Source organism: Acinetobacter sp. YH12142, assembly GCF_013418435.1.
In the GTDB taxonomy this organism is placed as follows: Bacteria; Pseudomonadota; Gammaproteobacteria; order Pseudomonadales; family Moraxellaceae; genus Acinetobacter; species Acinetobacter amyesii.
On sequence record NZ_VPCB01000004.1, the window covers coordinates 172,589 to 230,259 of the forward strand.

Genomic DNA, 57,671 nt, shown 5'->3' on the forward strand with positions numbered 1-57,671 from the left:
TCGCCATATCTTTGGCAGTCGAGAAATGACCTTCAGCTGGCATACCTGTCGCATTGATGAATTGAGTATTCACCATGCCAATACGTTTCGCTTCTTGGTTCATCATGTGGGCAAAGGTGCCTTCATTGCCAGCAATATGTTCTGCCATAGCTTTAGAAGCGTCGTTACCCGACTGAATGATAATGCCACGTAACATTTCTAATGCAGTTGCAGTACCGTTGAGCGGAACGTACATACATGACTCAGTGCTGCTGCCGCGACACCAAGCCGACTCATTCATACGTACTTTTTCATTTTCAGTTAGTTCACCGCTTAATAACTTTTGCTCAATGATGTAACTGGTCATCATTTTTGTCATTGAAGCAGGAGCTAATTTTTCGTTTTCATTTTTAGAAGCAAGGATTTGCCCTGTCTCATAGTCCATCAGCACATAAGATTTATTATTTAATTCAGGTGGTGCAGAAAGGACAGTTGCCGCGAATGAAAAACTAGGTGTAAGTAGTAATGCGGCAAGGGCGGTTTTTCGGGTCATTCTGGGTGGTTCCAATAACTTAGGTATAAGCACAAAGAGCCTAGCATTTTAGGACAAAGCTAGGCGGACTGCTATGGGGTGCAAGCGCTTATTTTAAAAGTATTGTAACCAATTGGTATTATTTGCTGTAAGCAGTTAATTCTTTGCAAATCATACCATTTTTTTTGTCACCAGCTTTCTTCGCATCAGACTGCGCTTCTTTTAAAGCTTCTTTAAAACTTTTTTGTTTGCTGAGCTGTTGTAAGGCATTTACAGGGTTCTTTTCATTCGGCATATATTCTTTGGCTAATTTTGCATAACCCGCTTCAAACTTCGGCTGATCTTTGTCATTCACCAGTTTTGGACAAACTTCAGAAAGTACATAAATAGCTGCAAGTTCTTGACTGGTCACTTGAGGTGTAGGAGTCACTTCAATTTTTTCATCTGCGGCATGTGCAGACATGGTGGTGAACGCAAAAGCAGAAAGGCTAAGGGCACAAAGAGATTTTACAAAAAAGTTTTTCATTTAAATAACCTGTTAAATAACCTAAAAGATATCAAATAGCTAAAATTTATTAGCCAAGCTTAATCATATTTTGGGTAGAGATCAGTAGAAAATTGTATTGAAGCTGTTTAGAAATCAATACATTGTGAAAGAAAAAAGGATGAGGCTATAAGCGTCATCCTTTTTTGGCAGGTTTGATGCAATTAGGACTAACCTATTGAGAGGGCGTCCAAATCTGAATGATCAATTAACCTTCATAATTTAAAACGTCATCACAAACTGATTTTTGTTCAGCTTTATCAGTTTCTTTAGCAGCTTGACGTGCTTCTTCAAGAACTGATTTATATTCGCTGTCAGACTGTAGTTTTTCTAAAGTCATTGATTTATCAGAATAATCAGCAAGATATGTTTTAGTGAGTGCTTGAATGTTGGCATCAAATTTTGCATTTTGACCAATAATCGCAGGGCATACTTCTAACATGACTTGTGCAGATGCAATATCTTCTTTTACGATGGTATTGGCTTCTTCTTGAGTGAAGTCATTGTCTGCGACCACAGTTTGAGTCATGCAAGCTGCTAGAGCAAAGCCCAATAAACCACGAAGTGCTACGGTTTTATTCATTTTGTACACACACATTTATGCTGGATGTTGAAATGTAAATATATATAATTATTCATATATTTCAATAAAATGTTCTTGCGAGTCATTTTTAATTTTTTAGTAATGGAAATTTAGTTGTGAATATATTAATTGCCAATGATGATGGCGTTTTTGCTCCCGGTATCCAAGCTTTAGCACATGCATTGCGTCCTCTCGGTCGTGTGGTGATCGTGGCGCCTGAAAGCGAACGCAGCGGTTTTTCAAGTGCTTTAACTTTAGATCGACCATTACGACCTGTCGAAATTGCACCGAATATGTGGGCGGTAAATGGTACACCTGCGGACTGTGTGTATTTATCAATGAATGGCTTGTTCGACTTCGAATTTGATCTGGTGGTGAGTGGAATCAATAGTGGCGCAAATCTGGGTGATGATGTGCTGTATTCAGGGACAGTGGGTGCGGCATTTGAAGGCCGTTTAATGAAACAACCTGCGCTAGCCGTCTCTTTGGCTGGGCCAAATGTGCGTAGTTATAATAACCCAGAAGATTATGCAGTCGCCGCGCAATGGGTGCATGATTTTATTGCCAATGGACTACCCGCGCTACCTGCACGACATATTTTTAATATTAATATTCCAGATGTTGTTGAACTTAAAGGCACCAAAGTGACCTATCAAGGAAGACGTTTACAGTCCAAACCGATTACCAGTCATGTAGACCCGCGTGGTCGTCAAGTCTATTGGATTGGATTGGCAGGCGAGGCAGTGGCAGAGCCTAAGAAAGGCTTAACCGATATCGAGTCAGATTTTTTTGCCGTGGCAAATGGTTATGTCAGTGTAACGCCTATACAAATGGATGCTACAAACTATGAGATTTTGAATAACTTACACGCAGAGTTATCTAAAATTTAAGTATTAGTGTTATAACTTTGTGAAAATGGTTATGCCGCAACTTTTTTAGAGTGGATTTTTGCTAATCTTAGCCCATTCATAATGACTATATTTGAATTATTAGTGAGGAAGATGATGTCCCTGGTGTCACAATATCGCGTTATTACCGCTCCTGCAGCATTATTTAAGACCCTTGTTTTATCTGCTGCTGTGGTTACAACTTTGGTCATGACTGGCTGTGCGTCAAAACCACAAATTAATAATGCGACCCGTTATGCGACTGCTCCGGATTATTATACAGTGCGTTCGGGAGATACTTTAAGTGGCATCGCAGCTCGCTATGGCTTGAGCTATGTCAGCATCGCAGAAATGAACGATATTGCCCAGCCTTATCGCATCTATGTTGGACAATCCATTCGCCTTAAAAATAGTGGCTCTCGTCGTACGACGTCTACACAAGCCATGACTCAAGCGGCACCAATTCAACGCCAAACGATTGCAATGCCAACGCAAACAGCGCCCGTGACTCAAGCTTCAACCACTCCATCGACAGTGACGCGAACTACAGTTCCAACGCCAGTGGTCAGTTCTTCAAGTTTACGTTGGGTGAGTCCAGTATCGCGTCCTACGGTATTACAAGGCTATAACTTAGCATCGAATGTGAAAGGAACACGTTACGCAGGTAATACAGGTGATCCTATTTTTGCAGCAGCTGATGGTCAAGTGGTCTATGCCGCCGATGGTCTTAAAGAGTACGGCAATTTAATTTTGGTGAAGCATATTAATGGCTATATCACTGCATATGCACATAACAGTAAAATGAATGTCAAAAGTGGCGATACTGTGAAAGCAGGGCAGCAAATTGGTGAGATGGGTTCATCGGGTACCAACCGCACGATGCTTGAGTTCCAAGTGCGTTTAGATGGTAAACCAATCAATCCAACTTCAGTTTTACCAAATAATTAAATATATAATGCAAAAGCAAAATATCCCCGTATAATACAATGAGTTGCTTTTATCGAAAGATGAAGCTTCTCATAAGTTTATGAGGGAAATTTATGTTAGATCAACTTCGAGCAATGGGTGTCTTTGCTTGCGTTGTGGAAAAAAATTCGTTTAGCGGTGCTGCTCGTGAGTTAGGTATTACCACGAGTGCCGTGAGTCAGCAAATCCGCTCACTAGAGCAGGATATGGAAGTCATTCTTTTACATCGTTCAACACGTAAGTTAAGTTTGACAGAAGCTGGACAAGCTTTTTTTCATAGTTGCCAAGAGATGCTATCTGCCGCAGAGCGCGGCAAAATTCGTATCAATGAACTTCGTGACGACTTAGTCGGTGAATTACGTATTGCATCAACACCAGAAATTTGTGCGAATCATGTGATTCCTGCATTGTCACATTGGATGTCGGCACATCGTGGTTTATCCGTTCATCTAGAAGCAGATAATCAATATATCGACTTAATTGATGGACGCATTGATATTGCGCTACGAATGAGTTCAAAAATTGATGATCAACAGTTTCATGTGGTGCCATTGGCACATGTTGAACAAGTTCTCGTTGCTGCACCAAGCTATATCAACCAAACCAGTTTAATTACACGACCAGAAGATTTACAAAATCATGATATGGTTCAAATAAATTTGGTTAAAAACTTTCAGCATTTTGCATTTGAAAATGCAGTGACTAAAGAGCAGGTTGCATTGGATGTGCACTCCCGATTTACAACAAATAATGTATTTGCTGCAAAAGCAATGTGTCAACAAGGACATGGCATTGCAAGAATATTATATCTAGATACGCAAAAAGACTTATTAAACGGTTCTCTTGTTGAAGTTTTACCAGAATGGCGTTTACCATCATTTACTCTATATGCGGTGATGTCTAAACGTGATCAACAGCCTACTAAAATTCATCGTTGCCTAGATGCATTAAAATTGTATTTCAGTCAATTACCAGGCGGACGTGTATACCAAGAAGCCTCATAAAAACAAAAAAGGTTTAAAAAGATATAAAAAAAGCCGCAATCAGCGGCTTTTTTTACTTTCGGCACAAATTACGCTAGAAAGTTTTTCACCATTTTAACAATGCGTTCAATCAAGATATCCGCTTGTTCTTTATTGATGTTCAGCGTAGGCAATAAACGAATCACAGAGCCTGCTGTTACGTTAATAATCAAGTGATGCTCATCACGTGCAATATTCACAAGTTCGCCACATGCTTTTGGTAATTCAATGCCGACCATTAAACCAAAACCACGAACAGTTACGTTTTGCTCTGCAAGTTGCTCTGTGAATTGCTCAACAAGATACGCACCCATATTTGCAGCATTTTCAACAAGGTTTTCCTTTTGAATGGTATCAATCACGGTATAAACCACACGTGAACCTAATGCAGTACCGCTATAAGTTGAACCGTGGTTACCCGCTGTTAAAACTCCAACACCACGACCTTGAGTCATGACTGCGCCGATAGGGAAGCCATTACCTAGACCTTTTGCTGTAGTTAGCACGTCAGGAATAATATTGGTGTGTTGATATGCAAAGTATTTACCAGTACGGCCGTTACCTGTTTGCACTTCATCAAGCATCATTAACCAGTTGTGTTGATTACAGATTTGACGAATTTCTTCGAGGTAGCTAAAACCTTGAGGTGCAGTATTTACACCACCTTCACCTTGGATCGGCTCAACCAAAATCGCTACGATGTCAGGGTGGTGAATTGCAGCTTCTTCAATTGCTTCGATATCACCAAAAGGTACACGAATAAAACCTTCAACCAATGGGCCAAAGCCTTCTTGAACTTTTTTGTTACCTGTCGCAGATAACGTTGCCATGGTACGACCATGGAATGAATGATCAGCAACAATAATTTTAGGGCTTGCAACACCTTGCATATGACCAAATTTACGTGCAATTTTGATTGCACCTTCATTTGATTCTGCACCACTATTTGAGAAGAAAACTTCTTCCATACCCGCAACTTCAGCTAATTTTTGCGCAGCAGCCGTTTGCCAAGGCACTTCAAATAAGTTACTGGTATGAATGAGGGTCGCTGCCTGTTCAGCAATTGCAGCTGTAATTGCAGGATGTGAGTGACCTAAACCACAAACAGCTATCCCTGTCAGTGCGTCTAAGTATTCTGTGCCATCTGCGGTATACAGGTGAGCACCTTGACCTCGGACAAAGCTGATCGGTTGGCGGCCAAATACTGGCATCAAGTGCGATGGTTGATCAGTTTGTACTGGGGCAAGGGTAATGTTATTCATGACTAACTCTAATTTGTCAGGTGATTGAAATAATATAGAGGAGACGCCATATATATATGAGCATCAAGAGGTCTATATAAGCAAAATATGACTCACTTGAAAAGCTGAAATGTAAATAAAACGTGAAATATTGCTTTAGTCATATTGTTTTACTCAGTTTTGGGTATAATGCGAAGCAGATTTATTGAGGATATATCAATGACTGAACAAGCACGCGATACAGAAGCGTTAATTCGTGACCAAATTGCTAAACACGCAGTTCTACTTTACATGAAAGGCACTCCACAGTTTCCACAGTGTGGTTTCTCTGCGCGTGCAGTAGAAGCGCTCAGTCAAATTGGTCGTCCATTTGCTTATGTAAATATTCTTGAAAATCAAGATATTCGCGCAACTCTTCCACAAATTGCAAACTGGCCGACTTTCCCACAATTATGGATCAATGGTGAATTGATCGGTGGTAGCGACATTATGCTTGATATGTTCCAAAAAGGTGAATTACAACCTTTAGTTGAACAATATAGCCCAGCTCCTGAAGCTTAATTGGATGTGTATTTGATGATTTTAATCATTGGATACAGATAAAAATAGCGCCTTTAAGGCGCTTTTTTTATGACTTAATTATCTAAAAAGTCTGGGGTTATGCGTTTTTCCACCATCCTCATAGGCATTTAAAGCACAATGAGTGGTGGAAAAATCAACAAATGAATAAACTCATCGAAGATTTATGACGGATTGTCTTCAGTCGGACTTTCCTCAATGACTTGCTCATTTTCAGCAGTACTGTCTTGAGCTTCAGACTTCTTTGCCTTTTTATCTTTGTCCTTTTTAGACTTCTTCTTTTTTTTCTTTTTCTTTGGCTCTTCTTCCTCAAACTCAGCACCATCTTCAATCGCTTGCCAGTACTCAAGTTGCTCCATGACAGCAGCGTAGATTGAGCCTTTGCTATAACGACCTTTTTTATCAAGAGTGCCTACTGGACGCGCCATCAAAATTTCTAATGCTTGGTCAATGGTATCTATGGCGTGAATATGGAATTGACCTTGTTGCACAGCTTCAATCACATCTTTGCGTAACATTAAGTGCTGCATATTTTGGCGTGGAATAATCACACCTTGCTTGCCTGTTAACCCTTGTAATTTACATGCATCATAGAAGCCTTCAATCTTGGCATTTACACCCCCAATCGGTTGAACTTGACCTAATTGGTTCATTGAACCGGTAATCGCCCATGATTGATCGATCGGTAATTGGCTAATAGCGGAAATCAGAGCTGAAAGCTCTGCAACAGTTGCGCTGTCGCCATCCACTTGACCATAGCTTTGCTCAAAGGCGAGGGCAGCAGAGAAATGTAAAATTTGTTCACGACCAAAGTGTGCCTTTAAGAAACTCGACATCAGCAGGACGCCTTTGGCATGTAAAGAACCACCGAGTTCTACACTACGCTCGATATCTAAAATATCGCCGCCACCTTGATAAACCGAAGCCGTTAAACGTGACGGTAAACCAAATTCAACATCTGCATATTGAATCACAGAGAGGGCGTTAATCTGCCCGAATCGATGACCTTTGGTTTCGATTAACTGTGTACCGCGAGTGAGATCTTGCCAATACAATTCACGTAAGTAGCCTAGACGGTATTTACGATGATCAAGAGCGGTGTTGATATGTGTTTCTGTCACCATTTTATCGCCAGCAAGTGCTGCATGATGATGTGCTTCACGAATCAAATCACCTAAGGTGAGGGCATGTAATGACAAAGAGCTTTGATCTTCAGCTTGACGACTTGAATCAGTTAACAGTGCAGCAAGTGCTGTACGGTCAAACGGCAGAAGTTTGTCAGTTTGCACATAGTCAGCAATCAGCTGCATATATGCCTGCTCATTAATGTCATTACGTTGTAATGTATCGGTGAAATCGGCACGAATTTTAAAGACACTGCCCAGCTCAGGTTCGAGTTCTAAAATATCGTAATAAATATCAGGTTCAGCAAGCAGGATCACTTTGATATTTAAATCAATAGCTTCTGGTTCAATCGAAATACTACCAGTTAGTGTAAGCATATGCTCAAGTGAAGACAGCTTTAAATGTCCTGATTTTAATGCACGTTTTAGACCTTGCCATGCATAAGGCTGCTCTAAAAGTTGTTCAGCTTCCAAGATGAGGAAACCACCATTGGCCTTATGTAATGCACCAGGACGGATTAACGTAAAGTCTGTAGTAATGGTGCCATTTTGGGTCAGTTGTTCGACATGACCTAGCAAATTGTAATGGGTTGGGAAATCGTCAAAAATAACGGGCGCACCAGCATTAGGTTTATGTGTGGCGATGATGTTTGCTTGGTAGCGAGATGGCACGCGGTTAAATTGGCCGGGTGTAAAGTCATCTTCTTCTTGCTCAAGTACAAACTCAACATTTTGAATAATGTCATCTGCATATTGCTTCAGATAATCTTCTAAGCCTTCAACCATGCTGAATTTATTTTGAATCACATCAATACGCGGCATCACAACTTGTTTAGCAATTTCACGGTTCAAAACTTGAACTTTATCGCGAGCATCATCTTCAAGATCACCAAGATGCAGACCAAGACGTTCGAGTTTTTTATCCATATAACGGACGTTTGACGCAATTTCAGCTCGTTGTTTACTGCTTAATGCATTGATATCTTCTTTCGACATTTCTTGGTATTTGTTATCAACCAAATGAACAGGAACGAAGCAATGATCATCATCCTGAGAAATCAGTTTAAGATCAAGTTCTTCACCTTCACGGGTTAATTCAACTAAGGCAAGATGTTGTTCATCACCAGCATGTTGGCGAATCATTTCAATGCGATTGTGATAGGTTTCTGCGGTAAAGCGACGTTCAAGCTGTTTTAATGTGGTTTGCCAACTTTGATGTAATAACGTTTGGAACTTTGTCGCTTGACCAGAAGGAAGTTTTAGCGCAATCGGTTCACGCGGAAACTTAAAATTATTGACATACACCCAGTCTGAAGGCGTTGGCATATTTTTAGCGTGTTGTTGTAATAAGCGCTTAATCATGGTGCGCTTACCTAAGCCTGCGGTACCTACAGCAAAAATGTTATAGCCTGAATAGGGTAATGCAATGCCAGCTTCGACCGAAGCACGGGCACGATCTTGTCCTAAAAAGTCATTGAGTGGTTTGATCCGCTTGGTAGATGTCGGTATTTTTTTAAGCTCAGGCGTATGCGTCAGCTGAATTGGCTGCAACTGGGTTTTAGTTAAAGTATTTTGTATTTCGGGTTGATCAAAAGCGCTCTTTAGTGTCGTTACTGTTTCTGCTAAGTTTTTTGTGTTGGTTTCATTAATGGTGGTTGATAAAGAAGAGTGAATTTGTTCAAGTCGCTGGGTCACTGTTGAATCCAAAAAACTAAAGAATAGAGATATGTAATTAAGGTATACAGGTTTAATGCCAAAGATCAAGCAACAGCATGCGAAATATCGATAAAATAAAACAATGATTTCATAAATGTTGTTGAAACCGTTGTCATTAAGCGCTTGAATAGCAACATTCGATTTTGACAAAAATAACTGAGTCATGACAACACAAGCTTCAGGATGGAAATCTGCTTTTACTGCATTTTTAGACCGACGTGCGCTGATTATGCTTTTTCTTGGCTTTTCGGCCGGTATTCCAATTTTACTGATCTTTTCCAGTTTATCGCTTTGGTTAGGTGAAGCAGGAATTGATAAAAGTGCAGTAACTTTTTTTAGTTGGGCTGCACTTGGCTATTCGTTTAAGTTTGTTTGGGCACCCTTAATTGATGAGTTGCCTGTACCATTTTTAACCAAACAACTCGGACGTCGCCGTGCATGGTTGTTGATCGCTCAGGTTCTCATTATCTGTGCAATTTGTATCATGGCATTTTCAGACCCAGCTTTAGGGCAAAGCTATATTTACCAAATGGCTGCTGGAGCCGTATTACTTGGTTTTTCTGCCGCAACGCAAGACATTGTGATTGATGCGTATCGTATTGAGTTGGCAGAAACTGAAATGCAGACCGTTTTAGCTTCGACCTATAATGCAGGTTATCGTATCGGCATGATCGTGGCAGGTGCAGGGGCGTTATTTTTGGCTGCATATTTAGGCACGGCCAAAGGTAACTATATTTATGAAGCTTGGAAATATACTTACCTTGCAATGGCTGCTGTGATGGTTATCGGTATTATCACAACTTTATCGATACGTGAGCCGCAAGTTGACCGTGTACAAAAGCATTATAAACGGACCGACTATTATCGTTTAGTCGCTGTATTCTTTGCTGCGGTGGTTGCCTTTGTCTTGAGTTATATCTATTCAGGTGTAGCGGTTGAAAGCTTGAAAGAGCAGTGGCAAATTTCAGACTCATTCGCCTTGTTCTGTTTAGAGGCTGTACGCTTTATTGGTTCAGCTGTGGTTGCTTTTGGTGTCGGTTCTGTTTTAGTGAAATCGGGTGCTGTAAATAAGCAGATGGCATTTGAAACTTGGGTTAATCCAGTTGCAGATTTCTTTAAGCGTTATGGTCTAAAACTGGCTTTAGTGTTGTTGTTACTTATTGGTTTTTACCGTATTTCCGATATTATCGCCGGCGTCATTTCTAATGTGTTTTATCAAGATTTAAACTTCACCAAAGAGCAGATTGCCGAAGCTGTAAAAGTCTATGGTGTGATATTTAGCTTGGTTGGTGGCTTCCTTGGCGGTTTGCTAGCGCAGCGCATGAACATTATGAAATTGATGTTTGTTGGTGCGATTTTAGCAAGTTCAACAAACTTGATTTTTATCGGTCTGGTCAAATCAGGTCAGCCATTGAGTGATGTCACTGTCAATGTAGCAGGGCAGCAATATACAGCGACGCCGGATGATACGGGTGCTTGGGCAGTTCAAATTCCAAAAGCAATCTTGGCTGCAGATCAAAATATTAAAGTCAGTGCGGATTATCAGTCTAAGAATCAACATCCAATACAGGTGAGTTTGCCGTATCTGAATAATGCTTTTGCAAACTCAGCAATGATGTTGTTGCCAGTGACTTCAGATAACACGATTTCAGCTCAAGAGACTGCAAATAGTATCGTGGTCCGTGGACAATACTTGGCAGGCGAGTTAAAAGAAAATCAAAAAATTCAAATTATTTTGGATGCTAAACCATTCGACGCGAAGCTTGATAAAACCGGTGTTTTTAGTGCTGCAATTCCAGGGCAAGCGCTCGAAACAGCAAAGCAAAAAACATTAACGGCTCAACTGCTAGAAAATGATGTAGTGAAAAAGAGTGTCGATTTAGCATATCAAGTGAATACATCGGCTAATATGGCGGGTGTACTTGGTGTTGATATTCAACCGATTAATTTGGCTAGTGCTGAACAAAATGTGGAAATCAAAGGTAAGGTCATTAAGCCTTATAGTTCGCTGTGGCTATATTTCGCGATCATTGTCGATAACTTGGCGTCAGGTCTTGCAGGCGCGGCATTTATTGCATTTTTATCGAGCTTGACCAGTGTTTCTTTCACAGCGGTTCAATATGCCATCTTTAGTTCATTAATGACTTTAACCCCTAAAATTTTAGGCGGTTACTCAGGTACGATTGTGACCAATATCGGTTATCCAAACTTTTTCTTGATGACGACTTTAATTGGTATTCCGATTTTAATTTTAGTGGTTTGGGTCGCCAAACTATTGAGAGAACATGAACAAAAATCCAATTCATAATTCAATTTAACTTAAAAAAAGCCTATTCAGTTTGAGTGGGCTTTTTTATTCTAAGCTGTTAAATAGCCTAAGCAGGTCTACGGTTTTGGACAAGGATATTTGAAATAAGGCGGTATATGTGCTCTAGACTTAAATTGAACTTTGCATGTTAAATCCCTATAGTATTCAAACATAATGATAGATTTAGGAAACTCGATTATGCGCATGCTGCATACCATGTTACGTGTAGGCAATTTAGAGCGTTCATTGGCGTTCTATACTGAAGTACTCGGTATGACTTTGCTTCGTAAGCGTGATTATGAAGAAGGTCGTTTTACTTTGGCATTTGTGGGCTATGGTGATGAAGAAAATCATACTGTACTCGAGTTAACGCATAACTGGGATACAGATAGTTATGAGTTGGGAAATGCGTATGGCCATATTGCTATTGCAGTAGATGATGCCTACAAGGCTTGTGAAGAAATTAAAGCATGTGGCGGAAACGTGGTACGTGAAGCAGGACCAATGAAAGGTGGTGTGACCGTCATTGCCTTTGTTGAAGATCCAGATGGCTATAAAATTGAGTTGATCCAACAAGACTCAAATGCACGAAATAATTAATCTGCAATTATTCATTTAAAGTCATATGTAATGCTGAATATTCTTATTTATAATTTTTTTTGCGTTGAGCTCACTATCAACGTTTAAAATAATGAATATATCGGAGAAAAGCTGGCTTTATTTACATGGCCCAGTAAGATGAAATTTACTCAATGGTAAATTTAGCTTATTGGGCATTTTTTTGTCGATGCGTTTAAAGGGAAATTTGTACAGGATGTTGTTATGCTGAAAATGTTGGCTTTGGATCGTTTTACCATTCTACTTTTTGTAATGGTCATACTTGCGACTTTTTTGCCTGTTAGTGGTCAAGCTGCAGAAATCTTTGGCTATATTACCACGGCTGCAATTGCCATTTTATTTTTCCTTCATGGTGCAAAGTTGTCTCGTGAGGCTGTGGTTGAAGGCATTTTGCATTGGAAGTTACATGCTTTAGTTTTTGCTTTTACCTTTGCATTATTTCCATTATTGGGTTTAATGGCGAAACCAATTCTCGTGCCGATGTTAGGGCAAGAGTTGTATTGGGGCTTTTTGTTTATGTGCTTTTTACCCTCGACAGTACAGTCTTCTATTGCATTTACTTCGGTAGCACAGGGTAATGTTGCTGGCGCAGTCTGTAGTGCATCATTTTCAAATATTATTGGGATGTTTATTACCCCAGTGATGGTGGCCTATTTTATTCTCGGTCAGTCACAACATAACTACGATCCGACGGCATCTATTATCCAAATTACCCTGTTATTACTGATTCCCTTCATTTTAGGGCAGCTCCTCCGTCCTTGGGTGTTTCCTTATATGAAGAAAATGCCAAAAATTGTGAAGGTATTTGATCAGGGCTCAATTTTGATGGTGGTCTATGGCGCATTCAGCAGTGCGGTGGTGGCAGGGCTATGGCATCATGTGAGTGGTATGACTTTATTCCTGTTGATTGTGGCGTGCTCTGTCTTGTTAACAATCATTATGTTATTGGCGCTATATGTACCACGTTGGTTGGGCTTTAGCCGAGCTGATCAAAAGACGATTTTCTTTTGTGGTTCTAAAAAAACCTTGGCGAGCGGCGTGCCCATGGCACAAATTTTATTTATTGGGCAGCCGATGGGGATGATAGTTTTACCGATTATGATCTTTCACCAGATTCAGTTGATGGTCTGTGGTGTGATTGCCAACCTTTGGGCAAAACAAAGCCGTGGGCAAGAATAGGGCGAGATGAATAGGTTCTTTTAAAATACCTTATATAGATGAAAAAAAATCATGAAAATTAAAAAAGGCATCTTCATTTTATTCTTGGGTATGAACACAGTCGTTCATGCTCAAGAGGATTTATCCGTAAATAGTAACCGTGATGTCATTGAAAAAATGCCGCTCATCAGCCTGCAGCCCATGTTGGATTTTTGTCGTGATCGACAACCACAGATGAATACGGAATTAGATCAGGCTTATCAAACTGCAAAGCTTAAATTAATTGCTGCGGTTCAGGCTGTCCGTTTTAATGGTGTAGAGCCATTAAAGGCAAAAGATGTTGATCTGTCAGTCGATGCACAATTTAAACAGCAGCTTCAAAGTATTTTAGAGGGTATGAGCAGATCATTACAGTCAGTAAATGCTACGACGTTTTGTCCTGCATTTATTGAAAGATTAAACCATTTTGATCAAGCCCAATTTCAGCGTACAGTCGAATTACAATATCAGAAATATTTAGAGCAAGCTCAACCTAAAGAGTAGAGCGATTCAGCCTTGAATATCTATTTATTAACATTAAAAAATCAGCTATAATTTGCCCCAACTTGTTGTGCTTAGCTCTGACGGTATCCGTCTCGGTGGGCCAAAAGAATGGTCTGTTATGGTGTTGGTCTGCTTTTTTAAGCCTTCCTTGTAGCGATACAAGAGTGATCAATTGCGATGACAGCTAAACCTTCTTAAATCTTAGGAGTAATCGACGATGCGCGCCGATATTCACCCAAAATATGAAACTTTAGTTGCTACATGTTCATGCGGTAACGTAATTGAAACTCGTTCAGCTCTTGGTAAAGAAACTATTTACCTAGACGTATGTTCTGCTTGCCACCCATTCTACACTGGTAAACAGAAAAGCGTTGACACTGGCGGTCGTATCGACAAATTCAAGCAACGTTTTGCTGGTATGTCACGTTCTATCAAACGTTAATATCCAAAACGAAAAACGGGCTTTATGCCCGTTTTTTTGTGCCGATAAAAAAGATAAACCTTAAATCGGCAATGTTCAGAACCTTATTGGTCCTGAACATCGATGAGATGGTCGAGTTTCTTCTGGAAATAATCGCCTTGAATAAAGCGAGCTTCGACATTCCAAGCATTGGCAAACAGTGTCATGTCATTTAATTCACGTAACATGATTTCAACAGTTTTGATTTCATGATAAGTGGTAATTTTTTCTTGGAGCTCTTGGCACGACTTATCGTTTGCAAGCATTTTGGTCAAACTTGAATCTAATGTTAAGCAGTGAACATCCATTTGGCGTAATAATGATTCACTAAACATCGAATGACCAAAATTGCGTAAAGCCAGTTCGGCACCATTTTTACGAAGTTCTACAAATGCTTTTTGAGCGGCATCGATATTGAGCTGAATGTCTTCTTCGGCAAATTGTAAAATCAGTGGATTTTTCAATTTACTACGAATAATCGTAATTAGTTTCGAAATAAACTCAGGGAAGGTGCGGTCGTTATATAGCACTTCTTTGTTCAGGTTAACGATTAATTTAGCTTCAGGGAACTGAGTGATGAAGTTGTGTAGCTGTTTACACGATTCAACCAAGATCCAACGATCCAATTTAATGGAAAGCTCCGAGTCTTCAGCTAACTCACGCAGTTGGGCGATATCTTTCCATTTATTTTCAAAAATAAAGCCGCTGGTTACTTCATAAGTATAAAGATGAGAATCTTCTTTATCATACAGTTGTTGATATTTAAGATGAATTTCACCGCGTTCTAAGCAGTTGCGAAGGGCCTTAATAACAGGAGCTTCATCACTAACGACAATCGGCGCAATTTGTGCTTCTGGTGTACCAAAATCCAAACTTGGTATATCAATTTCTAATGGAATAGTTAAATCGATTTCAGGTGCTTGTTGGTTGGTTGGTAGCGCAGTATTAAAGGCTTTCGCAATAAAGGTATCAAAATGTGCTTCATCACGAATATCGCTGTCTAAAACACTGTATCCTATGCGTAAATTTAATGGATAAGTTTCATTGTTTACACTGAGTAATTGAGGTTTGCTCAGGGTGTTAAGACCAATCAACTTAGACTCAAGTTTGAGCTGATTATCCGCTTGGAATAAGGCAACGATTGCACCATTATCTAAACTAAATAATGGAGCATGAGTCTGATCTTTCAAGAAGTCTTTAATATTGGTGAAATAGCTCTTATAAGTATTCCAATCTTTTTGAAAAATCGCATCAGAACAAGAAGCCAATGTAAATAGAACCAATGCATTTACATTAGCAGGTTGCTGGCCAATGGTGCGGTTGAGTTGTTGAAATGCTTTTGGTTTTTGTGGGCTAGCTTCAACTGGAGCGTTGCTTACAGCATTGCTGCTTTGACTGCCAATTTCAATTGCGAGCTGTAAAGCATCTTCTTCAGCCGCGGCAATAAATTCGAGTTTTAGTGGGTTTTGCCCAGCCACTGCGATATTTTGCGAAACAAGATCAAAACGTCCTAAATCGAGCTGTCCTTGGCTGATTTTTTTAAAGCGTTGCTTAAAGTCGTTGAGGTCAGTAGGTTGTAATAGATCGAGTAAAGGCAGACCAATTACATCATCTTCATTTTTTAGACCAAATAAAGTGAGATATTCAGCATTGGCTTGAATGTGAATGCCTTCTTGAATCACGGCAACCGCTTTACGACTATCTTCAACTAAAGACTGGGTTTGGATTTGAGCTGTTTCGAGCTCTTCCATTAAATGTTGCTGCGATTGTTGTAGGCGACTAAAGGATAAAGCACGGATTAAACCAAAATAGAAACTCTCAGGTTCAGCAATATCGACAATGTCATAAATCCCTTTTTTGACTAAACTTGCATATTGTTCTGCTTGATAGTCCTCGGGTTTAAGTAAAATAATCGGTAAATTCGGTTGGCTCGATAGTTGAACTAAACTTAAAGCTTGTTCATATTTTAAATCATAAGCACGTCCAAAAATGATCAAGTCCCAATTGAGATTCAGCTGTTTTTCGAAATTTTGTAAATCATCAAGTAATATGGCATGAACTTGATGTTCGCTGTCTGTCAATAAATCACGTATCTGGTTAAAACGTATTTGATTATCATCAATAATGAGTAATCGAGTTTCCGTACGTTTTAGTTTTTTGGATAGTAATGGATTTCTCACTTTAATGCTTCCCATAAGTCGTTATTTTTGATCTCATTGCTCTGTTTCGCAATATAGTCTTTAACGACATTTTCTTGCTCTTCATTCAATAATTCATATTCAAAGCGAATAAAGCTTTGTGTCACCAACTGCGCTTTGGTGAGATAGACTTTGATGTCTTCTTTGCCTAAGCGAAGGTGGATCGTTTGTTTCTCTCGGAAGAGATTTGCCCCAGGTAAAATTAAGGTCGTAGACACTTGATCAAGTTGTGTGGTCTGTACCAATAAAGCAGGTTGATGATTTGTTGTATTGCGGTCGGTACGAATATGGGCTGAACATGGATACAAATCTTGAGCCAGTACTTCGAGACCCAATTCCAAACTTTTTTCAGTCGATTGTTTGATCCAACGAACAACACCGCCACGCCATTGGCTTTGAGCATTTTCTTGGATCAAAATAAATTCGCCGGTTTTTAAATTAGCAGGGGTAGGGCCAGTCCATTTAATGCGATAACCATTCACACTAATATCTAATACGTCAGCGGTATGAATCTGTTTTGCTTCACGATCTAGCGCTTTCGCATTAGTCATGCCTGTTGGCATATTTGAATCATGCGAATTGACAAAAGAGGCTTCATTGTGGAATTGATAATTGCCTTCCAAATCTAAAGTTTCGTGGAAGTTTTTACCTTTAGAGAGATAGAAATGCGCCACCATTAAGCTAAAGCAAATATTAATTTGCGCAGAATATTCATAACGTTCATGACGGCGTTCAGTGTTGTTGGTCAAAATATTATGAATATGGAAATATAGCGCTGGAGTTAAAAATAACTTTTCATTTTTAGATAAATAATTGGCATTTCTAGTTTGCGTTTCGGTCAAATGATCGAGCAAGTTTTGCGTTGAAATGTATACATTGGCTTGATAAGACCGATCTTGTTTTGAGTTATAAATCGGTGGGTGATCTTTTTTCGTGTCTACAACATAGCGTGAAAGCGTGGTTTCTTTCGGTAGGATTTGAACCAATTTTGCCCAGTCAAAACTACATAAATACAAGCCTTGGATTTCAGCAGGGCGAATCTGATGATTATTGAAAATATCTAATAAGATTAATTGTGCATAAGCTTGAGCAATATTTGCAATTTGATGTTGAGTACCCAGTAACTGATTGACATTACTTTGATAGAAATTGTGTTCAATGGCACATTCAATCAGTTGATGTGCCGCAATCCATTGACCCGCCGTCGGTGTGGCATACAACATGTGTTGTTGATACAACAACAGTGTCAGTTGTTGCAACGCATAGTAGATTGATGCAATTCGAGCGGTTTGTAAGCTTTTTTTATGGCCGAATGAAAAGATCGAAAACTTTTGTTGATTAAGCTGCTGATTACATCGCTTGGCAATATCAATATAGATTTTGGCAAAGTGACTGCGTAAAAGCATAGCTAATTCAATGATTTGGTCATTACGATCCGTGGTAATGAGGCTTTGATTGGTAAAGTGTTTTTCTAAGCTCGTGAGCACACTTTCCATAGTCGGATGTAATATTTGAACCAAATCAAAACGTAACATCTCTTGGCATTTCAGCTCGGAGATTTCAAGTAAGGCATTGAATAAAGCTTTAGATGAGGTACCCAATTGTAAAATTGAAATACCGTTTAACCACTCTTGCAGACCTTTAGCATTGGTCGGACAAAAGCTTAATTTATCCAGCTTTAATTCAGTCGGATTGTAAAACGTATCTGAAGTATGCGTGGTCATCTTTATTATTTAACTCAAAAAGTTGAAGCCCCAAAAAGCGGTGTCTTGTTTTTTTCGCCCGCTATTTCCCGTACAAGTTTAGGAACCAAATAACCTGGTAGATTCTCTAAAACTTTTTTATAAATTAAATCAATATCCTGAGCTGGTGTATCAAAATGATGAGCACCTTTTACTTTATCCAGAACATGTAAATAATATGGCATTACACCTGCGTCGAATAAGCGGTAACTTAAATCGACCAATACATCTGCAGAATCATTAACCCCTTTTAATAAGACTGCTTGGTTCAGCACGGTGATTCCTTGTTTGACAAGCTGTTGAAGCTGGCTACACGTGAAGTCATCTAGCTCTGATGCATGATTTGAGTGTACCACTAGAATAATGCGTAGCCTACTGTTTTTTAAAATAGAAACCAGCTCTTCATCGACACGGTTGGGGATTACGATAGGAACTCGTGAATGAATTCTCAAAAATTTAATTTGTGGTAAAGTCGATAAACGTTCAATCCACACTTGAAGTTTACGATTTGATAGTGTGAGCGGGTCTCCACCACTTAAAATCACTTCATTAATATCGGGTTGTTGTTCGATATATTGCTTAATGTTTACCCAATCGTCATTTTTAGGCAGGTTTTCTTGGTAGGGAAAATGCCGGCGGAAACAATAACGACAATGGACCGCGCAGGCACCGGTTAAAGTCAGTAAAAAACGAGACTTGTACTTATGTAATACACCAGGCTGTTGGTTGGCTTGTTCTTCACCTAATGGGTCGGTAACAAAACCGGCGTGTTCTTCGAGTTCTAAATGATGCGGTAGGACTTGGAGTAAAAGCGGATCGAGCGGATTACCTTTTTGCATTTTTTCAACAAAAGCTCGCGGCACGCGTAGGCGAAACTCATCTGCTGCGAACTGAGCACCCGATAATAACTGATCATGCGAAAGTTCTAATACATCGAGTAATTCTTGAGGATTTGTTATCAAATCACTCAATTGGGTTTGCCAGTTTTGCTCTTGAAATAAATAGTTTATCATGCTGAATGTTTAAAAAATGCAGAAAGGTGAGTGGGGAATATTGCTGAAATTAATGCGTCGAACTTTGAAGTGTAAGCTGAAATAATTCCGATAAAGCTCACAACGGATGAAGCCTACGAAACATTTATTAAGTTTCAGTCAACAGCAATTTTACCTGTTTGTGGGCATTGTATAAACAAAGTTCTTTAATGTCTGAGTGTAAGTTAAGCAGCTTGACCCCTTTAATGGGGATTTTTTCGTTGCGACATGGTGCATTGGTCATTTAGAATACGCAATATCACATTAATGTGCATGTGGCAGCCAATGTTACAGTCAGTACTTGCTAAATGACATGTTACAGCCCATAGCATCTATAGATTAAAGTTAGTAAGTTTGGAGTGAGCCAGTCATGGCCTATTATTCTACGAATGATTTCAAGTCAGGCCTTAAGGTCATGCTTGACGGTAACCCATGTTCAATCATGGAAAACGAATACGTAAAACCAGGTAAAGGCCAAGCTTTTAACCGCGTAAAATTACGTAACCTTAAAACTGGTAAAGTTTTAGAAAAAACTTTCAAATCTGGTGATTCACTAGAAGCTGCTGACATCCAAGAAGTTGAAATGAACTACTTGTATAACGACGGTGAAATGTGGAACTTCATGGATCCAGAATCTTTCGAACAAATCGCTGCTGATAAAGTTGCTATGGGCGACGCGGCTAAATGGTTGAAAGATGACTCAAATGAACTCTGTACAATCATGTTATGGAATGGTGTTCCTTTAACTGTGAGCGCGCCCAACTTCGTTGTATTAAAAATCGTTGAAACTGATCCAGGTGTACGTGGTGATACTTCAGGCGGTGGCGGTAAACCTGCTAAGCTTGAAACTGGTGCAGTTGTACGTGTTCCATTATTCGTACAGCAAGAAGAAAGCGTTCGTGTAGACACCCGTACTGGTGACTATTTAGAACGTGCATAATGGTTTAAAAATAGACTATTATCGAAAGGGATGAAGTGATTCATCCCTTTTTTTATACCTATTGGTTTAAATTTTTATGCCAAAGTATTAGATGAAAAAGCCCATAACAGGAGTAGAGTTTCAAGGGAAGAAACAGCAGTACCTCGAACAAGAAAAATCAAGCTGATTTATTTCAACATTTATGAGGGATTGAGATGGAAACCATTCAACCGAAGTCAGGAATGGCTTCAAAGATTATCTGGCTGTTTGTAGCCATTCTAGGTGCCGTTTCATTCGGTATACTAGCACTCAGTCGAGGCGAGCATGTCAATGCAGTTTGGCTGATCCTTGCAGCAATCTGTGTGTATAGCATTGCGTATCGTTTTTATAGTTTATTTATTGCCAATAAAGTCTTTGAACTGAATGAGCGACGTTTAACGCCTGCCCATCGCTTAGCTGACGGATTGGATTATGTACCGACCAATAAAAGCGTTCTATTTGGTCACCACTTTGCTGCGATTGCAGGTGCTGGCCCTTTAGTTGGACCGATCCTTGCTGCGCAAATGGGTTATTTGCCGGGAACAATTTGGCTCTTGGTGGGTGTTGTACTGGCTGGTGCGGTTCAAGACTTTTTAGTCTTATTCATCTCGACGCGTCGTGATGGTCGTTCACTCGGTGAAATGGCAAAACAAGAACTAGGTTCTTTTGCTGGAATCATCGTGATGCTTGGTGCACTTGGCGTGATGATCATCATTCTTGCGGTACTTGCTTTGGTTGTTGTAAAAGCGTTGACCAACAGTCCGTGGGGTGTTTTCAGTATCGCGGCCACAGTGCCGATTGCGATTTTCATGGGTATCTACATGCGATTTATCCGTCCGGGTAAAATTGCAGAAGTGTCGATCATTGGTTTTGTACTGATGATGGCAGGGATTATCTATGGTGGTGACATTGCACAGCATCCTTATTGGGGTCCATTCTTTACACTTTCAGGTACTGAACTAACTTGGTGGTTGATTGGTTATGGTTTCGTGGCATCAGTATTACCCGTTTGGTTACTGCTTGCACCACGTGATTACCTATCTACTTTCTTGAAAATTGGTGTTATTGCAGGTTTGGCAATCGGGATCATGTTTGCTTTACCTGAAATGAAAATGCCAGCGGTAACGCATTTTATTGATGGTACGGGTCCTGTATTTGCAGGCTCAATGTTCCCATTCTTGTTTATTACCATTGCCTGTGGTGCAATTTCAGGTTTCCATGCGCTCGTTTCTTCAGGAACGACACCGAAGCTTGTGAATAATGAAAAAGATATTCGCATGATCGGTTATGGCGGCATGTTGATGGAGTCTTTTGTTGCGATCATGGCTTTGGTCTGTGCAACGATTCTTGAGCCTGGTGTGTATTTTGCGATTAATGCGCCAGCAGCTGTGATTGGTACAACGGTTGAGTCCGCTGCAGAAGCAGTTCGTACATTAGGCTTCGTGGTAACACCTGAAGCATTGACCTTACTTGCACAAGAAGTGGGTGAAAATTCGATTCTGTCTCGTACAGGTGGTGCGCCAACATTTGCGATTGGTATGGCTCACATTATTACGGAAATTTTCAATAACCGTTCAATGATGGCATTCTGGTATCACTTTGCGATTCTATTCGAAGCACTCTTCATTTTAACTGCTGTGGATGCAGGTACGCGTGCATGTCGTTTCATGGTGCAAGATACAGTGGGTATCGTAGTTCCTGCGGTTAAAAACTCACATAATTTCTTCGGAAATCTGTTGGGTACCGCTGTGGCTGTCGCAGGTTGGGGCTTCTTCGTTTACCAAGGTGTGGTTGATCCACTTGGCGGTATTAATAGCTTATGGCCGCTATTTGGTATTGGTAACCAAATTCTTGCTGCGATGGCATTGATTTTGGGTACAGTGATTTTATTTAAGATGAAAAAACAAAAGTATGTTTGGGTAACGATTATCCCAACAGTATTCTTGTTTATTACTTCAATGACCGCTGGTTGGCAGAAGATTTTCCACGAAAATCCAAAGATTGGTTTCTTGGCTCAAGCAGATCGTTTTAACGCAGCCATTGCGAAGAATGAATTGTTGGCACCTGCGAAAACCATGGCTGAAATGCATACGGTTGCATTGTCGAATCAAATCAATGCCGGTCTTTGTGCATTCTTTATGATTGTGGCATTTGTGATGTTATTTGCAGCGATTGGTGTGGTGCGTCGTGCTTTGGCAAATCCAAATCCATCGGTGAATGAAGCAGAAGCGATTTACCGTGACCCAGCTGAAATTAATCCGTCGAATTCAGCACATTAATAGGGGAATATGAATGAACCTGAAGTTTGCAAAAAGTGGAAAAACGGTGATTTATAAAATCATTAAAATGACCATTATGTCGCAGAAGGATCTAATTCTGAACCCGAAAAATTGGTCACGTATTGCGACGTTGTGGCAACGTTTACAGCAAAGCTTCCGCCTGATGGTGGGTGTGCCAGATTACCAAAACTATTTGGAACATATGGCAAAACATCATCCTGATTTGGAAGCGATGGATGCAAAAACATTTTATCGTCACTGTGTAGATGCACGTTATCCATCAGCTGGTGGTGACATGAAGAAGTGTCCTTGCTAATGCTTTGACTTGTGCTAAAAATCCAATAAAAAAGCGTTCTTCGGGACGCTTTTTTTTTGCTGAATTTTGATCAGTCGAAGCGAAAACAACGTTTTTGTATACTCAATAAATATCAAGCGTATGTATTTAAAGTATTGAACTGGGTATGGCTTGGAGATAAACACTGTATTTTTAAATAAAACCCTGTATGTTAGTCATTCATTTAACTTTTTTATTGGGGAATAAAAGGTGTTTTGGGGATCAGAGAAAAGCCAACAAAATAATACATCAACGCTTTTAAGTGAGCAGAGCCTTGCGCCTTTTTACCCGAAAATAAATACATTCCTCGAACAAATTAACCAAATTATTTTGGATAAAAATCAGCAAACCAAATTGGCTTTAGCTTGTCTATTGGCTGGTGGGCATGTGCTATTTGAAGACTTACCTGGTTTAGGAAAAACGACATTATCTAGCGCCTTGTCACATTTGGCGGGATTAAAGTTTCAACGGATTCAATTTACCAATGACATGCTGGCCAGCGATGTGATTGGGGTAAATATGTTTAATCAAAAAGAACATCATTTTGAGTTTAAATCTGGGCCGATTTTTACCCAAATTTTATTGGCAGATGAAATCAACCGTTGTAGTCCAAAGACCCAAAGTGCTTTATTGGAAGCGATGGAAGAGGGCTATGTGACGGTCGACGGTGTGCGCTATGCTTTGCCTCAACCATTTTGGGTGATTGCGACACAAAACCCTTTATTTCAAAGTGGTACTTATGCCTTACCTGAGTCCCAGTTGGACCGGTTTTTAATGCGTTTGTCTTTAGGTTATCCATCGCGTCAGGCAGAGAAATTATTGCTCCAACAAACTTCACGCCATGATCTGATTGCGGCATTAGCACATATCTTTAATGAAGCAGAAATTTTACAACTACAAGGCTTTGTCGAGCAGATACATCTGAGTGATCGTTTAATGGATTACATTTTGGATCTTGCTGCTGAGACACGTAAGGGGAGACATGGTCTTTCTACTCGTGGTGTTTTAGCCTTAAAAAAAGCTGCGCAAGCCTATGCGCTGATTGAGCAGCGAAATTATGTGAATCCTGACGATGTACAAGCCGTTTTTACAGCTGTGGTATCTCATCGAATTGGGTTGTCAGATCTTGAAGCCTTTAAGCTTTTAGAACAAGTTTCGATTCAATAAAGGAGTTGAACCTTGGCTTCAATGTGGCAGCAATGGATTGAACGTCGATTTAAAATCGATCAGCACAAGCAGCTGACTCAAAAAGATGTCTTGATCTTTATCTATCAGCAAGGCTACTTGTATTTGGTATTAATTTTCATCACTTTTATTGCAGGTGTGAATTATGCCAATAATTTGATTTTAGGCTTTTGCTTTTTAATTAGCGCCGTATTGAGTATTAGTTTCTATATTACTTTTAAGCAGCTTCATGCGTTGCAGATTCAAATAAATGTTGTTGATACACCGCAAGCAGGTGAATTACTCTCGGTCGAAATTTACTTTAAGCAAGATGCTGAACAGGCGCGATATTTGTGGATTAAAACTGAAAATCAGCTACATAAATTATTGTTCAATACGCAACAGCATGGCTTTCAATTAAATTTTACAACCAGCCAACGCGGTTTTTTTCAGATTCCACCCATACAAATTTATAGTGTTTATCCCTTTGGTTTGGTTCGGGCCTGGACGTATTTGTACGTACAGCAACCAGCGTGGGTTGCACCTCAAGCCAGTTGGCATTCCGTTGAAAATAAGCAACAACAGCAAAACTTTGAACCTGATCTTGATGAATTTCGCGAATTACGGAGTTTTCAGACGGGGGATTCACTTCATGCGGTGTCTTGGAAACAAGCAGCACGAGGACAAGGCATGTATGTCAAAGTTTTTGAGCAATATGAAGATCTAAAGAAATTAGAGATCCATTATCACCATATGCCAGCTCAAAGTCATGAAGAAAAACTTAGCCTCATGATGGGGTTAGTCGAGCAGGCTGAGCAAAATCACGATCACTATGCACTGTATTTACCTAATGCTGAGTTAGCATCAGGCACTGGAACACTGCATTTTTCCGAAGCTAAACGGTTATTGGCGCAGGCTTGATTTATGATTGAAAATACCATACGCCGCTCCATACTACTCACTTTAGCTTTGGTGCTCATTGCGCAAATGCTTTATATACCAGTGGTGACATCATTAGTATTTTTAGTCATTTGGCTTATTTTATTACTCAATACCCGCGCCAGTAAAAAACCATTTTCTAAAATTTTAACTTATGTGCTGACATTGACAGCATTATTTAGCATTTATATAAGCCATAAAACCTTTATTGGTGTTGATGCAGGGGTTGCAGTACTCAGTACATTTTTATTTGCTAAATCTTTAGAAACAAAAACACGTCGTGATGTAATTATTTTATTTAACTTTGCGATGTTTGTGATTGCCAGTAGTTTTTTGTTTAGCCAGTCTTTTGCCATGGCATTGGTTATTTTATTGGCGTTGTTGAGCTGTTTTATTGGGTTGTACCGTTTACAGACCGTTGGTTTTAGCCAAGACTCAAGCGGTGAAATACAGGCGATTAAACAAGATATTGGGCATGTGGGAAAATTTATTGGCTTAGCTGTTCCATTTTTTATTTTACTGTTTCTCTTTTTTCCACGCCTGCCACCGCTATGGCACATTCCTATTCCTGAAAATAAAGCCACAACAGGGATCAGTGACAGCATGTCTCCGGGTGATATTGCTGAGTTATCACAGTCGAGTAGTTTGGCTTTTCGTATAATTGGAGATATTCAAGCCTTGCCACCACGTACAGAGCTGTATTGGCGGGCGATGGCATTAGATGAATATGATGGTTCTAAATGGACCAGTCATTTTTTTAACCAGAACGTTATACAGCTGAATCCAGCCGAGTTAAAACCCAAGCGGACATTGAATTATCAATATTTGGCCGCCGATCCAAGGGTGATGTGGATTATGTCGTTGGAGCAATCCGTTCCCAACGAAGCACGTTTTGCTTTAGGTCAAGATGGTCGAATTACACCCTACCGATTAACAGCACGTACAGAGCCGATTCAACTGAAATGGTTAGGAAGTGCAGAGCCGCCACAAATAAAAAATGTGGCTCTACTTGAAAAATTAAACACTCGCTATGTTGAACACTTGGATGTTCAATCACAACGATTGGCCCAAACATTATGGCAGCGAAGTCATCAAAATCCTGAGCGTTATATTGCCGAAGTTTTGCAATGGTATAAACAAAATCGCTTTGCATATACTTTAAGCCCAGGTGTATTGGGGCAAAATCGGATAGATAATTTTTTATTTGGATCAAGACAGGGCTTTTGCGAACATTTTGCTTCGAGTTTTGCAATGTTGATGCGCTATGTAGGTGTTCCATCACGTATTGTCGTGGGATATCAAGGTGGTCAGTTAGCACCAGATGGAAAAAGTTGGGAAGTTCGTCAGCTCGATGCACATGCGTGGACAGAGGTTTATGTCAATCAACATTGGCGTCGAATTGATCCTACAGCCATGATCGCACCTCAGCGTATCGATGGTGGGATGCAGGATTATATGGAACAAGATCGGACAATTTTTGGGAGACAGCAGTCGACTTGGGCCTATCAACAATTTTCGATGTTGAAAAAAGTCCGTGTATGGAGTGATTATGCGAGTTACCAATGGCAGAGCAAAGTGGTGGGTTACAATGCAGAATCGCAGCAACAATGGTTTAAAAAGCTCGGTACAAATTCTGCTTATGCAGGTGGGTTACTTCTTATTTTGAGTATTGGTGGCATTGTAGCATTATATTTTATATGGATTTTGTGGAAAAAAAGAAAAAGCCTAAGCCCTCTTGAAAGAGAAATTGCCAAGTTTGCAAAGAATTTACCTTTGAGCCAGCAAAAAGGGGGGGCTGAAAGTTTTAGGCATTGGCTACAACGTTTGGCTGAAAATGTACCTGAACATGAAAGGCGTTCATTTGAACAATCCATCAAGTTATTTGAGCAGGAAATTTATGTAGGTACCGCGCTAAGTTCTCATGATATTCAATATTTTAAGGCTTTGCTTAAAACTTGTACGCAAAGTTTAAAAAACTCAGAAAAGGGCTTGTCATAAAAAATAAAAATGAATATGATTCTACGCATTCTAGGTTTATAGCTCAGTTGGTTAGAGCGCTACGTTGACATCGTAGAGGTCACCAGTTCGAATCTGGTTAAACCTACCAAATTCAAAAAGCAGAATCAAAATTATTCTGCTTTTTTTTATCTGAAATTATTAGGGTCTGTTGACATTTACTGTTCATAATTAACCCTATAAAGGTAGCCATAAAAATATACAGGCTAAAGCAACAGAACTTTGATAATTCCTTTTGAGCTTGTCATATCGAGTAGCTATTCCTCTAAATTCCTTTAATCTGCAAAACATATTTTCAACTAAATGCCTGATTTTATATAAATACCAGTCCATATGGTCATTGTTCGATTGGCTATTCGTTTTCCTTGGTATATTCGCTTTAGTCCTTGTTTTCCTGATCTGTTCACGCAGTGATTCTGAATCATAGCCTTTATCTGCGCATACCACTTTTGTCTTTTTTAAATCTAATGTTGATATTAAATCATGTGCAACTTTAACATCATGTGTGGTTCCATCGGTAATCATGAAATCAATAGGATTGCCATGTGCATCAACAATCAAATGTATTTTTGAGGAGTTTCCTCCTACACTTTTAGAAATAGATTGATTCGCTATGCCGGCAGAATGTTGATGAGCACGTACATGAGAGCCATCAATAAAAATCCACTCCATATCGGGGCATGAGGCTAGTAATTTGAATAATCTAAGTAACTTACCGCTGCTTGACCAACGATTAAAACGTTTGAAAATAGAGTTTGAATGACCAAAACAAGAAGGAATATCTCGCCACGGACAGCCTGTTCTAATTCTATAGAGAATAGCTTCAATAAAATTGCGTAAATTTGAGTTGTGGTGAATGGATAAATTACGCAGAATAACTTTCAACTTTTGCCAGTGTTGATCTGTCAGCATGGTACGAGGCATAGCGAATAGTAAAATTGGGTTTGGTGATTTGATTTTACTACTTCGCTATTTTTTTAAGCTAAAAGTGTCAACACACCCTAATTAAAGTGTTATTAAGACTATAGTTAAATCAAATCTACTTATATGTAAGGTGTTCTTCGCAATCGTTTTCAATCGTATTTGGCTTGAATAGATTCATATGGATTGAGTCGTAAAATCATCATGAGATGGAATTGGGTGTAAATGCATCTATGTGCAAATACATCAATTTGGATATTGATTGTTTAAGTGATTAAGCCAAACTTCTTTGGCTCATATTTCTGCGTTTATGACTATATAGCAGTGCTTTATACAATGTGTGCTTTAGCGGATTGTTTGAAACAAAAGAGCCGCATTCTATGCGGCTTTTAATTGAGCAAATATATTATGCCGCTTCAGCTTCTAAAATTTCAAAGTCATGGGTAATTTCTACACCACCATCCATCAGCATTTTACTAGCAGAACAGTATTTTTCAGCAGAAAGTTCAACCGCTTTCGCAACTTGCTTTTCCTTCACGCCATGACCAGTGACTACAAAGTGCAAATGAATTTTAGTGAATACAGCAGGAATAGTGTCGGCACGTTCTGCATTTAATTCACAACGAACATCAGTAATGTCTTGGCGTGCTTTCTTTAAAATCGTCACAATATCGAAAGATGCACAACCACCAAGTCCTGTTAAAATCAGTTCCATTGGGCGCGGACCACGGTTTTCACCGCCATATTCTTGTGATCCATCCATCATAACAGTGTGACCACTTTGAGTTTTTGCTTCAAAAGCAACATTCTCTAGCCAATGAACACTAGTTTGCATTGCAAGTCCCTAAAAAAAGCTATAAATTTACGCAGTACCTGTACACTAACATAAATTGAGTTGATAAGGAATTTCAACTCTTACGTGTGACAAGTTCACTTTAGGTCTTGTGCGATCTATAAATTATCCATATTCGGAAACTGTTAGCATGACTTCAAACTTTTCACAACTTAGCACAGATGCGCTATCTCCGGGGCAGTTACCTGAGTCGGTGAAGGCATTATTAAAACGTGCATATATCAATCGTTACCCAAAACGTACAACAATCGTTGATGCGGGCTCAGAATCTAAATCTTTGTATTTAATTCTTAAGGGTTCAGTATCTATCATTTTACGCGAAGATGATGAGCGTGAAATTGTGGTTGCGTACTTAAATGCGGGTGACTTTTTTGGGGAAATGGGTCTATTCGAAGCAAATGCACAGCGTACTGCAGAAGTGCGTACGCGTGATGTATGTGAAATTGCTGAGATTACCTATGAAAACTTTCATGAATTAAGCAAACAATACCCAGACTTAAGTTATGCGGTATTTGCACAGCTTGTACGTCGTCTTAAAAATACGACACGGAAAGTCACTGACCTTGCGTTTATTGACGTGTCAGGTCGTATTGCACGTTGCTTAATTGATTTATCTTCACAACCAGAAGCAATGATTTTGCCGAATGGTCGTCAGATTCGTATTACTCGTCAAGAGATTGGTCGTATTGTGGGTTGTTCCCGTGAAATGGTTGGTCGTGTTCTAAAAACACTTGAAGAACAAGGTATGATCGAAACTGATGGTAAAGCGATTCTAATTTTTGATGCATCGCTTGAAGAGAAAAGCCAATTGGCTTCTGACGAATTTGACGACGAAGAATAATCATTCTTCCAAATCTAAAAAAGCAAACTCAGGGGTTTGCTTTTTTTATGTCTATTCATTTCTCACTATTTTAGCGGAAGAAACCTTTCTCACATTTTTTGACAAATAAACAGAAAATTATGATTTAAACAAAGCCGATATCTTAGGTAAGCTACTTCGTGACTTATATATTGATATTTAAAATAAAGAGGGAATTTGCGGCATGCAATTTAAACCATTGGCACATACAGGCATATTAGTTCCAGAAATTTGTTTAGGCACCATGACGTTTGGTGAACAAAACACCCAAGCAGAAGCTTTCGAGCAACTGGATTATGCTTTAGAGCGTGGTCTTAACTTTTGGGATACTGCAGAAATGTATCCTGTCCCACCGAAACCTGAAACCCAAGGTTCAACTGAGACTATTATTGGTAACTGGATTGCAGCTCGCGGTGGACGCGATAAATTAATCTTAGCTTCAAAAATTGCAGGTCCGTCACAAGGTGGCAGTCATATTCGAGATGGGCAAACCAAATTTATTGCTTCGGAAATTGAGTCTGCTCTAGATCAATCTCTTCAGCGCTTACAAACAGATTACCTTGACTTATACCAGCTGCATTGGCCGCAACGACCAACCAACTTTTTCGGTAAATTGGGTTTTGGCAATGCCGAAGCGAACAATACGCAAACCATTACCAATTTAGAAGAAACATTGGTTGCTTTAAGTTATGAGGTGAAAAAAGGCCGAATTCGTACTATTGGACTCTCCAATGAAACACCATGGGGAACTTTAAAATTCCTACAACTTGCAGAAAAGCATGGTTTAGAAAAAATTGTCAGTGTGCAAAATCCGTATAGTTTATTGAACCGTACTTATGAAATAGGTTTATCTGAAATTGCACACTACGAAGGCGTGGGCTTATTGGCATATTCTCCATTGGCATTTGGTTATCTAACAGGTAAATTCCGTCATGGTGCGCGTCCTGCCAATGCTCGAGTGACACTATTTTCACGCTTTAGCCGCTATTCAAATGCGGAGAGTGAATGGGCAACAGAACAATATGCACAATTGGCAGAACAGCATGGTTTAACGTTGACACAGTTAGCACTAGCATTTATTAAGCAGCAATTTTTTGTCACCAGTACAATTATTGGTGCGACAAATCTAGATCAGTTGAAAGAAAATATTGATGCTTTTGAGGTGAATTTATCAGAAGACATTTTAAAAGGGATTGAAGCTATTCATCGCCAACAGCCAAATCCTGCACCTTAAGCTGAACTTTTTAGTGGATTAAGCAAAAGCCTGCATGTAAATGTGGGCTTTTTTGACATTTGTATTATTTAAGCAAATGGAAAATCATTGAATTTTATTGTCAGAAAGTCAGTTGAGTTGACAAGAAAATTGCCTAAAAATACATATGTATTTAAACAATATAATAAAGTACTAAATTCTTCAATAAATGACTTGAAAAGTATTCTATTTATACCAATATTATAATTGAGATTTATCTTTATCTTAAAATTAACTCATTGAAAAATATTTGAAAAATGTATTTGAAATTTTAAATATGACTCCCATATATGCTTCAAGTACAGAATTTGTTGTGAGGAATAACAAGAATGCGATTCGAAAAATTCACAAACCGTTTGCAGCAAGCATTATCCGATGCCCAATCTTTAGCAATGGGGAAAGACCATACAGCCATTGAAGGAATCCATATTCTTTCGACATTGCTTGAAGAGCCTTCGAACCAAAGCTTGTTACAACAGGCAGGTGCTAATCTTCCTGAGTTAAAAACCAAACTTCAGCAAGCCCTACAGGATACCGCCACCATTGCGACGCCGACAGGGGACATCAACCTAAATCCTGAAGCAGTCAAAGCGCTAAATTTAGCCGATAGTTTTGCGCAAAAAGCTGGAGATGAGTTTCTTTCTACAGATTGGGTGATTCTCGGTTTAGCTGAAACGGGTAAAACCAAAACCTTATTAAATAGTGTAGGCGTAACGACAGATAAATTACGTAGTGCAATTGAACAAATACGAGGCGGTGAACAAGTCATGAGTAATAACCACGAAGATCAACGTGATTCACTCAACAAATATACCTTAGACCTCAATGCACGTGCATTAGAAGGTAAGCTAGATCCGGTCATTGGTCGTGACGAAGAGATTCGCCGTACCATTCAGGTTTTATCACGCCGTAGTAAAAACAACCCCGTACTGATTGGTGAGCCGGGTGTGGGTAAAACTGCAATCGTTGAGGGCTTAGCACAGCGTATCGTCAATGGCGAAGTTCCTGAAAGTCTGAAAGGTAAACGTGTACTTTCACTCGACCTTGGTTCATTGCTTGCAGGTGCAAAATACCGTGGTGAATTTGAAGAACGTCTTAAAGCCGTTCTAAAAGATTTGGCCAAATATGATGGCGAGATCATTCTCTTCATTGACGAATTACATACGCTTGTTGGCGCAGGTAAAGGTGATGGTGCAATGGATGCAGGGAATATGCTTAAACCTGCGTTGGCACGTGGCGAACTTCGCTGTGTAGGTGCAACCACCTTAGATGAGTACCGTCAATATATCGAAAAGGATGCGGCATTAGAACGCCGTTTCCAAAAAGTGATTGTTGATGAACCGAGCGTGGAAGACACCATTGCGATTTTACGTGGTCTAAAAGACAAATATGCAACCCATCATGGTGTGCAAATTTTAGACTCTGCAATTATTGCTGCGGCAAAAATGTCGCACCGTTACATCACAGACCGTCAGTTGCCAGATAAAGCCATTGATTTGATTGATGAAGCAGCATCACGAATCAAAATGGAAATTGACTCAAAACCTGAGCCACTTGACCGTTTAGACCGCCGTTTAATTCAGTTAAAAATGCAACTTGAAGCCGTAAAAAAAGATGCGGATTCGGTGTCGAAGGCTGAAGTTGAGCATTTGGATAAACAAATTGCTGAAGTTCAAAAAGAATATAGCGATTTGGAAGAAGTGTGGATTGCGGAAAAACGTCTGGTTGACGGAACGAATCAAGCTCAAATTGAGTTAGATAAAGCACGTACTGCCTTTGAAAAAGCACAACGTGAAGGTGATTTAGCAGAAGCGAGCCGTTTGCAATATGGAGTCATTCCTGAGTTGCAAAAACGCTTGAATGAAGAAGAAATTGCGGAGGTGAATGAAGAGCCGAAACTGATTCGTACCAAAGTCACTGAAAATGAAATCGCTGAAGTGGTAAGTGCAGCTACAGGTATTCCTGTTGCAAAAATGCTACAAGGTGAACGTGAAAAACTCTTACACATGGAAGAGTTCTTACATAACCGTGTAGTCGGTCAAGATGAAGCGGTCGTAGCAGTATCAAATGCGGTGCGTCGTTCTCGTGCAGGATTATCCGATCCAAACCGCCCAAGTGGTTCATTCTTATTCCTTGGTCCAACAGGTGTAGGTAAAACTGAGTTAACCAAAGCTCTAGGTAACTTCTTATTTGACAGTGATGATGCGATTATTCGTATCGACATGTCAGAGTTTATGGAAAAGCATTCGGTGAGCCGTTTAGTGGGTGCTCCTCCGGGCTATGTGGGCTATGAAGAAGGCGGTGTATTAACTGAGGCTGTACGTCGTAAACCTTATAGTGTGGTGTTGTTTGATGAGGTTGAAAAAGCCCATCCAGACGTCTTTAACATCTTGCTTCAAGTGTTAGATGATGGTCGATTAACTGACTCGCAAGGTCGTGTGATTGATTTCAAAAACACCGTAATCGTGATGACCTCGAACTTAGGTTCAACCGATGTTCGTGAATTAGGTGAAAACCCGTCGAAAGACGAAGTTCGTGCTGTGGTCATGGCTGCTGTATCTGAACATTTCCGTCCTGAATTTGTGAACCGTATTGATGAGCTGGTGGTTTTCCATTCTTTACAAAAAGCGCAAATTCGTGGCATTGCAGATATTCAGTTGGATCGTTTACGTTCACGTTTGGCTGACAAAGACATGAGTTTGGCAGTTGAAGATAGTGCCTTTGAGTTACTTATCGATGCTGGTTTTGACCCTGTATATGGTGCACGTCCTCTAAAACGTGCCATCCAACAACAAGTTGAAAATACACTGGCACAGAAAATCTTGTCAGGCGCGTTCCAACCGGGCGATACGATTGTTGTTCAAGCGGAAGGAGATCACCTAAGTTTTGACAAGATGAAACTCAATTAAAAGGTACAAATTAGCCACGTTCAGTTGTAAAAACAGAAACCCGGTTTAGGCCGGGTTTTTTTATTTTACGCTTTTCGTGATTTTCGTTTAAATACGTAAAGTTGATTGCATTTCATCATTTTCACCCACTAATATGACGTCCGCACGCATCCAACGAGATGACTGTGTTCTGTAAAACAAAAACAATATCGCGCGTTCATCAAGAATGAATGGCAACAGGAAATTATGATTATGATGGAATTTAAACTGCTTAGGCAGATCAAAAAAGAACCTTATAGTTTATATAAACATACTGGTGACATCACTGTTCAAGAACTCAAACGCATGTATGGTATTTATCAAAAGTATTATGCCAATACCCGTTATGAAATTTTTGAACGCGACTTCTTAGAAAAAACCGGTGTTTTTTTTATTATTGAACCGAAAAATAATCAAATTGTCGGATTTTCGACGGTTATGGAACGTGACTTTGTTGTTGATGGTAAAGCCCGACATGCTTTTTTCAGTGGAGATACCATTATTGAGAAAGAGTATTGGGGAAATCGTGCATTAACTAGAGCAATGTTCCGTTATATTATTAGTTTTAAATTTCGTCATCCAAGAACACCTATATATTGGATTTTAATCTCTAAAGGCTTTAAAACTTATCTGCTCTTAGCCAATAACTACTACAGCTACTATCCACACTATGGTGAGAAAAATGCTCATCTCAAAGACTTTGTTGAATCGTACTGTAAAGAATACTTCTCAGAATATTATAACCACGAAACGGGTCTGCTGAATTTTGGCGAAGACTATCAACCACTCAAAGCAGATGTTGCGCCCATCACCCATGAAATGCGCGAAAATAATACCAAGATAGCTTTCTTTGAAGATAAGAACCCAACTTGGGTCGATGGAACAGAACTTCCGTGCATTGGTGAATTACGCTGGAGCGATTTATACCGTTATGTGAATCGATTCTTAACCAAGACCACCAGTGTGAGCAAACATGATAGCAAGTTACGTTATAAGTCACGTACATTACATATTGCGACAGGTTCTGACTCGAAGGTGGCCTAATGGGATTGCTTCTCACCACTGCACATCAAGTTTTGAATATTGCCTGCCGCAAAGCGTTTCAACGCTATACACAGCAGGCAAATCAGCTAGAAAATGTGCAACGTAAAAAATTAAGCCATTTTTTAAAGCAGCACATTTCGCAAAATTTAAGCTATGAGCAATTTGCCAAAAAGTATCCGCTTTCTCGTTATAGCAATTGGAAAAGCCAAATTGAACAATCCAGACAAAGTGGCAAAAATAGTTTGGGGCCTGAAAAAATTGTACGGTTTCAACCGACCAGTGGGTCGAGTGAAGCAATTAAATTCATTCCCTATACTCAGGCTTTTTTAGATGAATTGGATGAAGCTATTGGGTTGTGGCTCACCAATTTATATCGCACTCATCCACAACTGAAAAATTCAACACATTATTGGTCGGTTTCATGGTTGCCTGAAAGCCAGCGAAAGCTTTTAGAAAATAGTAATTTGAATGATGACAGTGCGCTGCTTAATCTGTCGAAGCGAGTGCTGAGTAAAATTACCCAATCGGTACCGACTGAAATTGCGATGGCGAATTCAGCCGAAGATGCCATGTTTGCAACCGCGGTGTATCTCGTTGCAGATAAGCATTTAGGCATGATTTCGGTATGGAGTCCTACATTTGCTTTGCAATTGTTGGATATCATTCATGAACATCAAGCTGAAATTGTGCAGGTCTTAAAAACTGGACAATGGCAACGTGAGGGTTTGAGTTTTCTGCAAGTTCCTAAATCTTGTCAACAATGCTATCGCTTACAAGACTTGGATTTGACCCAAGCAACTGCGTGGAAAAAACTGTGGCCTAAACTCAGTCTGGTTTCGAGTTGGGATACTGCGAGCGCAGAGCAGTGGGCAATACAACTCCAGCAACGAATTGCAGGTGTGGCATTTGAAGGTAAAGGTTTATGGGCAACTGAAGGCGTGGTGACGATTCCATTTGCAGAGCGTTTTACCTTAAGTTATCAGTCACATTTTTATGAATTTATTTTGCAAGACAGCCAAAAAGTGGTGCCATCGTGGCAACTGAAAGTAGGCGATATTGTTAGTCCTGTGATCACGACAGGTTCAGGATTAATTCGTTATGTGATTGATGATGAATTAGAAGTCACCGACTTTTATCAGCAAGTGCCATGTTTTAAATTTTTAGGTCGAAAAATGACGGTTGATTTGGTCGGAGAAAAGCTCGACCACAATGCTGCAGTTAAAGTCCTTGCAGAGTTTAAACAAGCGGATTATTTGCCGATTAGTATCTTGGGTATCGAACAATGTTCGGTTAAAAAACCGCACTATATTTTACTCAGTGAAGGCAATGTAGACAAACAACCATCCGCTCAAGCACTAGACCGTTTGCTTAAACATAATTTTCATTATGAATTGGCACGCGATCTAGGGCAGTTGGATGAACCTGAAGTGGTACATGTACAAGATGCTTGGGACTACTACAAAACACTAGCCATGAACAATGGCATGATTGAAGGGAATATTAAGCCTGAGCCGCTTAAGAAAATGAAAACAAAAATAATTGAGTATTGAGATGGATATCGATGTGTTAGATGCACCGTTCGACGAAACGGCGTTATATCATTCAAAGAATGAGACTAAGTTTGCGGTTCGAAATGCGACTGTCGAAGATGATGAGCAACTAATGAAAATTAGTGCTGAGACTGTGCCAAGTAATGGCATTACCTTATCTTATGAACGTCACCCGAGTTATTTGGCTGCTAGCCATGCACAGTATAATCGACCAGATTTAAAAGTGGTTGTCCCTGTGGATGATCCAACTATTGTAATTGCGATGATGAATTTGGGATGGCGTTATTGTTATATCAATGGTCAGCCTGACCTGATGCGTTATGTCGCCGATTTAAGAATGAATCCAGCGTATCGTGGTGCTAAAGTCATGCGCTTATTAATGGACTATGTCCATGATGAAATCCCCCAAGATACGATTTTTGAAAGTGTAGTTTTAAACGCCAATATTGTCGCAGCTAGTATTTTACATCATGAAAGATCAGGTTTTCCGTTGCCATATTTTTATGACGAAATCCGAACCTTTACTGTTTCACAAGCAGTGAAACCAAAAGCTTTCAATCAATATCAATTTAAAACGCTGACTGCTGAACGTGTAGATGAAGCAAATGATTTCATTTTAAAAATGAAAGACCATTATAATTTTTTACCTAGCTATGATTTTAATGCGTTGGTTGATGGTCAAAATCCATTTTGGGCAGGCTTAAATCTGGACGATTTTTATTTGATTTATGATCAGCACAATCAGTTGGTTGGACTCTATGGATTATGGAATCAAAAGAGTTTTAAACAAACCCGCGTAATCGACTATTCGCGTTCATTAAAGTTGATGAAGCCGTTTTATAATGCCTATGCCAGTGTGCGTGGTGTGTTATCACTGCCAAAAATTCATGGAACCTTTGATTATTTAATGTTGCATAGTCCGCTATGTCACCCTGAACATCTGGACGTATTTGCAAGTTTGATTTTTCATGCAAAACAGCAGACAAAGCAACGTGGTAAAGAAACCTATTGTATTACTTTGGCAGAGAAGGACCCACGTATTGAGTGGATGAAAAATACGACCTCACATGTGTTAAAAGCCAAGCACTATTTTCATAGTTTTAAAGCCAATCCATACGCTGCTTTTGATCGTAAACGTATTAGTTATTTTGAAGTTGGGCGTATATAGAGGAAGTGATAACGATCAAAAAATCAATTAAAACTGCCAAATCAATCATTTAAAATCATTCTAATTGTGTACTTATGTAACTGAGTTCTTCAGTATACTGCGCAAAGAATAATCAGAATGAGAAAGACATGTCGAAGTTGATGTGGGGAATTGGCAGTTTAGCGGTGCTTTCAGCAGCAGTGGTGGGAGGGAATTTATATGCAGATAAATCTCTTGCCCAATTTTATACACAGAATAATTGGTCCGCAGCTGTACAAGATGTTGATGTAAAGTACAGCAATTATCAAATGGGCTTGATGGGTGGAACAGTCGATTGGGTATTAACCCTGAAAACAGACCCGTGTAAACCGAAAGAAGTGATCGTGTTGAAGGGTACAGATCAGATTCAACGTGGGTTGAAAGGCTATAATATCAACTCGAATTTTAAGATTGTTCAACAACAAAGTACGTCCGAATATGCCAAGCTTTTTGGCACGGACTTAACGGCAAAAACGTTGGTCAATTGGATTGGTCAAAGTAAAACAGATTTACAGATTCCTGCATTTAAAACGACTGCACAAGGTGCAACAGTACAAGCTGATGCAAGCCAATTGCAAATTCGGATCAGTAGTTTACCGGGGCAAGTCACTAAGGTATCTGAGCTTTCAATCCATTTACCTGTGGTTCGGTTGAGTGAAGGTCCAATGCAAACCATGGTGCAAAATTTTTCGATGAAGACCAATCAAGGTCTAAATCAGAAAAATCTTGAAAATGGCTTTGTTGAAATCCAAGCGGGTTCTATCAAACGTTTAGATCAAAAGTTCTCAGGCGGCATGCGTGGTATGAAACTGCGTTGGGAGACCGAACTAAATAAACATGATGTGGACTTTGAAGGCTACTTAAAAGCTGATGAGATGGATTTCCCAGGTTCACCAGTCACCAAAGATTTCGCACTAAATTTGGCATTACATAAAGTCAATCTAGATAAAGTTCGTGCATTTAGTGAACTTTTGCATCAGGTGGAAAATTCATGCGATGCAGTGAGTGAATCAAGTGAAGAAATGACTCAAGCTTTCTTAGCTATCGCAAGCCAAGGTTTTGATTTTGAGTCTAAAGATAACTCGATCAGTATTGGTGGAGGTAAAGCCTCTGCAAATGTCGTGGGGAAAGTCATGCCGGGTCACCATGCCTCAATGGAGTCTTTTATTAAAATGGTGCCGAGCTTACTGGATTTTCAAGCAGACTTAAGTTTTGATAAAAATATGATGACTGCAATCATGAATAACTTTTTGCAATTACAGGGCAAAAGTTTGTCAGGACAGGAAGCTGAAGCCATGTTTGCTGGTTTTGAAACATCAGGGCAAGGCAAGCGCGATGGCGATAACATGGTCATGAGTATGCAATATAAGTTCGGTCAAAAGCTTTTTGGTCAAGCCATACAAAAGAAATAAGCAACCAGTAGTGAGTAGTTAAGTTTAAAAAATATAAAACCGTCATAGATTGGCGGTTTTGTATTTTTGGCTACAGAATTATGATTTTCAGTTTATCGGAACACAGCGGCCTAGCCATTGTTGAACAGTTGAAAAGTTGCTAGCGTCAATGGGCAACTAGCCAATGAAAACAACAATAGGAAAGACACCATGTCACACGATTATTTTTTTAGACGGAAACTTGTTCATTCATCCATGCCTAAATGTTCTTGGGTAAAACACAGTCTTATTAGTAGCATTTTTCTGATCGCTGTTCAGTCTACAGTTTTTGCGGGTACTTCAATTTCAGATCAACGTTTGTCGAATGAAACGCAAGGTAAAAAACAATTTAGTTAAGAAACCTTAGATATTATTGAGAGTGAAGCAGCTAAACCCAAAGAAGAGCAGCAGAACAATTCAAATCATAAATCTAATCGTAATAATAAGATCATTCAGGAGACCCAGCTTGAAGGCTCAACCATGAGTGATTATTTGCTTCAAAAGAAAAGGGCAGCGGATCAGGTCGGGTTAATACAATCTCCTGAAGTTGCACCGATTAACCGTATTGTGCTGCAAGAGCGACATGAAAATATTCGAGTAACGTATCCAGATGGAGTCGTGGTTGAAATGAAGCACTGACGTGCTTCATTTCATAGATCAGGAATTTCTAAAGTCAAACCTTAGATTTGTGGATGAGTGATTTTCCATGCACGGTGAATTTTGGTATTACGTTTAAAGTCTAGGCCAATGGTTTCATTGCTGATTTCTTCAACGTCAAACATTGCCATGATCACATCGTCCATCTCAAAACCACGGTAGTTGTTTGAGAAGTAAAGCGTTCCGTCAGTGGTTAAACGGTTCATGGCACGTTTAAGCAAAGACATATGGTCGCGTTGGACATCAAACGTACCATAGAACTTTTTAGAGTTAGAGAAGGTTGGTGGGTCAATAAAGATCAGGTCATATTGCTCGTGACCTTCTTTCAACCATTCAAAACAGTCGCTAGAGAAGAACTGATGTTGTTCATCTGCATGATCTACTGTCAAACCATTCAGTACAAAGTTCTCTTTAGACCAGTTTAGGTAGGTATTTGACAAATCGACACTGGTCGTACTTGCTGCACCGCCAAGCGCTGCATGTAAGCTCGCTGTAGAGGTATAGCTATATAAGTTCAGGAAGTGTTTACCTTTGGCTTCTTTGGCAATACGTAGACGCATTTGACGATGGTCAAGGAACAAACCTGTATCGAGGTAGTCTGTTAGGTTCACCAAAATCTTTGCTTTGCCTTCTTGAACGATAAAACGTTTAGACGCAGTACTTTGTTTGGTGTACTGATTTTTACCTTCTTGGCGGGCACGTGTTTTAATGAAAATCGCATCACGACCTAAGCCTGTCACTGCACGAATCGCTTGCAGTGCTAAGTTAAAGCGTTTTTTGGCTTTCTCAGGGTCAATTTTTTTCGGTGGTGCGTATTCTTGTACGTGTAAACGATCACCATACAAATCTACTGCGACATTAAAGTCTGGTAAATCGGCATCATATAAACGTAAGCAGAAAATATTTTCTTTAACTGCCCATTTTTTAAGATTCTGCATGTTTTTTTGCAGACGGTTAGTAAAGTCTTCTGCACCTTCAATTTTTTCAAATTGTTGAGGTTCCCAATGCTCGAGGAAAGGCTTTTGAACTGCTGCAGGTTTGACTGTACCAAAACGGACGTAAATTGGGAGCTTACCATTCATCAAACGCAAAATTTGCGGATCATTAAAGGCAAGGACATCGGCCTGTTCAACTTGTGCTGCAATAATCGCAGCAGGCTGATTTGGGAAGTTCTTTTGTAATAATGCCGATAGACCTAAATACAGTGCGCGGTTAGAGGCTTTATCACCTAAACGCTCGCCGTATGGAGGATTAGTGACAACAAAGCTTTTCTTACCTGTTGCTTGGAATTCTGGCCAGTCTGCAAGTGTACGTTCTTCAATTTTAATTTGATCAAGTACAGATTCGAAACCTGCAGCAATAATATTTTGTTTGGTCGCTTTTACCGCTTCCCAGTCTGCATCAAATGCATAGAATTGTGGGAGAGGATTTTCAAGTGCAGCTTTATGACGCTCAGCCGCTTCGCCTTTAATTGACATCCAAAGTTCATGGTCATGACCATTCCAACCATTAAAACCAAAACGACGAACAAGGCCTGGTGCGCGGTCAGTCAAAATCATTAAAGATTCAATGATAAAGGTCCCTGAACCACACATTGGGTCCAAGATAATATCGGGTTGATGTTGTTTAAGTTTTGCTTTCTGTAAGATAGCAGCCGCTAAGTTTTCTTTAATCGGTGCATCTGTCATGTAGCGACGGTAGCCGCGTTTATGCAGAGAGTCACCTGATAAATCTAAGCAATAAGTATGTTCAGTTTTGCCAGCTAATACATACAACGTAATTTCAGGTTGCTTAATGTCAATGCTAGGACGTTTGCCCACAGCTTCCATAAAGGAATCGACCACACCATCTTTGACACGTAAAGTTGCGAACTGAGAATTGACTTTAATGTCACGTTCGATGTGTAAACGAACAGCAAATGTACTTTGTGGTGCAAAAATAAGTGACCAGTCAAAGTTTATTGCACCTTCATAGAGCTCTTCCGCTACATCACGTGCATCATGCGTGAACTCTAATTCATGTGTATGAATCGGGGTGAGTACACGAGAAGCCAAACGTGACCACATGCAAATACGGTATGCATCTTCAAGTGTGCCTTTGAATACAAGACGACCCGGGAACTGTTCAATATTTTGAACACCTAAACCTTCAATTTCCTCGCGGAGTAAGGTTTCCAGTCCATCTGCACAGGTAACCCAATATGTAGAAAGACGCGGTTTCGAATTCATGTAAATTTCCAAAGGCAAAAAAGCAATCGCATATTTTAACGTATTTTCGTGGATTTGGGCGGACGATATTGCGCTGAAACGGGAGAAATATCGGTAGATTTGAATGACTTTACCAAATTTATTCTGCGTACATTGTGAGAAATATCACTTAATGGTACAAAAATTGCTAAAACCCTGATCAAAATTCGATCTTTATAATATTGATATCATTAGGGGTATTTATGACAGGGCTGGCAATCAATAGTCAATCAAACGCATTTTCAATTGCAACTTTAATCTATGCGCGCTTACGTCGTGTGTCAGGTCGGGTTATTGACGCATTATATGTGGTTGAGAATGTCGAATACGCACGCTTTGTTTCTAACTTGGCTTTGGAAACGGCCGATCCTGAATTATCTCGTTTGGTTGCGCGGCTTTACAGCGAGTTGAATTTGCATGAAGCTGCAGTTTCAGCACAAGAAGAACCAATAGTTAGCTCAGTTCAATCTGAAACAGCAGAAATTTTAATGAGCGAACCGACTGCGGAAGATATCTATAAAGCACAGGTTGCACATCGTTATATTGGCGCATTGCGTTAATTCAATCCCGCTGTGAGCAGCAGCATAAATTTCCTGCTGCACACCGCCTGAAGTATCAACCATCTTTCCATGTTTCAAGAGCTGTTGAACTGTGCAGAAGGCGGTTGTTCATAGCTGAACTTTATCTGTTTGAAAGTATTCAATTCAATCAAAAATAAGGACAGATAGAAGTCCTGTTTGAAGGCTTTTTGAAAGGGGAAAGGTGAAGTTTAATTTAAACCGTTTAATTTATCTAATTGAAATGATAGATAGGAATTTGAAAATTCATTTTGAATAACATCATGCGTTTGCATTGAACGTTGAAAACTTCAACTGCCATTTGCCAAGATTCTCTGTATAATGCGTTAACTTAACGATAAGGAATCTCTCATGCACTTGGCGGCATTGCATACACCGAGCCAGATTCAACTCAACCAAGATGGTAACTTAAAACATTTCCTCACCATCGAAGGCCTTTCTAAAGAAACTCTCACAAAAATATTGGACACTGCACAGTCCTTTTTTAATGACCAAAATCAGCTGATTACCAACAACCTTTTAGAAGGTCGTACGGTGATGAACCTGTTTTTTGAAAATTCAACACGTACCCGTACCACTTTTGAAGCGGCAGCAAAACGCCTGTCTGCAAACGTATTGAACATTGATATTGCACGTTCAAGTACATCAAAAGGCGAGACACTGCGTGATACCTTGTGGAATTTAGAGGCGATGGCGACCGACATTTTTGTGGTTCGTCATTCATCGTCAGGCGCGCCGCATTTTATTGCCAAAGATGTTTGTCCGCATGTGGCAATCATCAATGCAGGCGATGGCCGTCATGCGCATCCAACGCAAGCCATGTTGGATATGTTGACGATTCGCCGTGAAACCAAAAAGAATTTTGAAGACATTTCCATTGCCATTATTGGCGATATTAAGCATTCGCGTGTTGCCCGTTCAGATGTCGCTGCATTGCAAACATTGGGCTGTAAAGATATTCGTGTCATTGCGCCAAATACTTTGCTGCCTTACGGTTTTGATGATTATGGCGAAGGCATTCGTTTGTTCAACAATATGGAAGACGGCATTCAAGACTGCGACGTGATTATTACTTTACGTATTCAAAATGAACGTATTGATTCTCCTGCGCTGTCATCTCAAGCTGAATTCTACAAAATGTACGGTTTGAATAAAGAACGCTTGGCTTTGGCAAAACCTGACTGCATCGTGATGCATCCGGGACCAATGAACCGCGGTGTTGAAATTGACTCGAGTATTGCCGATGGTGCTCAGTCCGTGATTTTACATCAGGTGACCAACGGTATTGCGGTGCGTATGGCGGTACTGGCTTTGGCGATGCAAGGTCAGCTGCAAGAAAAAGGTTTAATTGAAGCGATTGCGGTTTAAGGGATAGTCATGAGTATTGTTAAAGTTGAAAATGTACGTGTCTTAGATCCAATCAATCAAACTGACAGCGTACAGACGGTTTATATTGAAAATGGCCGATTGGTTGCCGAAAGCAATGCCGCTGAAACCATTGATGGTCAAGGCAAATGGCTGATGCCAAGTATGGTTGATCTCTGTGCGCGTTTGCGTGAGCCGGGTCAGCAGCAGCATGGCACTTTAAAGTCAGAAGGTAAGGCTGCACGTGCGAATGGTATTTTGCATGTGTTTACCCCGCCTGACTCAAAACCGATTGTGCAGGACAATGGCGCATTGATTCATGGCCTGGTGGAAAAAGCCATGATTGATGGTGGCATTTATCTGCAGGTGATTGGCGCGCAAACTCAAGGCTTGTTAGGCAAGCAGCCTGCGAATATGGCGGGTTTGAAAAAAGGTGGCTGTACTGCGGTATCGAATGCTAATGCGCCATTTATGGACGATGATGTGGTGATTCGTACCTTGGAATATGCTGCGGGTCTGAACATGACCGTTGTGTTCTATGCCGAAGAACCGCAGATTGCCAAAGATGGCTGTGTGCATGAAGGCTTTGTCGCATCTCGTCAAGGTTTACCGATGATCCCTGCATTAGCGGAAACCGTAGCCATTGCAAAATATTTACTGATGATTGAAGCCACTAAAGTGCGTGCGCATTTTGGTCTGTTGTCATCAGGCGCATCTGTTGAATTGATTAAACATGCTAAAGCGAAAGGCTTACCGGTGACTTGCGATGTAGCCATGCACCAATTGCATTTAACTGATCAGTTGATCGACGGCTTTAATTCACTTGCGCATGTGCGTCCGCCGCTGCGTTCTGAGCAAGATAAAGACTTGCTCCGCCAAGCAGTGAAAGACGGTGTAATTGACGCGATTTGTACGCATCATGAGCCACTGAGCAGCTCTGCGAAAATGGCGCCTTTTGCTGAAACACAGCCCGGTTTTACCGCATTTGATACCTTTGTACCTTTTGGTATTCAACTGATTCAAGAAGGTCTATTAAGCCCACTGGAATGGGTTGAGAAAGTCACACTCACACCTGCTAAAGTAGCCAATATGCAACAACGTTGGACAGATGAAGCGGGTTGGGTGCTTGTCGATCCAGAACTTGAGTGGACTATTAATAAAGACACGATTGTCTCAAATGGTAAGAACACACCATTAATTCAGCAAACGGTAAAAGGTAAAGTAGTTCACGCTTTTTATGCCGTTTAAGCGCACGCTCAACATGGAAATTTGTTGATTCTCAGAATTTTGATTAGACATTAAAAAGTCAGCTTCGGCTGGCTTTTTTAGTGAAGATTGAAAATAAAAGAAGAAATTAAAGCGTTGACAAGTCCGAACAAATTATTACATTTGATCAAAAAATAAGCATATAAACTGAAGTACATATGAAAATAATGACAACTGCATGGAGTACAAATATGAGTATAGATTTATTAGCGCTGATTAAGCAGCACGTCTCCTCGATTGTGCTGGACGGTGATACACAATATTTAACTGAAAAAAATTCAGCCATTAGCCAGTTTATTCCATTCCTGTTAAATATTTTTCGATCCAAACCTGAATTTATTGATGCCTTTCAAAAACAGTTAAATCCACGAATTAGTGATATTTTCTCGGCGAATCCCACATTAAAAGATCAATTTCTGCAACATCTTGGTGGCGGTGCTGCTCCAGCGTCAGAAATAGAGCAGACCTTGAATCATTCGATCGCCCCAACCATAGGGGTGCTTGAAAATGAAGCGGGTTCATCTGATCCTGTCGCAATCACGCATTTACTTGATAATCATGTAGATAGCATTTTGGCGGCACTACCACAATGGGCAGTGCCTTTACTCGCAGGTTTAGGGGTAAACACTGCAGCTGGCCGTACATTACACCAAGCGCCTGTTGTTGAACCAACACCTGTTATCGTTGAAGAAAAACGCTCGAATTGGTTATTACCAATTATTGCGCTGCTTATATTATTGGGTCTGATCGCATTTTGGTTTAAGTCTTGTACTAATAAAGAAGAACCAACCACCTCTGCAACAACGGTTGCACAGCCTGCTGCATCTCAGCCAGCACATTTGCAATTTAGCACCGGTACAGATGGGCAGTTAACCAACTGTCAAATTCAAACTGGTGATTCAAATTATCTTGAAATTTTGCAGCAACAAGTCAAACAGATCTTTAACTTTAATACGGGTTGTGGTGCTTCATCTGATGCCAGTTACCATACGCAATTTATTGATCAAGATACCATTCCAACGGTTCTGCAAAAACTTAAAGGTGTGCCAAATACCACTTTAACCTGGACAGAAAATCAGTTATCGATTTTGTCGCAAAATCCTGCGGATGCTCAAAGCCTTGCCAATCAAATTAAGCCTTTAGCAAAAAATATGACGGTATTGATTCAAGAAGGCGTGAGCGAACAAACTGCAGTAGATAACAGTATTACTGATGCACAAAAAGCATTAGCGAGTATTAACCCTGAACAAGTTCGTGCTCTAGATGTTGCGACTGCGCTGAACTTACAAATTATTAATTTTGCGACAGGTTCATCTGATATTCCTGACGTGAATAAATCGATTTTGGATCAAGCGGCAGCGTTAATGCAGCGCGCAACACAGGTACATCTGACTGTACAAGGTCATACCGACGCTGTGGGTAATGCGGAAGCGAATAAAGCTTTATCGCAAGAGCGTGCACAAGCTGTGGTGGATTATTTGGTGTCGAAAGGCGTTGATCCTGCACAGCTTCAAGCGGTGGGTTATGGTCAAGAAAAACCGGTAGCAGAAAACAGCACCAAAGAAGGTCAATTCAAAAACCGACGTATTGAGTTTGAAGTTTTAAATACCGAGAATGGCAAAGTACGAGATGTTACCAATGAAGGCGTGACTGAAAAGGCCAATTAAAACCGTACTAAATGAGATGATATATAAAAAATCCCTGCACATGCGGGGATTTTTCTCGTCAAAGCGCTGTAATTTTGAGTAAAATACGCCCGAAGAATAAAATCATAATGGTACTTATACAATGAAAAAAATAGTCATCACGAGCCTCATGTTGTCTGCGGCATTGTTATCCGGCTGTGATAATTTTAAAAATAAAAAAGATACTGAAGCCAAAACGGAAGCGCCTGCTTTGGAAGATTGGAGTTGTACTGCACAAGCCAATATTGACCAATTGCAAGATCATTTAAAAAACGAATATCTCAAAGAATTAAACAAAGAAATACGTCAGTCCGATTATGAAGCCGATCAGCAACTTATGGATCTGATTGTAAAAAATCTAAAATTTAACATTCAAAATGTCACGACTTTAACTGAAGACCCTAATAAAGCCAAAACATTGGAATGTAGCAGTCAATTGTTGGTGGTTTTCCCGAAAGGATTACAAAAGCGTGCTGAAAACGCCTTTGCTGAACGACCATGTGATGAAGGCTGTGAAGAGCGTGGTAATTATACTTTGAATGATTCACTCGAAGATGGTGAGTCAGGCTTAAGCATGGACAATGATCAGCTTAAAGGGAACTTTAGCTATAGCATCACTAAAACCGACAAAGATGGTTTAAGTTTAAGTGTCCCGAGTCAAAATGACGTAATTGATAGCGTTGTAACAGTGACACGTCATGCGGTGTTATATGCGGCATATAGTGCTCAAAATAAGCGAGATGAAGAATCCTATCAGCAAGGGATGGAGAGCCAATCTCAACAAATGAGCCTTGCACAAAAGGCGATGGATATTCGTAAGAAAGAGCTAGATCAGGATAATGCCAAAGTGGTGGATCGTCTCAATCAGACTTGGGATCATTTTAGTGATGAACAAAAGGCGCAGTTACAGCAAGATCAAGCAGACTGGTTTGAAAAGCGTGATATCGACTGTAAAGTGCTTGCACAAAAAAGTGTTTATTCATTAAATGAAAGTGAAAAAGAGACTTATCAAAAGCATTCGCAATACTGGGATGAGGCGATGAATACGCAAAATCAAGAGTTGCAATATACCAAATGCTTTAATCAGAAAACTACAGAACGAATTGTATATTTAAACAACGTTTTTAATTGATCTAAAAGAAGAAAAGCCCTCAATTGAGGGCTTTTCTTTGAATCTTAGTTTATTGCTTGATGATCAAAACAGGAATTGGGCACTGCGTTAAAATATTTTGTGCTACGCTGCCCAGCATGGCTTTTTTCAAACCTGTGCGTCCATGCGAACCCATGATGATTAAGTCTGCAGAGATTTCATCAGCCACTTGTAAAATCCCTTCAGTTGGCGATACACCATGAATCAAACGGGTTTTAACCTCGATACCATCGCGTACAAAGGTTTGTTTGATATCTTCTAAACGCAGCTGAGCACTTTTTTCAGCTTGCATAAAATATTCAGTGATTGCGGGTGCAACAGCATAGAAATCGACACCAACGAATGGATCAACAGCAACAACACTGACAATGGTCACTTGTGCATTTTGACTTTTAGCCAAGCTGAGGGCATGTTCAACAGCAGAATATGAAATTGGAGATTCATCCACAGGGACTAAAATTTGTTGATATTGACTCATATCTGCTTCCTTAATATTTTAAATGTTATCAATCTAATCTTGCTCTATTCACGATATTGTATGAATTAGACAAAAGGGTAAGCTTATTAGTGAAGGGTGTGCTGAATACAAAAAAGCCCACATTGTGTGGGCTTAGTCATCTTAAGCTTTTACAACCAACACGGGTAATTCAGTATTGCTGAGTACATCTTGTGCGAAGCTGCCGAGTAGCATTTTCTTAAATCCTTTGCGACCATGTGAACCCATCACAATTAAATCAGCTTTGACTTCATTGGCTGCTTCTACGACACCTTCAGCAGAAACTTGGCCTTTAATAATCTTACTTTGTGCTTCTACACCCACTTCAGTTGTAATTTGCACAGCTTCTTTTAATGCGGATTCTGCATTTGCATAAGCTTGTACGAAATATTCTTTCATGATTGATGAAGAATAATAGAAGTCTGCATCGGTAAATGGGTCTTCAGCAACAAGGCTGATTAAAGTGAGTTGGCTGTTAAACGCCTTGGCAATAATTGCAGCTTTTTTTACTGCAGAAAACGAGATTTCTGAACCATCGACAGGTACTAAAATGTTTTGATATGACATGGAACAATCTCCTGTAATTTTGCTTTTAAACCCTATAGATTATTGATAACACATTGTCGTGCATGGTTCAATTTATTAATCTAAAAAATATTGTAAATTCATAAAATTACATAAAATAATGTCGATAAGTCGTCAAATAAATCTGAGTGGAAAACTCGGACTTTGCTCAAAAAATATGAAAATAAAATCGACTAATTTTCTCGGATTTTGAGCTTAAAAGATCAATTTGAACTTTATAAAAATAAGCCTAAACTATATACAGTTTTAAATCTTAGATTTATAACAAAATTGATGCGATTGGATAGTTAGATATGTCATATAAAGTAGGGTTGGTTGTACTCAGCATGTGTTCAGTGTTGCATTTGTCTGGTTGTCAAAACACGCAAAGCAGTACCAAAGTGATTGCAGGTGCATTTAACTTATCGACACAAGTCCAAAAGACCTTTATCAACCTACATGCACCTGACAATGTTATTGTGCAGTCAAATATTCAATATCTACAAAATCCAAATTTAAGCTTGGATATCTATCAACCTGAAACAAGTACGGTTATTGCACCCAGACCAACGATTATTTGGATCCACGGTGGCGGTTGGGTCTCAGGTTCAAAAGAGCATGCAGGTGGATATTTTAAACGGCTCGCAGCCCAAGGTTATAATGTGGTTTCTGTTCAATATCAGTTTGCACCTGAAGCCATTTATCCCGTACAGCTCAACCAAATTGATGCTGCATTGACGTTTTTAAATCTACATGCGGCACAATATGGCATTGATTCGCAAAATATGTATATGGCAGGGGATTCTGCAGGTGCAAATATGGCCAGTCATTATGCCGCCTTGGTTACGAATCCAGATTTTGCGCAAGCGTCAAAGATTCAACCTCTATTAAAGCCTTCACAGCTTAAAGGGCTGATTTTGCATTGTGGTATTTATGATTTAAACAGCTTTGTAAATACTGCACCCGCAGAGATTGGACTGATCGAGTGGGGCGTCTATAACTTAGTTCAGGCGTATACCGGAGACAAAAAAGATGATGTCGAGTTTTTAACGCATATTTCAACAGCCTCAAATATTAATGCAAATTATCCGCCTGTACTTATCAGCGGTGGCAATAAAGATTTTTTAACCAAAACGCAATCTGAGCCTTTTGTAGAAAAATTGAAGGCAAATAATGTACCTGTGACGGCGGTATTTTATCCAGATTCGAAAGAATATTTGGTACATGAATATCAATTTATGATGAGTAAAAAGGCTAGCCAGCAGACCTTTGATCGCACTTTAGAATTTTTGCAACAACACGTACAGTCCGTTAAAAATTAAAAATAGGCTTAAAATGCTTGCAGAATAATCTTTAACTTAATAACATACCTACCAGTTGGTATGTTTGTTTTGGAATGAATAATGAATTCGGTAACATTGGCGTATGGCTTACTGTCATTGGCGATTATCTCAGAAGTAATTGGTTCGACATTTTTGGTGAAGTCAGAAGGCTTTACCAAACTTGCGCCTTCATTGGCTGTCGCAGTTTTATTCTGTTTGGCATTTTATTTATTGTCTCAGGTGATTAAAGTCATACCACTTGGTATTGCTTATGCCATTTGGGCAGGCGTTGGTATTGTTTTAACCGCACTAATTGGCTACTTTATCTTTCGTCAAAGTTTAGACCTCCCAGCCATGTTAGGGATAGGCCTGATTGTTTCAGGTGTGGTCGTGATCAACCTGTTTTCAACTTCAGCTGGACATTAATATGGATAATCCGCATCAGCGCAAGAAAGAGCCTCAACTGATACGCCAAAGTATTTTGCAGCATGCAATCCGTCTTGCTGCAGATAAAGGTGTCAACGGGGTGTCGATTCAAGCCGTTGCGGATTTAGTTGGGGTTACAAAAGGTGGTGTATTTCATCATTTTTCAAATAAGCAAAAGCTCTTAGAGTCCATGATTGTGATGCTTTTGGCTCAATTAGACGAGGTCGTTGACCGATTAATTGACGAAGACCCTGAGCCATACGGTCGTTTTACCCGAGCCTATATTGAAATTACTTTAGAAAAACAAATCATGGGTTTGCAACAGTCATGGTCTGCGATTTCGATGACCATGCTGACTGATAAAACTTTTAATGAATATTGGATTGAATGGATGAACTCACGTTTAGAGCGACATCATCAGACCGATTTAGATATAGAACTCAAAATTGTTCGTTATGCAGCTGATGGTATTTGGCTCACCGCTTTTACAGAAGTGGAAGATGAAAGTGAAACCCAATTATTAAAACAAGAACTGATCGCCAGAACGTATCGAGCGAAATAGATTAAATAACTGATTTTACATACGTAAAAGTAATTACGCATTTTTAAAATGATTTTTAAGTCTATTCGACAGAGTCTTACATCTAGGGATTGAATAAAGGGATTAACCTTCGGCTGGAGGTACTCTTGAAATGTTGTTTCTCATTCGGCAAAATGAGAAGCGTGCTACGTAAGGAAACCATTTTGCGGAGCATTGCTCCTCACCGCAAAAACATTTTTGATTAGAAATAGTCCAATCTCAAACACATGCGGATGACGTTACCGCGTATCATTCTTTATTTGAAGCAAATTATTTAACTGAGGGCTTAATTTCTTTTATATTTGAAAATAGCATGCACGACTAAACCAAAGACCAAACCCCAAAATGCAGAGCCAATACCAAAAAACTGTACGCCGGATGCACTAAACAAGAAGGTGAGCAGAGCGGCTTCACGTTCACTAGCTTCTTGGAAAGCAATGACGATGTTGTGTCCAATAGTGCCGAGTAGGGCAATGCCTGCTAAAGCGGTAATAAACACCAATGGGAAAGCGGTTAAGAAACTCACCAAAGTGGCTGCAAACAGGCCCATCAAAATATAAAAAAAGCCACAGGTCATACCTGCAATATAGCGCTTTTTCTCATCGGGGTGGGCTTGGTCATCTAGACTGATGGCGGCACTAATCGCAGCAATATTGACACTAAAACATCCAAATGGCGCGAGTAGCGTTTGGGCTGTCCCAGTCCAACCGATCAGTTGATTAACGTGGGGTTGATAGCCATAACTTTTAATCATGGCTAAACCCGGTAAATACTGAGAGGCCATATTGATTACAAAGAGTGGTAGCGCTAAACCCAGTATTGCTGAGATCGAAAATTCAGGTGTGACCCAAACTGGCTGTGCGAGTTCTAAATTAAGCGCCGGTAATTGAAAGCCAAGTAATAATGGACAAAGCATGATGCCAATGATCACCGTAATGACAATGCTATATCGTGGTAACAGTCGTTTACTGAGGACATAAGCCGCGAGTAAACCAAGAACGAATGCCCATTCATTTTGTAAACTGACAAATAGCTCAATACCAAATTTAAGGAGTACGCCCGCCAACATTGCACTGGTTAGACTTTGTGGGATATAGCGCAGTATTTTTTCAAAAATGCCTAAAAATCCGAGTACTGCTGTTAATAGGCCACAGACCAAGAATGCGCCTAGAGCGGCATTCATGCTGTAACCATTTGCAGTCGCTAAAATCAGTGCCAGTCCCGCAGTGGACCATGAAGTCGCAACGGGATATTTAAATTTCCAAGACAGAATCAACCCGCTTAAGCCGATACCCAAACCTAAAGCCCAAAACCAAGAGGTTATTTCTGCAGTGTTGGCACCGAGCAGTTGTGCAGATTGGATCACCAAAACAGCCGAGACGCTGATCCCGACTAAGAACGTAATAAAACCTGCAAAAGCAGCTGGAATGGAAAAGTCTTGGAGTAGTTTTTGCATAATGATCGAGCTATAACTATTGTTGGCGCAGGTTTAAGATGACATTTTTCAGGATGATACGCTCAAGTCCTGTACAGTAAAAGTGCTCATCGAGATATTATGGAAATTCTTTATTTATTCACTGATGTTACGCAGTAACATCAGAAGAGCCATTTGATTCAAATAAAAGAAAGATACGCGGCAACGTCATCCGCAAGTGTTTGAGACAGGACTACTTCTATTCAAAAATGTTTTTGCGATACTTTTGAATAATTAGACGCTAGTGAAGGAGTTTTGCGGATGGCAATGGTTTTGGGTACTTTTGCCGAAACAAAAGTACCTCCAGCCGAAGGCGAATCCCTTTATTTAAATCCTAGATGTAAGACTCCGTCGAATAGACTTAAAAAGCATTTTAAAAATGCGAAATTACTTTTACGTGCGTAACATCAGTTATTAACAAACGGCACTTTAATAGAACGAATCGACAACAAACATTGTGGATGTTTCATCCATTCAAAATTTAAAAGCATTGTAAATTTTTATAATTTAAAAAATTGAACTATGTCTCACATGTCATTTACAACGTAGATGTCGCAAGTTTTAGACCAAATCCACAAAATAGAAGACCAACCGCTGCCACGCAGCATGCCGTAAATTTATAGCGATGGCTAAAATAGGTAGCCAGTTTTGCACCCGAAAAGATCAAAATCGTTAAATAGCTCATACTGATAATTTGCAATACGATCGCGAGTACGGTAAATGTAATCGCAGGATATGGATACGTAGGATCAACGAATTGCACAAAGAACGATAAGTAAAAAAGAATGGCTTTAGGGTTTAAAATACTGATGGTTAATGCAGTCTTAAACGGTTTCAGTTCGCTCAAACTCAGTTGCTTGGTGTCGAGTTGTTCTGGCATTTGAACGGCATTCCATGTTTGGTAGGCAGCCTTGAAAAGTTTGATACCTAGATAACTTAAATACAGCGCACCGACAATTTTTAATAATAAGAATAACCAAGGGAAGGCGTGAAGTAAGGATGCAGCCCCCAGAGCGGTGAGTAAAATTAAGATTAAATCGCCAGTATAGACACCAAAAGCGCCTAAATAGCCGACCTTAATGCCATAGCGAGAAGCAACAGACATGACATAAAGTGAATTTGGACCGGGTAAAATCACAATTAATATCGTACCAATAATAAAGGTCGTTAAGTCTGTGATTCCAAACACTGAAGACACTCAAATAAAAAACCGAAGCTGTAGTATACAACTTCGGTTCTAGATGAAACTGAAAATTTCTAATTTATGCTTTTATTTCAGCATCTAAGCCAAAAGTTTGACGCAGTAAGCTACTTAATTGCTCACGGGCTTTAATAAAACCATCAATACCGCCTTGTAATAGTTGGAAAGACATTAAGTCTTTTTCAACTTCAGCTTTGAAAGTTTGCTTGTCGAGCACTTGTACATCGTGTTGACAGTGTGCATGCGCATGATGATTAGACAATTGCACTTCCACGGTACGCTGATCTTTTTCCAGTTCTGCCAATAAATTCGGTGAAACCGTCAATAAATCACAACCTGCTAAACCAAGCACTTGATCAATACTACGGAAGCTAGCACCCATAATCTCAGTTTTGATGTCATGTTGTTTGTAGTAGTGGTAAATCTGCTTCACTGATAACACGCCCGGATCTTTCTCAATCGGGTAGCTATCCACATTTTCAGCTTTTTTGTACCAATCTAAAATACGACCAACAAATGGCGAAATCAGCGTGACTTGAGCATCTGCACAGGCTTGAGCTTGATGCAAACCAAACAATAACGTCAGATTACAGTGAATGCCTTCAGCTTCAAGGGCTTTAGCGGCTTGAATGCCTTCCCATGTTGAGGCAATTTTAATTAAGATACGGTTTTGATCGATACCATACTGTGCATATAAAGCCAATAACTCTTTAGCTTTTGCAATGGTGGCATCAGTATCATAAGACAAGGCTGCATCGACTTCTGTAGATACACGTCCTTCGATCAATTTTAAAATTTCAACACCAAATTTGACCGTAAGAATATCGATGGTGCGCTCAACCAGCTCATCGTTTTGATAACCTTCTTTACGCGCTTGTTCAAAAGCACTTTCAATCAGTTCTTTATTTTCAGGTTGATTTGCCGCTGCTGTAATTAAAGATGGATTTGTAGTCGCATCCAATGGACGGAATGTATTAATCGCAGCTAAATCACTGCTGTCAGCAACAATCGTTGTTAGGCTTTTTAATTGGTTTAACGCATTTTGAGTCATTTGAAATCTAGTTCTTAATGTTCTTGGTGTACATACTTTTATAACACAATCTGTTTAGAACCCAACCAAAAACTGCCCAATTAGGCGGTCTAAATCGTAGTTTTTCGTGAATTTCGGATGTGATTAATCAAAAAATGAGCAGCCGAGCCGAGAGGTTTTTCACGGTTCCAGACCAAGTCGACGAAATATTCAAATTTGGGTGTGAAATCTTGAAAGCTTAAGATTTTGAGTTGATCTTTGAGCGTCGGATTTTCATTAAACATCTCGAGGGGAAGCACACCCCAACCCAGACCTTGAATAATCATAGAACAGGCTGAGTGGTGGTTATCTGTACGCCAACTGTGTTTGGAAAATAACAATTCTGGTTTGATGCTTTTATCACGACTTGCAACCACGATTTGCCGACTTTGCAAAATTTGCTCAAAACTGACTTGCTTAAATTTAGACAGGGCATGTTTTGTCGCTGCAACAGGAACCAATGCTTCACGCTTCAATTCGACAAATTGTTCATAACTCTCAAGCTGTTCACGTTCAAACATTAGAGCAAGCTGCGCTTGACCCTGTAATAACATCTTTTGAGCATCTTCTTGAGGCGCAGAAAAAATATTGATTTGCAAAGATGGAAAATGAGTTTCTAGCAAAGAGATATAGTCGGTCCACTGCGTATGAAGCAGTTCTGATACCACCACGATATTCAGTGAAGACTCTAAACCATGACTCAGCGCAATCGCATGCTGTTTCCACTGATTGATTTCTATCAATAATTGTTCAGTTTTTTCATACAGGTTAAGCGCTTGAGTGGTGGGCACAGGCTCACGACCAACGCGCTCAAACAGTTTAAGGTTGAGATCAATTTCGAAATTCGCAATGGACATGCTGACAGCCGAAGGTACTTTGCCGAGTTGTCTGGCAGCTGCGGAAAATGATCCTGTTTCCATGACTGTTTTAAAAATCATCAGTTGTTCTTGATTAATATTCATGTGCATACAGAAAAAATAAAGGAATACAACCTTTCAATAATATTGAAAGAACCTAACTCGATTAATCAATAATATAAAAATAAAATAAGTTTTTTACAAATAATAGAGTGTTTCAAAATGACGATTTCCAAGAGAAGGATTATTCATGCGCTAAGCTATGAGATCATCCTATTGGTGATCATTGCTATTGCTTTAAGTTTTATTTTTAAAGTTCCAATGGAAGTAACGGGTACGCTAGGTATTGCGATGGCGGTCACTTCTGTGATTTGGAACATGATTTTTAATCATTATTTTGAAAAATTTGAAGCAAAAAGAAAGTTAAAAAGAACCTTTGGTGTACGTGTTTTACATGCGATTGGATTTGAGGGCGGCTTAATGCTTGCAACCATCCCAATGGTGGCTTATGCCATGCATATGACCTTATGGCAGGCGATTTTGCTCGATTTTAGTATGACCATGTGCATTTTAGTCTACACATTTATTTTCCAATGGTGCTATGACCAGATCGAGGCGCACTTGGGCTACCAACCACAATATCGTTAAATTTCAATAAGAAAATCACATTGGCCTGTACTGATAAATACAGGCCTTTTTTGCATCAAAATAGTGCAATATTTAACAAATAATAATATATAAAAACATAAACTAACTATAAAAAGTTAGAATAATTACATAACTTTTAAATATAAGAACAAAGAATGTTTTTATATATTAATTAAAAAAATATGCAAAACAAGGAGTTAGAATATGAAATTGATAAAAATTGTCACACCTGTTGTTTTACTTGGGCTTACACAATTTACATTTGCAGATGGTAACTTTAAGCGCTTTTCTGTATCTGCAGGTTGGTTACACGTGATGCCGCAAGGAAAGGCGAATCCTTTTAACATTAATACTTCTGTGGCAAATGGGACACAGGCCAAAGTTGGAAGCATTAGTGAAGAGGGTTTTTTACAAGCAATTGACCCAAATGCAACGATTCAAGACGGTGATAACACAGTAAATTTAAAGGAGACTTTAGGAACATTATTAGAAGATAGTTTTATTAATGGACTCATGACAGATGGCAAAGGCAATATCAAACCAGATATTGCAGGGACATCGACATTATATGGATTGGAAAATTGGTCAGCAGGAGGCACTGGTCTAGAAGCAGAGGATGTTGATACTTTAGGTTTGATGGTCAATTATTATATCAATGACAACGTATCCTTACAGATGATTGGCGGTATTCCTCCCAAAGTGGATATTCAAGGGAAAGGGATGATTACGGCACCTTTATCTGGCAATGCAATGCCGGGAGGTCTTGCTGGTTTGCTGTTTCCGGACGGTTTACCTTTGGATTATGATGTACCAATTACCAATCTGGATGCTTATGGTAAAGCAGCAACAGCGCGTGCTTGGACGCCAGCATTTCAAGCTCAGTATCAATTTGGAAAATCGGGCGTGAATAAATTCAGACCTTATGTAGGTGCAGGGATTATGTATGCGTATTTTAATGATATTGAACTCAATAAAGGTATTGAATCTGACTTAATTGCTGCAGGGCATATGATTCAAAATATTAAGGATAATCTTGCAGGTGCTGCATTAGACGGTAAAGAATCATCAGGTAAAATGGTGGTCGATGTCGATGCGGATGATGCGATTGCTCCAATTGTCACACTCGGTTTTACCTATGACTTCA

At 39.7% G+C, this 57,671-nt stretch carries 51 protein-coding genes and 1 tRNA gene (2 of these 52 running past the window's edge); 35 read left to right on the forward strand and 17 right to left on the reverse strand.

Annotation, left to right across the window (positions count from 1 at the left end):
* From dacC to FTU77_RS05435, 3 genes are all read right to left on the reverse strand, one after another.
* Positions 1 to 532 carry the beginning of a D-alanyl-D-alanine carboxypeptidase PBP5/6 gene (dacC, locus tag FTU77_RS05425; RefSeq protein WP_180055104.1) on the reverse strand. 617 nt of this gene lie to the left of the window's left edge, so the window shows 532 of its 1,149 coding nt (coding positions 1-532); its start codon is at positions 530 to 532; the stop codon falls past the left edge of the window.
* 118 nt (positions 533 to 650) lie between these two features.
* The gene (locus tag FTU77_RS05430; RefSeq protein ID WP_180010406.1) at positions 651 to 1,037 is read right to left on the reverse strand and encodes an MCR_0457 family protein; all 387 of its coding nucleotides are present in this window, start codon (positions 1,035 to 1,037) and stop codon (positions 651 to 653) included.
* Between the two features lie 226 nt (positions 1,038 to 1,263).
* A complete protein-coding gene (locus FTU77_RS05435; protein ID WP_168377836.1) occupies positions 1,264 to 1,638 on the reverse strand; it encodes an MCR_0457 family protein in 375 nt (124 codons plus the stop codon).
* A gap of 116 nt (positions 1,639 to 1,754) precedes the next feature.
* On the opposite strand from FTU77_RS05435, the gene surE reads away from it, so the two are divergent.
* From surE to FTU77_RS05450, 3 genes are all read left to right on the forward strand, one after another.
* The gene (gene surE, locus FTU77_RS05440) at positions 1,755 to 2,528 is read left to right on the forward strand and encodes a 5'/3'-nucleotidase SurE (protein WP_180055106.1); all 774 of its coding nucleotides are present in this window, start codon (positions 1,755 to 1,757) and stop codon (positions 2,526 to 2,528) included.
* 114 nt (positions 2,529 to 2,642) lie between these two features.
* Positions 2,643 to 3,473 (forward strand): peptidoglycan DD-metalloendopeptidase family protein, encoded by an 831-nt coding sequence (locus tag FTU77_RS05445; protein WP_078191836.1) that lies wholly within the window; start codon positions 2,643 to 2,645, stop codon positions 3,471 to 3,473.
* Positions 3,474 to 3,565: 92 nt separating this feature from the next.
* On the forward strand, positions 3,566 to 4,495 hold the full coding sequence (locus tag FTU77_RS05450; protein WP_180004878.1) for a LysR family transcriptional regulator: 930 nt from the start codon (positions 3,566 to 3,568) through the stop codon (positions 4,493 to 4,495).
* A 68-nt stretch (positions 4,496 to 4,563) separates the two neighbouring features.
* Here the strand turns inward: FTU77_RS05450 and FTU77_RS05455 are convergent, their stop codons facing one another.
* Positions 4,564 to 5,775, reverse strand: coding sequence for an aspartate aminotransferase family protein (locus tag FTU77_RS05455; protein WP_180055109.1), 1,212 nt, complete (start codon positions 5,773 to 5,775; stop codon positions 4,564 to 4,566).
* Between the two features lie 198 nt (positions 5,776 to 5,973).
* Between FTU77_RS05455 and grxD the strand changes: the two genes are divergently transcribed.
* Positions 5,974 to 6,315, forward strand: a complete 342-nt coding sequence (grxD, locus tag FTU77_RS05460; protein WP_067762767.1) for a Grx4 family monothiol glutaredoxin — start codon at positions 5,974 to 5,976, stop codon at positions 6,313 to 6,315.
* 182 nt (positions 6,316 to 6,497) lie between these two features.
* Here grxD and FTU77_RS05465 read toward each other — a convergent pair whose 3' ends face one another.
* Entirely contained in the window at positions 6,498 to 9,131 is a 2,634-nt protein-coding gene (locus FTU77_RS05465; RefSeq protein ID WP_373685808.1) for a Lon protease family protein, read from the reverse strand.
* A gap of 205 nt (positions 9,132 to 9,336) precedes the next feature.
* Between FTU77_RS05465 and FTU77_RS05470 the strand changes: the two genes are divergently transcribed.
* From FTU77_RS05470 to rpmE, 5 genes are all read left to right on the forward strand, one after another.
* The gene (locus FTU77_RS05470; protein ID WP_180055113.1) at positions 9,337 to 11,481 is read left to right on the forward strand and encodes an MFS transporter; all 2,145 of its coding nucleotides are present in this window, start codon (positions 9,337 to 9,339) and stop codon (positions 11,479 to 11,481) included.
* A gap of 198 nt (positions 11,482 to 11,679) precedes the next feature.
* Positions 11,680 to 12,081, forward strand: coding sequence for a lactoylglutathione lyase (gene gloA, locus FTU77_RS05475; RefSeq protein WP_180055115.1), 402 nt, complete (start codon positions 11,680 to 11,682; stop codon positions 12,079 to 12,081).
* Positions 12,082 to 12,303: 222 nt separating this feature from the next.
* Positions 12,304 to 13,278, forward strand: a complete 975-nt coding sequence (locus FTU77_RS05480) for a bile acid:sodium symporter family protein (protein ID WP_180055117.1) — start codon at positions 12,304 to 12,306, stop codon at positions 13,276 to 13,278.
* Positions 13,279 to 13,329: 51 nt separating this feature from the next.
* Entirely contained in the window at positions 13,330 to 13,800 is a 471-nt protein-coding gene (locus tag FTU77_RS05485; protein WP_180055119.1) for a hypothetical protein, read from the forward strand.
* Between the two features lie 217 nt (positions 13,801 to 14,017).
* Complete coding sequence (rpmE, locus tag FTU77_RS05490) at positions 14,018 to 14,242, forward strand: 50S ribosomal protein L31 (RefSeq protein ID WP_078190165.1); 225 nt, start codon at positions 14,018 to 14,020, stop codon at positions 14,240 to 14,242.
* Between the two features lie 83 nt (positions 14,243 to 14,325).
* Here the strand turns inward: rpmE and FTU77_RS05495 are convergent, their stop codons facing one another.
* From FTU77_RS05495 to epmB, 3 genes are read right to left on the reverse strand one after another with little or no spacing between them, the layout of a single operon-like run.
* Positions 14,326 to 16,455, reverse strand: coding sequence for an EAL domain-containing protein (locus tag FTU77_RS05495; RefSeq protein ID WP_180055121.1), 2,130 nt, complete (start codon positions 16,453 to 16,455; stop codon positions 14,326 to 14,328).
* Entirely contained in the window at positions 16,437 to 18,182 is a 1,746-nt protein-coding gene (locus FTU77_RS05500; protein ID WP_180021984.1) for a GTPase, read from the reverse strand. Before FTU77_RS05500 ends, FTU77_RS05495 begins: the two co-directional genes overlap by 19 nt.
* 14 nt (positions 18,183 to 18,196) lie before the next feature.
* Positions 18,197 to 19,213: an EF-P beta-lysylation protein EpmB gene (gene epmB, locus FTU77_RS05505; protein WP_180055123.1), complete on the reverse strand. Its 1,017-nt coding sequence runs from the start codon at positions 19,211 to 19,213 to the stop codon at positions 18,197 to 18,199.
* Positions 19,214 to 19,601: 388 nt separating this feature from the next.
* Between epmB and efp the strand changes: the two genes are divergently transcribed.
* From efp to FTU77_RS05540, 7 genes are all read left to right on the forward strand, one after another.
* Positions 19,602 to 20,171, forward strand: a complete 570-nt coding sequence (gene efp, locus FTU77_RS05510) for an elongation factor P (RefSeq protein WP_067762759.1) — start codon at positions 19,602 to 19,604, stop codon at positions 20,169 to 20,171.
* A gap of 194 nt (positions 20,172 to 20,365) precedes the next feature.
* A complete protein-coding gene (locus FTU77_RS05515) occupies positions 20,366 to 22,468 on the forward strand; it encodes a carbon starvation CstA family protein (RefSeq protein ID WP_078190161.1) in 2,103 nt (700 codons plus the stop codon).
* A 13-nt stretch (positions 22,469 to 22,481) separates the two neighbouring features.
* Entirely contained in the window at positions 22,482 to 22,784 is a 303-nt protein-coding gene (locus FTU77_RS05520) for a YbdD/YjiX family protein (protein ID WP_078190160.1), read from the forward strand.
* A gap of 228 nt (positions 22,785 to 23,012) precedes the next feature.
* Complete coding sequence (locus FTU77_RS05525) at positions 23,013 to 23,969, forward strand: MoxR family ATPase (protein WP_180004888.1); 957 nt, start codon at positions 23,013 to 23,015, stop codon at positions 23,967 to 23,969.
* A gap of 12 nt (positions 23,970 to 23,981) precedes the next feature.
* Complete coding sequence (locus FTU77_RS05530) at positions 23,982 to 24,887, forward strand: DUF58 domain-containing protein (RefSeq protein WP_180055125.1); 906 nt, start codon at positions 23,982 to 23,984, stop codon at positions 24,885 to 24,887.
* Positions 24,888 to 24,890: 3 nt separating this feature from the next.
* Positions 24,891 to 26,903 carry a DUF3488 and transglutaminase-like domain-containing protein gene (locus FTU77_RS05535; RefSeq protein ID WP_180055127.1) on the forward strand — a complete coding sequence of 671 codons (2,013 nt, stop codon included), beginning with the start codon at positions 24,891 to 24,893 and terminating at the stop codon, positions 26,901 to 26,903.
* A 32-nt stretch (positions 26,904 to 26,935) separates the two neighbouring features.
* Positions 26,936 to 27,012, forward strand: a tRNA-Val gene (locus FTU77_RS05540).
* 86 nt (positions 27,013 to 27,098) lie between these two features.
* On the opposite strand, the gene FTU77_RS05545 is transcribed toward FTU77_RS05540, so the two are convergent.
* Both FTU77_RS05545 and FTU77_RS05550 read right to left on the reverse strand, forming a co-directional pair.
* A complete protein-coding gene (locus FTU77_RS05545; protein ID WP_180055129.1) occupies positions 27,099 to 27,845 on the reverse strand; it encodes an IS5 family transposase in 747 nt (248 codons plus the stop codon).
* 403 nt (positions 27,846 to 28,248) lie between these two features.
* A complete protein-coding gene (locus FTU77_RS05550; protein WP_078188630.1) occupies positions 28,249 to 28,677 on the reverse strand; it encodes an OsmC family protein in 429 nt (142 codons plus the stop codon).
* 148 nt (positions 28,678 to 28,825) lie between these two features.
* On the opposite strand from FTU77_RS05550, the gene crp reads away from it, so the two are divergent.
* The 9 genes from crp (at position 28,826) to FTU77_RS05595 (ending at position 39,582) form a co-directional block, all read left to right on the forward strand.
* Complete coding sequence (gene crp / locus FTU77_RS05555; RefSeq protein ID WP_180055139.1) at positions 28,826 to 29,536, forward strand: cAMP-activated global transcriptional regulator CRP; 711 nt, start codon at positions 28,826 to 28,828, stop codon at positions 29,534 to 29,536.
* Positions 29,537 to 29,738: 202 nt separating this feature from the next.
* Entirely contained in the window at positions 29,739 to 30,788 is a 1,050-nt protein-coding gene (locus FTU77_RS05560; protein WP_180055141.1) for an NADP(H)-dependent aldo-keto reductase, read from the forward strand.
* A gap of 347 nt (positions 30,789 to 31,135) precedes the next feature.
* Positions 31,136 to 33,715, forward strand: a complete 2,580-nt coding sequence (gene clpB, locus FTU77_RS05565) for an ATP-dependent chaperone ClpB (protein WP_180010394.1) — start codon at positions 31,136 to 31,138, stop codon at positions 33,713 to 33,715.
* 225 nt (positions 33,716 to 33,940) lie between these two features.
* Positions 33,941 to 34,777 (forward strand): hypothetical protein, encoded by an 837-nt coding sequence (locus tag FTU77_RS05570; RefSeq protein WP_306669391.1) that lies wholly within the window; start codon positions 33,941 to 33,943, stop codon positions 34,775 to 34,777.
* The gene (locus FTU77_RS05575; RefSeq protein ID WP_180055143.1) at positions 34,777 to 36,327 is read left to right on the forward strand and encodes a GH3 auxin-responsive promoter family protein; all 1,551 of its coding nucleotides are present in this window, start codon (positions 34,777 to 34,779) and stop codon (positions 36,325 to 36,327) included. Before FTU77_RS05570 ends, FTU77_RS05575 begins: the two co-directional genes overlap by 1 nt.
* Before the next feature lies 1 nt (position 36,328).
* Complete coding sequence (locus FTU77_RS05580) at positions 36,329 to 37,495, forward strand: GNAT family N-acetyltransferase (protein ID WP_180055145.1); 1,167 nt, start codon at positions 36,329 to 36,331, stop codon at positions 37,493 to 37,495.
* Positions 37,496 to 37,623: 128 nt separating this feature from the next.
* Positions 37,624 to 38,925: a DUF945 family protein gene (locus FTU77_RS05585; RefSeq protein WP_180055148.1), complete on the forward strand. Its 1,302-nt coding sequence runs from the start codon at positions 37,624 to 37,626 to the stop codon at positions 38,923 to 38,925.
* Positions 38,926 to 39,114: 189 nt separating this feature from the next.
* Positions 39,115 to 39,300, forward strand: coding sequence for a hypothetical protein (locus FTU77_RS05590; RefSeq protein WP_180055150.1), 186 nt, complete (start codon positions 39,115 to 39,117; stop codon positions 39,298 to 39,300).
* A gap of 123 nt (positions 39,301 to 39,423) precedes the next feature.
* Positions 39,424 to 39,582: a hypothetical protein gene (locus FTU77_RS05595; protein ID WP_162689727.1), complete on the forward strand. Its 159-nt coding sequence runs from the start codon at positions 39,424 to 39,426 to the stop codon at positions 39,580 to 39,582.
* Between the two features lie 41 nt (positions 39,583 to 39,623).
* Here the strand turns inward: FTU77_RS05595 and rlmKL are convergent, their stop codons facing one another.
* The gene (rlmKL, locus tag FTU77_RS05600) at positions 39,624 to 41,828 is read right to left on the reverse strand and encodes a bifunctional 23S rRNA (guanine(2069)-N(7))-methyltransferase RlmK/23S rRNA (guanine(2445)-N(2))-methyltransferase RlmL (protein WP_111884254.1); all 2,205 of its coding nucleotides are present in this window, start codon (positions 41,826 to 41,828) and stop codon (positions 39,624 to 39,626) included.
* 221 nt (positions 41,829 to 42,049) lie between these two features.
* Between rlmKL and FTU77_RS05605 the strand changes: the two genes are divergently transcribed.
* The 5 genes from FTU77_RS05605 to FTU77_RS05625 all read left to right on the forward strand — a co-directional run bounded on the left by FTU77_RS05605 (position 42,050) and on the right by FTU77_RS05625 (position 47,872).
* The gene (locus FTU77_RS05605; protein ID WP_180010389.1) at positions 42,050 to 42,406 is read left to right on the forward strand and encodes a hypothetical protein; all 357 of its coding nucleotides are present in this window, start codon (positions 42,050 to 42,052) and stop codon (positions 42,404 to 42,406) included.
* A 369-nt stretch (positions 42,407 to 42,775) separates the two neighbouring features.
* Positions 42,776 to 43,792 carry an aspartate carbamoyltransferase catalytic subunit gene (locus tag FTU77_RS05610; protein ID WP_180010388.1) on the forward strand — a complete coding sequence of 339 codons (1,017 nt, stop codon included), beginning with the start codon at positions 42,776 to 42,778 and terminating at the stop codon, positions 43,790 to 43,792.
* Positions 43,793 to 43,801: 9 nt separating this feature from the next.
* Positions 43,802 to 45,037 carry a dihydroorotase gene (locus FTU77_RS05615; protein ID WP_180055152.1) on the forward strand — a complete coding sequence of 412 codons (1,236 nt, stop codon included), beginning with the start codon at positions 43,802 to 43,804 and terminating at the stop codon, positions 45,035 to 45,037.
* Positions 45,038 to 45,246: 209 nt separating this feature from the next.
* Positions 45,247 to 46,722: an OmpA family protein gene (locus FTU77_RS05620; protein WP_180055154.1), complete on the forward strand. Its 1,476-nt coding sequence runs from the start codon at positions 45,247 to 45,249 to the stop codon at positions 46,720 to 46,722.
* A gap of 121 nt (positions 46,723 to 46,843) precedes the next feature.
* Entirely contained in the window at positions 46,844 to 47,872 is a 1,029-nt protein-coding gene (locus tag FTU77_RS05625) for a DUF1311 domain-containing protein (RefSeq protein ID WP_180055156.1), read from the forward strand.
* A gap of 49 nt (positions 47,873 to 47,921) precedes the next feature.
* Here FTU77_RS05625 and FTU77_RS05630 read toward each other — a convergent pair whose 3' ends face one another.
* Together FTU77_RS05630 and FTU77_RS05635 are read right to left on the reverse strand one after the other, a co-directional pair.
* The gene (locus FTU77_RS05630) at positions 47,922 to 48,368 is read right to left on the reverse strand and encodes a universal stress protein (protein WP_078188616.1); all 447 of its coding nucleotides are present in this window, start codon (positions 48,366 to 48,368) and stop codon (positions 47,922 to 47,924) included.
* A 141-nt stretch (positions 48,369 to 48,509) separates the two neighbouring features.
* Positions 48,510 to 48,953, reverse strand: a complete 444-nt coding sequence (locus FTU77_RS05635; protein ID WP_078191806.1) for a universal stress protein — start codon at positions 48,951 to 48,953, stop codon at positions 48,510 to 48,512.
* 311 nt (positions 48,954 to 49,264) lie between these two features.
* Between FTU77_RS05635 and FTU77_RS05640 the strand changes: the two genes are divergently transcribed.
* The 3 genes from FTU77_RS05640 to FTU77_RS05650 all read left to right on the forward strand — a co-directional run bounded on the left by FTU77_RS05640 (position 49,265) and on the right by FTU77_RS05650 (position 51,260).
* Positions 49,265 to 50,272 (forward strand): alpha/beta hydrolase, encoded by a 1,008-nt coding sequence (locus tag FTU77_RS05640; protein ID WP_180055158.1) that lies wholly within the window; start codon positions 49,265 to 49,267, stop codon positions 50,270 to 50,272.
* Positions 50,273 to 50,353: 81 nt separating this feature from the next.
* Positions 50,354 to 50,698, forward strand: coding sequence for an SMR family transporter (locus FTU77_RS05645; protein WP_078188613.1), 345 nt, complete (start codon positions 50,354 to 50,356; stop codon positions 50,696 to 50,698).
* Between the two features lies 1 nt (position 50,699).
* Positions 50,700 to 51,260: a TetR/AcrR family transcriptional regulator gene (locus FTU77_RS05650; protein WP_180055160.1), complete on the forward strand. Its 561-nt coding sequence runs from the start codon at positions 50,700 to 50,702 to the stop codon at positions 51,258 to 51,260.
* A gap of 304 nt (positions 51,261 to 51,564) precedes the next feature.
* Here FTU77_RS05650 and FTU77_RS05655 read toward each other — a convergent pair whose 3' ends face one another.
* The 4 genes from FTU77_RS05655 to FTU77_RS05670 all read right to left on the reverse strand — a co-directional run bounded on the left by FTU77_RS05655 (position 51,565) and on the right by FTU77_RS05670 (position 55,984).
* The gene (locus tag FTU77_RS05655; protein ID WP_180055162.1) at positions 51,565 to 52,734 is read right to left on the reverse strand and encodes a benzoate/H(+) symporter BenE family transporter; all 1,170 of its coding nucleotides are present in this window, start codon (positions 52,732 to 52,734) and stop codon (positions 51,565 to 51,567) included.
* Between the two features lie 556 nt (positions 52,735 to 53,290).
* The gene (leuE, locus tag FTU77_RS05660; RefSeq protein ID WP_180055164.1) at positions 53,291 to 53,941 is read right to left on the reverse strand and encodes a leucine efflux protein LeuE; all 651 of its coding nucleotides are present in this window, start codon (positions 53,939 to 53,941) and stop codon (positions 53,291 to 53,293) included.
* A gap of 73 nt (positions 53,942 to 54,014) precedes the next feature.
* Complete coding sequence (tal, locus tag FTU77_RS05665) at positions 54,015 to 55,004, reverse strand: transaldolase (RefSeq protein ID WP_078191801.1); 990 nt, start codon at positions 55,002 to 55,004, stop codon at positions 54,015 to 54,017.
* An 89-nt stretch (positions 55,005 to 55,093) separates the two neighbouring features.
* Positions 55,094 to 55,984 carry a LysR family transcriptional regulator gene (locus FTU77_RS05670; protein ID WP_180026433.1) on the reverse strand — a complete coding sequence of 297 codons (891 nt, stop codon included), beginning with the start codon at positions 55,982 to 55,984 and terminating at the stop codon, positions 55,094 to 55,096.
* 117 nt (positions 55,985 to 56,101) lie between these two features.
* On the opposite strand from FTU77_RS05670, the gene aceI reads away from it, so the two are divergent.
* Both aceI and FTU77_RS05680 read left to right on the forward strand, forming a co-directional pair.
* Positions 56,102 to 56,527, forward strand: coding sequence for a chlorhexidine efflux PACE transporter AceI (gene aceI, locus FTU77_RS05675; protein ID WP_168377760.1), 426 nt, complete (start codon positions 56,102 to 56,104; stop codon positions 56,525 to 56,527).
* A gap of 204 nt (positions 56,528 to 56,731) precedes the next feature.
* Positions 56,732 to 57,671: the 5' portion of an OmpW family protein gene (locus FTU77_RS05680; RefSeq protein WP_180007892.1), read on the forward strand. 164 nt of this gene lie beyond the right edge of the window; only the first 940 of its 1,104 coding nucleotides appear in the window; it begins with the start codon at positions 56,732 to 56,734; its stop codon lies beyond the right edge, outside the window.

Excerpts from the sequence above, each read along its gene's own strand:
- FTU77_RS05630 (WP_078188616.1), bottom strand. The coding sequence starts at position 48,368 with ATGAGTCAATATCAACAAATTTTAGTCCCTGTGGATGAATCTCCAATT.
- FTU77_RS05480 (WP_180055117.1), top strand. The coding sequence starts at position 12,304 with ATGCTGAAAATGTTGGCTTTGGATCGTTTTACCATTCTACTTTTTGTA.
- FTU77_RS05545 (WP_180055129.1), bottom strand. The coding sequence starts at position 27,845 with ATGCCTCGTACCATGCTGACAGATCAACACTGGCAAAAGTTGAAAGTT.
- FTU77_RS05430 (WP_180010406.1), bottom strand. The coding sequence starts at position 1,037 with ATGAAAAACTTTTTTGTAAAATCTCTTTGTGCCCTTAGCCTTTCTGCT.
- FTU77_RS05515 (WP_078190161.1), top strand. The coding sequence starts at position 20,366 with ATGGAAACCATTCAACCGAAGTCAGGAATGGCTTCAAAGATTATCTGG.
- FTU77_RS05500 (WP_180021984.1), bottom strand. The coding sequence starts at position 18,182 with ATGACCACGCATACTTCAGATACGTTTTACAATCCGACTGAATTAAAG.
- FTU77_RS05485 (WP_180055119.1), top strand. The coding sequence starts at position 13,330 with ATGAAAATTAAAAAAGGCATCTTCATTTTATTCTTGGGTATGAACACA.
- aceI (WP_168377760.1), top strand. The coding sequence starts at position 56,102 with ATGACGATTTCCAAGAGAAGGATTATTCATGCGCTAAGCTATGAGATC.
- FTU77_RS05650 (WP_180055160.1), top strand. The coding sequence starts at position 50,700 with ATGGATAATCCGCATCAGCGCAAGAAAGAGCCTCAACTGATACGCCAA.
- FTU77_RS05445 (WP_078191836.1), top strand. The coding sequence starts at position 2,643 with ATGTCCCTGGTGTCACAATATCGCGTTATTACCGCTCCTGCAGCATTA.
- FTU77_RS05520 (WP_078190160.1), top strand. The coding sequence starts at position 22,482 with ATGAACCTGAAGTTTGCAAAAAGTGGAAAAACGGTGATTTATAAAATC.
- epmB (WP_180055123.1), bottom strand. The coding sequence starts at position 19,213 with ATGATAAACTATTTATTTCAAGAGCAAAACTGGCAAACCCAATTGAGT.
- FTU77_RS05470 (WP_180055113.1), top strand. The coding sequence starts at position 9,337 with ATGACAACACAAGCTTCAGGATGGAAATCTGCTTTTACTGCATTTTTA.
- FTU77_RS05435 (WP_168377836.1), bottom strand. The coding sequence starts at position 1,638 with ATGAATAAAACCGTAGCACTTCGTGGTTTATTGGGCTTTGCTCTAGCA.
- FTU77_RS05595 (WP_162689727.1), top strand. The coding sequence starts at position 39,424 with ATGAGTGATTATTTGCTTCAAAAGAAAAGGGCAGCGGATCAGGTCGGG.
- tal (WP_078191801.1), bottom strand. The coding sequence starts at position 55,004 with ATGACTCAAAATGCGTTAAACCAATTAAAAAGCCTAACAACGATTGTT.
- rlmKL (WP_111884254.1), bottom strand. The coding sequence starts at position 41,828 with ATGAATTCGAAACCGCGTCTTTCTACATATTGGGTTACCTGTGCAGAT.
- FTU77_RS05455 (WP_180055109.1), bottom strand. The coding sequence starts at position 5,775 with ATGAATAACATTACCCTTGCCCCAGTACAAACTGATCAACCATCGCAC.
- FTU77_RS05570 (WP_306669391.1), top strand. The coding sequence starts at position 33,941 with ATGATTATGATGGAATTTAAACTGCTTAGGCAGATCAAAAAAGAACCT.
- gloA (WP_180055115.1), top strand. The coding sequence starts at position 11,680 with ATGCGCATGCTGCATACCATGTTACGTGTAGGCAATTTAGAGCGTTCA.
- crp (WP_180055139.1), top strand. The coding sequence starts at position 28,826 with ATGACTTCAAACTTTTCACAACTTAGCACAGATGCGCTATCTCCGGGG.
- FTU77_RS05625 (WP_180055156.1), top strand. The coding sequence starts at position 46,844 with ATGAAAAAAATAGTCATCACGAGCCTCATGTTGTCTGCGGCATTGTTA.
- FTU77_RS05635 (WP_078191806.1), bottom strand. The coding sequence starts at position 48,953 with ATGTCATATCAAAACATTTTAGTACCTGTCGATGGTTCAGAAATCTCG.
- FTU77_RS05535 (WP_180055127.1), top strand. The coding sequence starts at position 24,891 with ATGATTGAAAATACCATACGCCGCTCCATACTACTCACTTTAGCTTTG.
- FTU77_RS05615 (WP_180055152.1), top strand. The coding sequence starts at position 43,802 with ATGAGTATTGTTAAAGTTGAAAATGTACGTGTCTTAGATCCAATCAAT.
- FTU77_RS05670 (WP_180026433.1), bottom strand. The coding sequence starts at position 55,984 with ATGAATATTAATCAAGAACAACTGATGATTTTTAAAACAGTCATGGAA.
- FTU77_RS05495 (WP_180055121.1), bottom strand. The coding sequence starts at position 16,455 with ATGGGAAGCATTAAAGTGAGAAATCCATTACTATCCAAAAAACTAAAA.
- FTU77_RS05560 (WP_180055141.1), top strand. The coding sequence starts at position 29,739 with ATGCAATTTAAACCATTGGCACATACAGGCATATTAGTTCCAGAAATT.
- rpmE (WP_078190165.1), top strand. The coding sequence starts at position 14,018 with ATGCGCGCCGATATTCACCCAAAATATGAAACTTTAGTTGCTACATGT.
- FTU77_RS05655 (WP_180055162.1), bottom strand. The coding sequence starts at position 52,734 with ATGCAAAAACTACTCCAAGACTTTTCCATTCCAGCTGCTTTTGCAGGT.
- FTU77_RS05640 (WP_180055158.1), top strand. The coding sequence starts at position 49,265 with ATGTCATATAAAGTAGGGTTGGTTGTACTCAGCATGTGTTCAGTGTTG.
- FTU77_RS05620 (WP_180055154.1), top strand. The coding sequence starts at position 45,247 with ATGAGTATAGATTTATTAGCGCTGATTAAGCAGCACGTCTCCTCGATT.
- FTU77_RS05580 (WP_180055145.1), top strand. The coding sequence starts at position 36,329 with ATGGATATCGATGTGTTAGATGCACCGTTCGACGAAACGGCGTTATAT.
- grxD (WP_067762767.1), top strand. The coding sequence starts at position 5,974 with ATGACTGAACAAGCACGCGATACAGAAGCGTTAATTCGTGACCAAATT.
- FTU77_RS05450 (WP_180004878.1), top strand. The coding sequence starts at position 3,566 with ATGTTAGATCAACTTCGAGCAATGGGTGTCTTTGCTTGCGTTGTGGAA.
- FTU77_RS05605 (WP_180010389.1), top strand. The coding sequence starts at position 42,050 with ATGACAGGGCTGGCAATCAATAGTCAATCAAACGCATTTTCAATTGCA.
- FTU77_RS05575 (WP_180055143.1), top strand. The coding sequence starts at position 34,777 with ATGGGATTGCTTCTCACCACTGCACATCAAGTTTTGAATATTGCCTGC.
- clpB (WP_180010394.1), top strand. The coding sequence starts at position 31,136 with ATGCGATTCGAAAAATTCACAAACCGTTTGCAGCAAGCATTATCCGAT.
- FTU77_RS05585 (WP_180055148.1), top strand. The coding sequence starts at position 37,624 with ATGTCGAAGTTGATGTGGGGAATTGGCAGTTTAGCGGTGCTTTCAGCA.
- FTU77_RS05550 (WP_078188630.1), bottom strand. The coding sequence starts at position 28,677 with ATGCAAACTAGTGTTCATTGGCTAGAGAATGTTGCTTTTGAAGCAAAA.
- FTU77_RS05610 (WP_180010388.1), top strand. The coding sequence starts at position 42,776 with ATGCACTTGGCGGCATTGCATACACCGAGCCAGATTCAACTCAACCAA.
- FTU77_RS05590 (WP_180055150.1), top strand. The coding sequence starts at position 39,115 with ATGTCACACGATTATTTTTTTAGACGGAAACTTGTTCATTCATCCATG.
- FTU77_RS05645 (WP_078188613.1), top strand. The coding sequence starts at position 50,354 with ATGAATTCGGTAACATTGGCGTATGGCTTACTGTCATTGGCGATTATC.
- efp (WP_067762759.1), top strand. The coding sequence starts at position 19,602 with ATGGCCTATTATTCTACGAATGATTTCAAGTCAGGCCTTAAGGTCATG.